Annotated in this window: 45 protein-coding genes and 1 pseudogene (2 of these 46 only partly in view); 18 read left to right on the top strand and 28 right to left on the bottom strand. The window is 71.7% G+C overall.

Translation table 11 applies throughout. The features are described 5' to 3' along the window. The 4 genes in view from O7626_RS09300 to O7626_RS09285 are tightly spaced (at most 1 nt apart) and all read right to left on the bottom strand, a layout consistent with a single transcriptional unit that may run on beyond the window. A protein-coding gene (locus tag O7626_RS09300) for a carbohydrate ABC transporter permease (RefSeq protein WP_278060750.1) crosses the window boundary here: on the bottom strand, positions 1 to 22 show its 5' portion. 884 nt of this gene lie to the left of the window's left edge; the window shows 22 of its 906 coding nt (coding positions 1-22); it begins with the start codon at positions 20 to 22; the stop codon falls past the left edge of the window. Continuing rightward, on the bottom strand, positions 19 to 996 hold the full coding sequence (locus O7626_RS09295) for a sugar ABC transporter permease (RefSeq protein ID WP_278060749.1): 978 nt from the start codon (positions 994 to 996) through the stop codon (positions 19 to 21). Before O7626_RS09295 ends, O7626_RS09300 begins: the two co-directional genes overlap by 4 nt. A gap of 1 nt (position 997) precedes the next feature. Continuing rightward, positions 998 to 2,260: a sugar ABC transporter substrate-binding protein gene (locus O7626_RS09290; RefSeq protein ID WP_278060748.1), complete on the bottom strand. Its 1,263-nt coding sequence runs from the start codon at positions 2,258 to 2,260 to the stop codon at positions 998 to 1,000. Then, positions 2,257 to 3,282, bottom strand: coding sequence for a LacI family DNA-binding transcriptional regulator (locus tag O7626_RS09285; RefSeq protein ID WP_278060747.1), 1,026 nt, complete (start codon positions 3,280 to 3,282; stop codon positions 2,257 to 2,259). Before O7626_RS09285 ends, O7626_RS09290 begins: the two co-directional genes overlap by 4 nt. Before the next feature lie 243 nt (positions 3,283 to 3,525). Between O7626_RS09285 and O7626_RS09280 the strand changes: the two genes are divergently transcribed. Next, positions 3,526 to 4,608 (top strand): NAD(+)/NADH kinase, encoded by a 1,083-nt coding sequence (locus O7626_RS09280; RefSeq protein ID WP_278060746.1) that lies wholly within the window; start codon positions 3,526 to 3,528, stop codon positions 4,606 to 4,608. 19 nt (positions 4,609 to 4,627) lie between these two features. On the opposite strand, the gene O7626_RS09275 is transcribed toward O7626_RS09280, so the two are convergent. The 4 genes from O7626_RS09275 to O7626_RS09260 are packed head-to-tail and all read right to left on the bottom strand — an operon-like array spanning position 4,628 to position 9,423. Then, complete coding sequence (locus O7626_RS09275; RefSeq protein WP_278060745.1) at positions 4,628 to 6,310, bottom strand: glycogen debranching protein; 1,683 nt, start codon at positions 6,308 to 6,310, stop codon at positions 4,628 to 4,630. Between the two features lie 36 nt (positions 6,311 to 6,346). Then, complete coding sequence (locus O7626_RS09270) at positions 6,347 to 7,156, bottom strand: carbohydrate ABC transporter permease (RefSeq protein ID WP_278060744.1); 810 nt, start codon at positions 7,154 to 7,156, stop codon at positions 6,347 to 6,349. Next, positions 7,153 to 8,166 carry a sugar ABC transporter permease gene (locus O7626_RS09265; protein WP_278060743.1) on the bottom strand — a complete coding sequence of 338 codons (1,014 nt, stop codon included), beginning with the start codon at positions 8,164 to 8,166 and terminating at the stop codon, positions 7,153 to 7,155. Before O7626_RS09265 ends, O7626_RS09270 begins: the two co-directional genes overlap by 4 nt. Positions 8,167 to 8,169: 3 nt before the next feature. Then, entirely contained in the window at positions 8,170 to 9,423 is a 1,254-nt protein-coding gene (locus O7626_RS09260; RefSeq protein WP_278060742.1) for an extracellular solute-binding protein, read from the bottom strand. A 333-nt stretch (positions 9,424 to 9,756) separates the two neighbouring features. Between O7626_RS09260 and O7626_RS09255 the strand changes: the two genes are divergently transcribed. Both O7626_RS09255 and O7626_RS09250 read left to right on the top strand, forming a co-directional pair. Further along, positions 9,757 to 10,767, top strand: a complete 1,011-nt coding sequence (locus tag O7626_RS09255) for a LacI family DNA-binding transcriptional regulator (RefSeq protein ID WP_278060741.1) — start codon at positions 9,757 to 9,759, stop codon at positions 10,765 to 10,767. A 79-nt stretch (positions 10,768 to 10,846) separates the two neighbouring features. After that, on the top strand, positions 10,847 to 12,655 hold the full coding sequence (locus tag O7626_RS09250; protein ID WP_278060740.1) for an RICIN domain-containing protein: 1,809 nt from the start codon (positions 10,847 to 10,849) through the stop codon (positions 12,653 to 12,655). A gap of 135 nt (positions 12,656 to 12,790) precedes the next feature. Here O7626_RS09250 and O7626_RS09245 read toward each other — a convergent pair whose 3' ends face one another. The 3 genes from O7626_RS09245 to O7626_RS09235 form a co-directional block, all read right to left on the bottom strand. Continuing rightward, a complete protein-coding gene (locus O7626_RS09245; RefSeq protein WP_278060739.1) occupies positions 12,791 to 14,371 on the bottom strand; it encodes a hypothetical protein in 1,581 nt (526 codons plus the stop codon). A gap of 474 nt (positions 14,372 to 14,845) precedes the next feature. Beyond that, complete coding sequence (locus O7626_RS09240) at positions 14,846 to 15,823, bottom strand: MBL fold metallo-hydrolase (RefSeq protein WP_278060738.1); 978 nt, start codon at positions 15,821 to 15,823, stop codon at positions 14,846 to 14,848. After that, a complete protein-coding gene (locus tag O7626_RS09235) occupies positions 15,823 to 18,594 on the bottom strand; it encodes an ankyrin repeat domain-containing protein (protein WP_278060737.1) in 2,772 nt (923 codons plus the stop codon). The genes O7626_RS09240 and O7626_RS09235 overlap by 1 nt, the downstream gene beginning before the upstream one ends. Before the next feature lie 227 nt (positions 18,595 to 18,821). On the opposite strand from O7626_RS09235, the gene O7626_RS09230 reads away from it, so the two are divergent. Then, positions 18,822 to 19,655, top strand: coding sequence for an N-formylglutamate amidohydrolase (locus O7626_RS09230; RefSeq protein WP_278060736.1), 834 nt, complete (start codon positions 18,822 to 18,824; stop codon positions 19,653 to 19,655). Here the strand turns inward: O7626_RS09230 and O7626_RS09225 are convergent. Together O7626_RS09225 and O7626_RS41480 are read right to left on the bottom strand one after the other, a co-directional pair. Next, positions 19,544 to 21,310 carry an MFS transporter gene (locus tag O7626_RS09225; RefSeq protein WP_278060735.1) on the bottom strand — a complete coding sequence of 589 codons (1,767 nt, stop codon included), beginning with the start codon at positions 21,308 to 21,310 and terminating at the stop codon, positions 19,544 to 19,546. The two genes, O7626_RS09230 and O7626_RS09225, sit on opposite strands and share 112 nt — an antisense overlap. Positions 21,311 to 21,431: 121 nt before the next feature. Further along, positions 21,432 to 23,246 (bottom strand): annotated as a pseudogene (locus tag O7626_RS41480) (sialidase family protein). A 494-nt stretch (positions 23,247 to 23,740) separates the two neighbouring features. On the opposite strand from O7626_RS41480, the gene O7626_RS09210 reads away from it, so the two are divergent. From O7626_RS09210 to O7626_RS09195, 4 genes are all read left to right on the top strand, one after another. Then, a complete protein-coding gene (locus O7626_RS09210) occupies positions 23,741 to 24,484 on the top strand; it encodes a TetR/AcrR family transcriptional regulator (protein ID WP_278060734.1) in 744 nt (247 codons plus the stop codon). 67 nt (positions 24,485 to 24,551) lie between these two features. Further along, entirely contained in the window at positions 24,552 to 25,595 is a 1,044-nt protein-coding gene (locus O7626_RS09205) for a cation transporter (RefSeq protein WP_278060733.1), read from the top strand. A gap of 82 nt (positions 25,596 to 25,677) precedes the next feature. After that, on the top strand, positions 25,678 to 26,994 hold the full coding sequence (locus tag O7626_RS09200) for a hemolysin family protein (protein ID WP_278060732.1): 1,317 nt from the start codon (positions 25,678 to 25,680) through the stop codon (positions 26,992 to 26,994). Between the two features lie 181 nt (positions 26,995 to 27,175). Continuing rightward, positions 27,176 to 27,985, top strand: coding sequence for an SAM-dependent methyltransferase (locus O7626_RS09195; RefSeq protein ID WP_278060731.1), 810 nt, complete (start codon positions 27,176 to 27,178; stop codon positions 27,983 to 27,985). Between the two features lie 48 nt (positions 27,986 to 28,033). On the opposite strand, the gene O7626_RS09190 is transcribed toward O7626_RS09195, so the two are convergent. Further along, a complete protein-coding gene (locus O7626_RS09190; protein ID WP_278060730.1) occupies positions 28,034 to 29,947 on the bottom strand; it encodes a sulfatase-like hydrolase/transferase in 1,914 nt (637 codons plus the stop codon). A 299-nt stretch (positions 29,948 to 30,246) separates the two neighbouring features. Between O7626_RS09190 and O7626_RS09185 the strand changes: the two genes are divergently transcribed. The 3 genes from O7626_RS09185 to O7626_RS09175 are packed head-to-tail and all read left to right on the top strand — an operon-like array spanning position 30,247 to position 32,271. After that, positions 30,247 to 30,906, top strand: a complete 660-nt coding sequence (locus O7626_RS09185) for a helix-turn-helix transcriptional regulator (protein ID WP_278060729.1) — start codon at positions 30,247 to 30,249, stop codon at positions 30,904 to 30,906. Continuing rightward, a complete protein-coding gene (locus O7626_RS09180) occupies positions 30,903 to 31,421 on the top strand; it encodes a hypothetical protein (protein ID WP_278060728.1) in 519 nt (172 codons plus the stop codon). Before O7626_RS09185 ends, O7626_RS09180 begins: the two co-directional genes overlap by 4 nt. Positions 31,422 to 31,452: 31 nt before the next feature. Continuing rightward, positions 31,453 to 32,271 (top strand): AfsR/SARP family transcriptional regulator, encoded by an 819-nt coding sequence (locus tag O7626_RS09175; RefSeq protein ID WP_278060727.1) that lies wholly within the window; start codon positions 31,453 to 31,455, stop codon positions 32,269 to 32,271. Positions 32,272 to 32,376: 105 nt separating this feature from the next. Here O7626_RS09175 and O7626_RS09170 read toward each other — a convergent pair whose 3' ends face one another. Further along, positions 32,377 to 33,231, bottom strand: a complete 855-nt coding sequence (locus O7626_RS09170; protein ID WP_278060726.1) for a helix-turn-helix transcriptional regulator — start codon at positions 33,229 to 33,231, stop codon at positions 32,377 to 32,379. A gap of 454 nt (positions 33,232 to 33,685) precedes the next feature. On the opposite strand from O7626_RS09170, the gene O7626_RS09165 reads away from it, so the two are divergent. Then, positions 33,686 to 34,042, top strand: coding sequence for an MmcQ/YjbR family DNA-binding protein (locus tag O7626_RS09165; protein ID WP_278060725.1), 357 nt, complete (start codon positions 33,686 to 33,688; stop codon positions 34,040 to 34,042). Between the two features lie 18 nt (positions 34,043 to 34,060). Here O7626_RS09165 and prfH read toward each other — a convergent pair whose 3' ends face one another. The 6 genes from prfH to O7626_RS09135 all read right to left on the bottom strand — a co-directional run bounded on the left by prfH (position 34,061) and on the right by O7626_RS09135 (position 40,734). Further along, complete coding sequence (gene prfH, locus O7626_RS09160) at positions 34,061 to 34,684, bottom strand: peptide chain release factor H (RefSeq protein ID WP_278060724.1); 624 nt, start codon at positions 34,682 to 34,684, stop codon at positions 34,061 to 34,063. Next, on the bottom strand, positions 34,681 to 35,880 hold the full coding sequence (locus O7626_RS09155) for an RNA ligase RtcB family protein (protein ID WP_278060723.1): 1,200 nt from the start codon (positions 35,878 to 35,880) through the stop codon (positions 34,681 to 34,683). The genes prfH and O7626_RS09155 overlap by 4 nt, the downstream gene beginning before the upstream one ends. A gap of 210 nt (positions 35,881 to 36,090) precedes the next feature. Continuing rightward, complete coding sequence (locus O7626_RS09150; RefSeq protein WP_278060722.1) at positions 36,091 to 37,206, bottom strand: Gfo/Idh/MocA family oxidoreductase; 1,116 nt, start codon at positions 37,204 to 37,206, stop codon at positions 36,091 to 36,093. Further along, positions 37,176 to 37,886, bottom strand: coding sequence for a ThuA domain-containing protein (locus O7626_RS09145; protein WP_278060721.1), 711 nt, complete (start codon positions 37,884 to 37,886; stop codon positions 37,176 to 37,178). Before O7626_RS09145 ends, O7626_RS09150 begins: the two co-directional genes overlap by 31 nt. Positions 37,887 to 38,143: 257 nt before the next feature. Beyond that, entirely contained in the window at positions 38,144 to 39,151 is a 1,008-nt protein-coding gene (locus tag O7626_RS09140; protein WP_278060720.1) for a cobalamin B12-binding domain-containing protein, read from the bottom strand. Beyond that, positions 39,148 to 40,734, bottom strand: coding sequence for a PP2C family protein-serine/threonine phosphatase (locus O7626_RS09135; RefSeq protein ID WP_278060719.1), 1,587 nt, complete (start codon positions 40,732 to 40,734; stop codon positions 39,148 to 39,150). The genes O7626_RS09140 and O7626_RS09135 overlap by 4 nt, the downstream gene beginning before the upstream one ends. Positions 40,735 to 41,018: 284 nt before the next feature. Here O7626_RS09135 and O7626_RS09130 point away from each other — a divergent pair, with 284 nt between their 5' ends. Continuing rightward, positions 41,019 to 41,387, top strand: coding sequence for an STAS domain-containing protein (locus O7626_RS09130; protein ID WP_278060718.1), 369 nt, complete (start codon positions 41,019 to 41,021; stop codon positions 41,385 to 41,387). Between the two features lie 333 nt (positions 41,388 to 41,720). Here the strand turns inward: O7626_RS09130 and O7626_RS09125 are convergent, their stop codons facing one another. The 3 genes from O7626_RS09125 to O7626_RS09115 all read right to left on the bottom strand — a co-directional run bounded on the left by O7626_RS09125 (position 41,721) and on the right by O7626_RS09115 (position 44,721). Continuing rightward, complete coding sequence (locus tag O7626_RS09125; RefSeq protein ID WP_278060717.1) at positions 41,721 to 42,812, bottom strand: saccharopine dehydrogenase NADP-binding domain-containing protein; 1,092 nt, start codon at positions 42,810 to 42,812, stop codon at positions 41,721 to 41,723. Continuing rightward, positions 42,809 to 43,261 (bottom strand): hypothetical protein, encoded by a 453-nt coding sequence (locus O7626_RS09120; RefSeq protein WP_278060716.1) that lies wholly within the window; start codon positions 43,259 to 43,261, stop codon positions 42,809 to 42,811. The genes O7626_RS09125 and O7626_RS09120 overlap by 4 nt, the downstream gene beginning before the upstream one ends. Before the next feature lie 221 nt (positions 43,262 to 43,482). Continuing rightward, positions 43,483 to 44,721 carry a hypothetical protein gene (locus O7626_RS09115; RefSeq protein ID WP_278060715.1) on the bottom strand — a complete coding sequence of 413 codons (1,239 nt, stop codon included), beginning with the start codon at positions 44,719 to 44,721 and terminating at the stop codon, positions 43,483 to 43,485. A gap of 295 nt (positions 44,722 to 45,016) precedes the next feature. Between O7626_RS09115 and O7626_RS09110 the strand changes: the two genes are divergently transcribed. From O7626_RS09110 to O7626_RS09095, 4 genes are all read left to right on the top strand, one after another. Beyond that, on the top strand, positions 45,017 to 46,015 hold the full coding sequence (locus tag O7626_RS09110) for a M20/M25/M40 family metallo-hydrolase (RefSeq protein WP_278060714.1): 999 nt from the start codon (positions 45,017 to 45,019) through the stop codon (positions 46,013 to 46,015). A gap of 363 nt (positions 46,016 to 46,378) precedes the next feature. Beyond that, on the top strand, positions 46,379 to 47,491 hold the full coding sequence (locus O7626_RS09105) for an ISAs1 family transposase (RefSeq protein ID WP_278060713.1): 1,113 nt from the start codon (positions 46,379 to 46,381) through the stop codon (positions 47,489 to 47,491). Between the two features lie 567 nt (positions 47,492 to 48,058). After that, positions 48,059 to 49,792, top strand: a complete 1,734-nt coding sequence (locus O7626_RS09100) for a hypothetical protein (RefSeq protein WP_278060712.1) — start codon at positions 48,059 to 48,061, stop codon at positions 49,790 to 49,792. After that, positions 49,789 to 50,625, top strand: coding sequence for a hypothetical protein (locus O7626_RS09095; protein WP_278060711.1), 837 nt, complete (start codon positions 49,789 to 49,791; stop codon positions 50,623 to 50,625). Before O7626_RS09100 ends, O7626_RS09095 begins: the two co-directional genes overlap by 4 nt. Positions 50,626 to 50,650: 25 nt before the next feature. On the opposite strand, the gene O7626_RS09090 is transcribed toward O7626_RS09095, so the two are convergent. The 4 genes from O7626_RS09090 to O7626_RS09075 are packed head-to-tail and all read right to left on the bottom strand — an operon-like array spanning position 50,651 to position 54,402. Beyond that, positions 50,651 to 51,205, bottom strand: coding sequence for an ATP/GTP-binding protein (locus tag O7626_RS09090; protein ID WP_278060710.1), 555 nt, complete (start codon positions 51,203 to 51,205; stop codon positions 50,651 to 50,653). 14 nt (positions 51,206 to 51,219) lie between these two features. Then, entirely contained in the window at positions 51,220 to 51,585 is a 366-nt protein-coding gene (locus O7626_RS09085; RefSeq protein ID WP_278060709.1) for a DUF742 domain-containing protein, read from the bottom strand. After that, positions 51,575 to 52,012, bottom strand: a complete 438-nt coding sequence (locus O7626_RS09080; protein ID WP_278060708.1) for a roadblock/LC7 domain-containing protein — start codon at positions 52,010 to 52,012, stop codon at positions 51,575 to 51,577. The genes O7626_RS09085 and O7626_RS09080 overlap by 11 nt, the downstream gene beginning before the upstream one ends. After that, positions 52,009 to 54,402 (bottom strand): nitrate- and nitrite sensing domain-containing protein, encoded by a 2,394-nt coding sequence (locus O7626_RS09075; protein WP_278066107.1) that lies wholly within the window; start codon positions 54,400 to 54,402, stop codon positions 52,009 to 52,011. The genes O7626_RS09080 and O7626_RS09075 overlap by 4 nt, the downstream gene beginning before the upstream one ends. A 1,138-nt stretch (positions 54,403 to 55,540) precedes the next feature. Here O7626_RS09075 and O7626_RS09070 point away from each other — a divergent pair. Further along, on the top strand, positions 55,541 to 57,671 hold the 5' portion of the coding sequence (locus O7626_RS09070; RefSeq protein ID WP_278060707.1) for a family 16 glycoside hydrolase. Its footprint extends 989 nt past the window's final position; the window shows 2,131 of its 3,120 coding nt (coding positions 1-2,131); its start codon is at positions 55,541 to 55,543; its stop codon lies beyond the right edge, outside the window.

The raw sequence follows: 57,671 nt of genomic DNA, 5'->3' as shown, positions 1-57,671 counted from the left end.
GACTCGTCACCGGGGCACTCACCTCGACACCTCCTCGGAGGAGCGGAGCAGCCGGAACCAGAGGATCGACAGCAGCACGATGGCTACGAAGAGCACGTAGCTCATCGCCGACGCGTAGCCGTAGTTGCCGAACCCGAACTGGTTGTAGATGTGGTACGAGACCGAGAGCGTCGAGTTGAGCGGACCGCCCCGGGTCATCACCAGCGGCTCCTCGAAGAACTGGAGATAGCCGATGGTCCCGATCACCCCGACGAAGAGCAACGTGGGGCGCAGCGACGGCAGGGTCACGTAGCGGAACTGCTGCCAGCCGGTTGCCCCGTCGATCCGGGCCGCCTCGTAGAGGTGCTGCGGGATCGCCTGCAAGCCGGCAAGGAAGATCACCATCTGGTAGCCGAGGTTGCGCCAGGCCGCCATCACGATCAGCGACGGCAGGGCCAGGTCGGTCCGGCCCAGCCAGTTCGGCCCGTCCAGCCCGACCAGCCGGAGCAGGTTGTCGACGAGCCCCGAGTCGGGTTGCAGCAGGAACCGCCAGACCACGGCCACCGCCACGATGCTGGTCACCACCGGCAGGTAGTAGCCGACCCGGAACACCGTACGCAGCCGGGTCAGCCCCGAGTTGAGCCCGAGCGCCGCCGCCAACCCGGCCACCATGGTCAGCGGTACGCCGAGCAGTACGAAGATCGCGGTGTTCACGGCGGCCCGCACGAACAGCTCGTCGTCGAGGAGCCGGGCGTAGTTGCGCAGCCCGACGACGTTCACCGCGAACGGGCTGCGCAGGTCGGCGCTGCGCAGGTCGGTGAAGCTCATCAGCAGCGAGGCGAGCACCGGACCGGCCAGGAAGACCAGGAACAGCACGGTGAACGGCAGGGCGAAGCCCCACCCGGCCACCGCCCGGCGCAGCCGTGGACCACCGCGTCCGCGCCGGGTGCCCGCCTCGGGGCGCCGGGTGCCCGGGTCGGTGGACCGGGTGCCCGCCTCGGGGGCGACGGCGGTCATCTCAGACCCCGGTGCCGATCGAGGTGGCCCGCTGCTGCATCGCCCTGGCGGCGTCCTCCGGCGTCGCACCCGCCTTGGCCATCTTCTCCACCTCGCCGTCGATCGCGGCGGCAACCTGCTCCCAGGTGGGGATCGCCGGTGGCGACTTGGCGTCCGCCAGCTGCCTGCCGAAGGTGGAGAGCAGCGGGTCGCCGCGCAGCGCCGGGTCGTCCCAGCCCTGCTGCACCGCCGGCAGGTCGCTGCTGGTCTGGTACCACTTGGTCTGCACCTCGGGCCGGCTCAGGTAGGCGACGAACTTCCACGCCCCGTCCCGGTTCTTCGCGTCCCTGAAGACCGCAAGGTCGCCGCCGCCGACGAAGGAGGTGGCCGACTGCCGGCCCGGCATCGGCCAGAGCTGGAACTTGCCCTCGCCACCCTGCTCCTTGAGCACCCCGATGTGCCAGGGGCCGGAGGGGAAGGCGCCGATCTCGCCCTTCAGGAAGGCCGGTTCGAGCGCGCCCTGGGCGAGGTCCTTCGGCGCGAGCCCCTCGGCGAAGAACGACCGGTAGTACGCGTACGCCTCGACGGCCTGCGGGCTGTCCAGGGTGAAGGTGCCGTCGGGGGCCACGTCGCCGCCGTTGGACCAGACGAACGGCATCACGGTCTGCCAGGTGCCGATCGCCGAGCCCGGCGGTTGCAGGTTGACTCCCCACCTGGCACCGCCCCGGGTCTTCAGCGCGGTGACCGCGGACTTGAACTCCTCCCACGTCTTCGGCGGCGCGGTGATCCCGGCCCGGCCGGCGACGGCGGAGTTGACGTAGAAGAGCCGGGTCTCGACGTACCACGGCACGCCGTAGGAGGTGCCGTCGACGACCGTGGTGTCCCAGGCGCCGGCGAAGAAGTCCTCCTTCTTGATCAGGTCGGTCGGGGTCGGGTCCAGGCCACCGGTCTTGGCGAACTCGCCCATCCAGGTGCTGCCGATCAGGCTGAGGTCGGGGGTCTGCCTCCCGGCGATGGCGGTGGCCAGCTTGTCGTGCGCGCCGTCCCAGGGGATCGGCGTCACTGTCACCTTGGCGTCCGGGTTCTCCCGCATGAAGTCCTGGGCGAGGACGGAGAGCTTCTCCCCCTCGGTGCCCATCGCCCAGACCGTGATGTCACCGGTCGCCTTCCCCTCGCCGACCGGTGCCGCCGCCTCCTCGGCACCGCCGCTGTCCCGGCCGCAGCCGGTCGCCACGAGCATCGCCGCGAGCGCCACGGCGGCACCCGCCCGTCTCCATGTCGTCATCTCGAACCTTTCGTCTCGGCGTCGTGTGGACCGCAGCTCGACCGCACGACGAGCCTGGTCGGGAGTACCTCTCGACGGACCGCGGCCTGGCTGCCGGCCGTCCGGTCCTGCAACCACCGGGCCGCGGTCGCGCCCAACTCGCGCATCGGCTGGTGCACGGTGGTGAGCCCGGCGTAGCGGGCCGCCATCACGTCGTCCCAGCCGGTGACCGCGACGTCGGTGGGCACGGCCAGCCCCAGCTCGGCGGCGGCGGCCAGGGCGCCGAGCGCGACCTCGTCGTTGGCGCAGACCAGCGCCTGCGGCCGGGACGGTCCGGCGAGTACCCGCCGGGCGGCCCGCTGGCCGGCGTCCACGTCGAAGGCGCACCGCACCGGCGCCCGGGGCGGGGTGTGCCCGGCGTCCGACAGTGCCGCCCGGAACGCCGTGTACCGGTCGGTCACGTCCGGCGAGGAGTCCGGGTCGCCCAGGTAGGCGAACCGCCGGTAGCCGTGCCCGAGCAGGTGCTCGACGACCCGCCGGGCGCTGTTGTCGTTGTCGGCGGTGACGGTGTCCAGGTTGCCGACCGCACCCCTGGCCAGCAGCACGGTCGGCACCCCGGTCTCGGCCACCCGCGCGACGACCTCGTCGGCGACCGTCCGGCCCATCACCACCATCCCGTCCACCCGGCGGGCCAGTTCGAGCACCTTGCGTTCCGGGTCCGGTCGGGCGTGCGTGGCCAGGATGAGCACGCTGTTGCCGAGTTCGGCGGCGACCTCCTCGTAGCCGAGCACCACCTCGGAGTAGTACGGCCCGGAAAGGTCGGGGAAGACGATGCCGTTCGCCGCGTGCCGTCCCTCGGCCAGCGACTGCCCCAGCCGGTTGGGTCGGAACTGCAACTCCTCGACCGCCGCCAGCACCCGGCGACGGGTCTCCGGTGCGACGTAGTCGGTGCCGCGCAGTGCTCGGGACACGGTGGCGATGGAGACACCGACCCGTTGGGCGACCTCGTAGATGGTCGCCTGTCGCCGGTCCTGCACCGCCATCGCCAACTCCCAGCAAGTCGGACCAAATCCTGCCGGAAGCGCTTACAGGACTCTCCCTGACGTAGCGTTTCCGGAAGCGCTTACAGAGGCTCAGCCTGGACCCGACGGCTACCGCTGTCAAGCCGAGCGGCGGCCCGATCACGGCGGGTCCGGGTGCCCGGCAGCGGCGGCGGGCACCGCCCCTTGCGAGCCGGGCGGCCAGGTTCGTGATAGGCAGTGCCGAGGACCGCACAGGCAGTGCCGATGACCGTGCCCGGATCGTTCACCGCCGGAGGGCCGGTGGCGTGGGTGCCAGGCAGGAGATACGAGAACATGACGGGTCAGCGGATCGGCCTGGTGGTGCACCAGGGCCGGGCGGCGGCGGTCGCGGCGGCCGAGACCGTCCGGCGCTGGGCCGACGACCACTCGGTCGGGGTCAGCGACATCGACGTCTGGGGGGCCGCCTCGGCAGACCGGCGGCGCAACGCCGGGGACGAGGCGGAGGCCGCCGGCCATCCGGCGCTGGTGGTGACGATCGGTGGCGACGGCACGTTCCTGCGCGGCGCCCGGATCGCCGCCAAGGACGGGGTGCCGGTGCTCGGCATCAACGTCGGCCGGGTGGGCTTCCTGACCGAGATCGAGCCCACCGAGATCGACACCGCGCTGGACGCCTTCTTCTCCGACCGGGTACAGCTCGACGAGCGGCTGATGCTGACGCTCTGCGCCTCCCGGCCGATGGAGATCCCCGGCGGGATGGAGGCGCTGCTGCGCTACGGGCGCGGGCCGCTGCTGCCGCCGCCCCCGCCGCTGCCGCTCACCGTCGAACCTGTCGACCAGCCGGGGGTGGCGCTGGACGTCACCGCGCTCAACGACATCGTCTTCGAGAAACTGGCCCGGGACCGGCAGGCCAGCCTCGGGGTCTACCTGGACCAGACCCTCTTCGCGTCCTACTCGGCCGACGCCCTGGTGGTGGCCAGTCCGACCGGCTCGACCGCCTACAACTTCGCCGCCGGTGGCCCCGTCCTCTCCCCCAGGCTCGCCGCGCTGGTCCTCACCCCGGTCGCCCCGCACATGGTCTTCAACCGCAGCCTGGTGATGGCCGCCGACGAGCCGGTCACGGTACGCGTACTCGACCGGTCCGGTCAGGTGGCGGTGAGCGTCGACGGGCAGCTCCGGGGCGTACTCGACCCCGGCGACTGGGTGACCGTGCTGCCGGCAGGCGAGCCGGCCCACCTGGTACGGCTCCGCCCGTCCCGGTTCTACTCCCGGTTGCGGGAGCGGTTCTCCCTGGCCGACGCGCCGGCCGCGGTGGCCGACAGCCGGCGTCCCGACCAGGCCGACGGCTGACCCCTGCTCCCCGGTGCCGTCAGGAGCCTCGGTGTACGAAGCCGGCGGCGAGGATGAGATAGCTGCTGGCGGTCCAGGTGTAGGCGCGGTCCCGCAGGCCGGCGCCGGTTTCGGCGTCGAAGTTCTCGGCGAAGCCGGACTTCTCGCAGAGAGCCCGGAAGCGGTGGCTGATCTCGTCGGCGAGTCCGGTGTGCCCGGCGCGGCGCAGGCCGTCCTCGACCAGGACCGTCGACGGTGCCCAGATCGGGCCGCGCCAGTAGCCGTCGGGGACGTAGTGCGGCGAGTCGACGGGTTCGGTGGCCAGGCCGTGCGCGGTCAGGTGCGTCTCGATCCGGCCGGCGAGCGCCGCGCCGACCTCGGCGGGCAGGTCGTCGCCGAGGACGATCGCCAGCAGGTCGAGCAGGCTGGTGCTGGCCCGCCGTTCGCCGGTCGCCGGGCTGCGCGCGTCGAACCGGTCACCGGCCCAGAGCTGGTCGAGCATCGCGGCGCGGATCCGGTCCGCCTGCCCGGCCCAGCGCCCGGCACCGGGCCGGCCGAGTTCGGTGGCCAGGTCGGCCAGGCAGCGCAGCTGCACGACCAGGAACGACGCCAGGTCGGCGCTCTGCACGACCCGGTCGCCGTCGAAGGTGGTGGCGTTGTCCCAGCCGCTGTCGTTGCCGTGCTGGTAGTGCGGCAGTTCGTGGCCGGGCACCCGGCGTGCCTCCAGCCAGAATTCGGTCCAGCGGGCCAGCCGCTCGTACGTCCGGGTCAGCTCGGCCCGGCCCACCGGCCGGTCGAGGCGCTGCCGCAGGTGCCGCAGGGCCCAGCCGTGGATGGGCGGCTTGACGAAGTTGTAGAGCACCTCCGAGTGGGTCACCGAGTCCGGCAGCGCCCCGCTCGGGTCCTGGTGGTCGAAGGGGAGCTGGAACTGGTGCCAGGCCAGCTCCGGCTCGCCGGTGGCCAGTGCGATGGCGTTGAAGCAGTGATCCCAGCTCCAGACCTTGTCCATCCAGTGCTTGGACATCAGCACCGCCGGACGGGTGACGAACCCGGCGGGTGCGACGGTGGCCGACCACAGCACGTAGGCGGCCAGTTCGGCCGCGGGAGTCTGCGGGGTACGCCACGGCGCGACCGCGTCGACGAACCCGGCGAAGGCCGTGGCCGCCGCCCGGTGCAGCTCGTCGAACGGGACGTCGGTGGTGTACGGGCGGCGGGCGGCCTCGTACTCCTCGATGGCGATCTCCCACGGCTGCCCGGCGGGCAGCGTCAGGTGCCGCTCGGCGGTGCCCAGCGCCGAGACGCCGCCGGACCGCTCCAGCTCGCCCGCGAGCAGGGTGAGCCGGTAGCGGCGGCCGGTCTCGTACGAGGTGAAGACGTGGGCACCGTCGACCGGGTCGCGGTACAGGTAGATGCCGCTGAACGGGGTGAGCGTGGCCGGCGCGGCGGCGATCCGCATGCCGAGCCCGTCGCCGCGCAGCCGGACGGTGTCCGGGCTCTGGTACGCCAGCTCGACGCGCCCGCTGCCGTGCCGCCAGCTGAGCAGGCTCGGCGTGGCGACGACCGTGACGTCCGGGCGCGACGGGGTGAACCGGAGTACGACGTGCATGCCGGTCTGGTGTGAGACCAGGTGCAGGTCCTCGGCATAGGTGTGCTCGGCCACCACCGGTGAGACGTTGAGCCAGGATCCGCGACAGCTGAACGGAATGTCCTGGATGGAGAACATGGGCGGCAGCTCACTTTCTCGGTTCTCGACGGCTTGTCAGTCCTTGACGGCGCCGGCCGTCACACCGGCCGCGACGTAGCGCTGGGCGAGCACCAGCAGGATGGTGGCCGGGATCGAGGCGACCACGGCGGTGGCCATGATGGCGTTCCACTGCTGGTTGTTGTTGCCGATGTACTGGTAGATGCCGAGCGTGATCGGCTGGTGCTCGCCGCCACCGGCCAGGGTGGAGGCGAAGACGAAGTCCGACCACGCCCAGAGGAACGCGAACAGCGACACGGTGACGACGGCGTTGCGGCTGACCGGGAGCACGACCGACCAGAAGGTGCGCAGCCGGCCGGCCCCGTCGACCACGGCGGCCTGGATCAGCTCCTCGGGGATGCCGGACATGAAGGCGGTGAAGACGAGCACGGCGAACGGCACCGCGATCGTCGAGTCGGCGAGGATCAGGCCGGGGAGCGAGTTGAGCACGCCGAGGTTGAGGTAGATGGCGTAGAAGCCCATCGCCATGATGATCCCGGGGATCATCTGTGCGGTCAGCAGCACGAAGCCGAGTACGCCGCCGCCGACCGGGCGCAGTTTGGCCAGCGCGTACCCGGCCGGCGCCGCCAGCAGCACGGTCAGCGCCACCGTGCCGAGCCCGACCAGCAGGCTCGTGCCGAGGTACGGCAACTGCTGGTCGAGTACCGCCCGGTAGCCCTCCAGCGTGCCGTCGGTCGGGAACAGGTGTGGTGGCGAGGCCCGCATGTCCTGGTCGCGGGTGAACGACACGTTGACCATCCAGTAGACCGGGAAGAGCATCACGGCCGTCAGGAGGAGCCCGAGGACCGTCTTCGCCGCCCGCCTCATGCCTGCTGCCTCCGCTGGCTCCGGATGTAGACGAGTCCGAAGACCAGCGCCAGCACTATCAGCAGGTTGCCGACGGCCGCACCGGGCCCGAAGGCGGGCAGCACGTTGCCGAAGCCGAGCCGGTAGGACCAGGTGGCGAAGGTGGTCGAGGAGTCGGTCGGGCCACCCCTGGTCATGATCCAGATGATGTCGAAGACCTTGAGCGTGTAGACCAGCCCGAGCAGCAGCGTGATCGCCGACACCGGCCGCAACAGCGGGAAGGTGACCCGCCAGAACCGCTGCCATCCGTTCGCCCCGTCCAGCGCCGCCGCCTCGTCGAGCCCGCCGGGGATGGCCTGGAGGCCGCTGTAGAGCACCACGAGGTTGAACGGGATGCCGATCCAGACGTTCGCGATGATCACCGAGACCAGCGACCAGTCGGGCGAGGTGAGCCAGTTGACCGGGCCGATTCCGACCGCGCCGAGGGCGGCGTTGACCAGACCGGCGTCGCTGTTGAGCATCCACGACCAGGTGGAGGCCGAGACGATCAGGGGCAGCAGCCAGGGTACGAGGAACAGCGCCCGCAGCGTCCGGGACAGCGGGAAGTGCTGGTGGAAGAAGACCGCGAGGGCCATCCCGATGGTGAACTGGAACAGCAGCGAGGCACCCGTGAACACGACCGTGTGCAGCAGCGCCGGGCCGAAGGTCTGGTCGGCCAGGATCCGCTGGTAGTTGTCCAGCCCGGCGAACGGCGCACCGCCCTGCACGAACGAACGCACCGTGTACTCGCGCAGGCTCAGCTCGACGTTGCGATAGAGCGGGTACGCGTAGAACGCCAGCAGGTAGAGGGTCACCGGGGCGAGGAACGCCCACGCCGCCCACCCGCCTCCGCCGGGCCGTCGGCGACCAGCGACCTTGCGGTGCCGGCGGCCCGGCGGGTTTCGCTCGGGTGGGGCGGCGGCCACCACCCCACCCGAGCTCGCCGGCGCCCTACCCGAGCTTGCCGGCGCCGGCACCGTGTGGCTGGTCATCGGCTACTTCGTCGCGGCGGCGGCGGTCGACTGCGCCGTGGCGAGTGCCTCCTGCGGAGTCTTCGACCCGCTGAGCGCGGCCTGGACCGCCGTCCAGAGCGGCTCGGAGATCTTCGGATACCTGGTGCCGAGGTCGTCGCCGGTCCGCCCCCTGGCAGCCTGCACCGCCTCGGCCCAGACCTTCAGCTTGGCGTCGGCGGCGACCTGCCTGTCCCGGACCGCCGCGACCGGCGCGATGTACGACAGCGTGGTGTCGGTGGTCAGCAGGTTGTCCCCGCTGGTCAGGCAGGACACCAACTTCTGCGAGGTGGCGTACCGCGCCGGGTCGCCCTGCACCGGGACGGAGACGAACTCGCCGCCGGTGGGTGCCGGTGCGGTGCCGCCGGCACTGGCCGGGATCGGGATGATGCCGTACTCGAAGTCGAGCTTCTCCGCGTTGGCCAGCTGCCAGGTGCCGTTCTCGCCGAACGCGTAGTCCCCGCTGGCGAACTCCTGCCAGCTGGTGGTCTGGGTGTTGTTGATGACCGAGTTCGGCGCGTATTCCTGCTTCAGCCAGTCGGTCCAGAGCGCCAGCGCGGAGACCGCCTGTGGCGAGTCGAGCGCGGTCAGTTGCGCTCCGGAGCCCCAGAACCAGGGCAGGAACTGGAAGCTGCCCTCCTCGGTGCCGATCGCGGAGAAGGTGATGCCCTTCTTCCCGGCCGCCTTCACCTTCGCCAGGGCCGCGGTCAGCGACGGCCAGTCCCGGACCGACGTGACGTCCACCCCGGCCTTCCCGAGCAGGTCCTTGTTGTAGTAGAGCGCGAGGGTGTTGGCGCCGATCGGGACGCCGTAGGTCTTCCCGCCGCTCTGGCCGGCGCCGAGCAGGTTGGGTTCCATCGCCGAGGTGTCGAGCTTGTTCTCCTCGGTCGTGGTGAGCGCACCCGCCTCGGCCAGCGTGGAGATCACCGGGTTGTCGATGATCAGCACGTCCGGCGAGTTGTCCTGCTGCGCGGCCAGCAGCGCCTTGTTGGTCAGGTCGGTGGTGTCGTAGCCGGTGCGCTCGACCGTGACCCCGGCCGAGCTGCCGCAGCTCTCCAGCAGCTTCACCCAGGCCGATTCGTCGTCGAACTGCGGGTACGGGTCCCAGATCGTGTAGCTGCCGCCGCCGTCGGCCGAACCGCCGTCGCCCGCGGCCGAGCAGGCGGTCGGGCCACCCGCGATCGCGAGGGCGACCAGCGCCGCGCCCAGGGTGCGGTTCCTTTTGGCTGATGTCTTCATGAGCTGCGCTCTGTCTTCATAAGCTGCGCTCCCAGATCGCTGGTCTGCGTGGCGGGGTCGACTGTGGCGGGGCCGAGCTTGGCGAACCGATTCGCCGAATCGGTTCGCCGAACATAGGCCCGATCCGAGGCTCCGGTCAAGAGTTCCACCTCATCTTCCAGCAACGGCACGTTCACGACGTTGACACACCGTTGACATGTCGACTACCCGAGTTCTACGCTGCCAGCGAACCGATTCGCTACCCGACCGTCCCGCCCCGGGCGAACACCCCCCGATAGGGTCGAGGCAGCCCGGGTGTCGACGCGACGCGGAGAACCGATTCGTGGGGGTGCGATGAACATCGGCGAGATCGCCCGCCGGGCGGGAGTGTCCCGCAGCACCGTCTCGTACGCGCTCAGCGGCAAGCGGCACGTCTCCGAGCCGACCCTGCAACGCATCCGGGCCGTCATCGACGAGCTGGACTACCGGCCGAACGCCGCCGCCCGCAGCCTGCGGGAGGGCCGCACCCGCACCATCGGACTGGTCATCCCCCCGGCCAGCCTGCGACTGACCGAGATGCAGCTCGGTTTCGTCGCCAGCGTCGTGGAGGCCGCCGCCCGGGTCGACCTCGACGTGCTGCTCTCGCCGTCCGGCGGCGACCACGACCGCTCCTTCGAGCGGATCATCAGCGGGCGCCGCGTCGACGGCGTGATCCTGATGGAGATCCGTCTCGAGGACGACCGGGTCACCCGCCTCCAGCAGACCGGCCTGCCCTTCGTCACGATCGGGCACACCGCACGCCCGGACGGCACCTGCTGGGTCGACCTCGACTACGCGACCCTGGTCGCCCGGTGCGTGCACCATCTCGCCGACCTCGGCCACCGGCACGTCGCCCTGGTCAACCGCTCCGCCGAACTGGTCGCCGCCGGCTACGGGCCGGCCCAGCGGGCGCTGGCCGGCTTCACCGAGGCGATCGGCCAGCGCGGCCTGACCGGCGTCGACCTGTGCTGTGCCGACGACGCGGCCGGCGGCGAGGCATGCCTCGAACAGCTACGCGACGGGCATCCGGACGTCACCGCCGTCGTCACCATCAACGAGGCGGCGCTGCCCGGCATCCAGCGCGCCCTCGAACGGGCCGGCGTCGTGGTCCCCCGCGACCTCTCCATCGCCGGTGTCGCCGCACCGCACTGGGCGGAAGACTTCCGTCCCCCGCTGACCGCCGCCGACGTGCCCACCGAGATGGGCACCCGCGCCGTCGACCTGCTCCTGGAACGCATCGCCACCCCCGAGGCCCCACCCCGGCACCTGTTGCTCACTCCACCGATCTCGCTGCGCGCCAGCACCGGGCCGGCACCCACCCGGTAGCCATCCGGACCGTCGCCGGGACGAGCCACGAGCTCGCCCCGCGATCTCCGCTGCCCGTCCCCCAGCCAAGGAGTCCTCCGTGAACAGAGCCACGCTGCTCGGCGCACTCACCGCCGCGCTGCTCACCGCCATCTCCCTGACCGCCGTCGCCACCCCCGCACAGGCCGGCGACGAGTCCATCACCGTCGACTTCTCCGTCGCCGGCGGTTCCCCCAGCTACCGCGCCTCGGGCTGGATCTACGGCATGACCGAGAACGCGTCCGGACCGGCCGACCACTTCTACCGCGACGTCAAGTTCCGCTACATGCGGGCCGGCGGCGCCCAACTCGGCCAGCCGGGCGGCTGGGTCGCCGGCAGCTACGACCGCAGGTGGAACTCGACCCTCGCCCAGGCCCGGCGCACCATCGCACTCGGCGGCCAGTTCGTCATCCTGCCGCACGACCTGTGGGGCGCCGACGGGTACGGCATCTCCCGCTTCCCCGGCGACAACGGCAACTGGGCCGACTACGACGCCTTCCTCACCCGGCTGATCGGTGACGTCCGGGCCGCCGGAATCAGCGTGCAGTGGGACATCTGGAACGAGCCCAACCTGAACATCTTTTGGAACCGCTCGCAGGCGCAGTACTTCGAGTTGTGGCGGCGCACCTACCAGCGGCTGCGCGCCGAACTTCCCGGCCACCTGATCGTCGGCCCGAGCTGCGCCTGCGTGCCGTCGACCGGCGGCTGGTGGGTCCAGTACCTCGACTTCGTCCGGGCCAACAACCTCGTGCCGGACATCTTCAGCTGGCACAGCCTGCCCGGCGACCCGGTCGCGAACGTCAACACCGCCAACGCGACCCTCGACGCCCGCGGCATCCCGCACCCCCGCCCGTACCAGATCAACGAGTACGGCTCGCCCAGCGAGCAGAACCCCGGCGACGGCTCCTGGTACATCGCCCGGCTGGAACGCGCGGGTGCCGACGGGTTGCGCGCCAACTGGGCCAGCACCTCGAACCTGCACAACGACCTCGGCAACCTGCTGGTGCACAACTCCGCCGGCCAGCACCAGCCGAAGGGCGAATGGTGGGTCTACCGCTTCTACGGATCGCAGACCGGCACGATCGTCTCCGTCACGCCCAGCCCGGCGTACGACGCCTTCGCCACCAAGGCGACCGGGGTCGCCAAGATTCTCGTCGGTGGCGGCGGCACCACCGGCAACATCGCCGTCAACCTGCAACGCCTCGACACCACCAGCGGCATCGTGCAGAACAACCAGGTGCGGGTCCTCGCCCAGCGCATCCCGTACAACGGCGGCGGCGCCGTCCAGGGGCCGGTCACCGTCGCCAACACCGTCGTGACGCTCTCCGGCAACGCCACCACGGTCAACCTGCCGCACACCAACGCCGACGACACGTTCACGATCACCCTGCTGCCGCCCTCGGACGGCGGCTTCCAGACGGTCGCGGTCGCCCAGCACTCCCAGCAGTGCCTCGACAACAGCAACCTGGGCACAGCGGACGGCAACCAGCAGCAGCAGTTCGCCTGTGAGGGCGGCGACCAGCAGCTCTGGAACTTCCGGCCGGTCACGGGAGTCGCCAACACGTACACCGTGCTCAACCAGCAGTCCGGCAAGTGCCTCGACGTGAACGCGGCGTCCACGGCCAACGGCGCCGCCGTCCAGCAGTGGACCTGCGACGGTGCGGCGCAGCACCAGCAGTTCACGCTCCGCAAGGTGACGTACGGCGGCAACGACGCCCACGACTACCAGCTCGTCGCCCGGCACAGCGGCAAGTGCGTCGACGTCAGCAGCATCTCCACGGCGCAGCGCGCCCTCGTCCACCAGTGGACCTGCAACCCCGCGGGCCAGGGCAGCCCGCTCAACCAGACCTGGCGGCTCTGGGGCCGCTGACACCCGCACCGCCGGCCGCCACCCCTGCCGCAGCACCGGGCCGGTGGCGGCCCGGCGGTGCCCCGACGATCCGCCTGCCACCTCGGCGGACGGCCCGCGGGACCAGCCGCGCGGGCGCCGCCGGTGGACCGCCGGCTAGTAGCGGCCCGGGTCGGCGCCGTTCGGGGTGTACACGGGCGGCGCGTTCTCGTGGTGGTGCGACTGGTGCCCGGACTGCTGGGGCTCGAACAGGTTCATCACCGGCTCCGGCTGCTCGACCCGCCGAGGCTGCTCGAACTGCTCGGCCCGCTCGAACTGCTCGGCCCGCTCGAACTGCTCGGGCCGCTGGGACTGCTCGAACCCCTCGTGCCGCTGGGGCTGCTCGAACCGCTCGGGCCCGCCGAACTGCTCGGGCTGTTCCGGGCGCTCGGGCTGCTGCTCGGAGCGCTCCCGCTGCTCGGAGCGCTCCCGCTGCTCGGAGCGCTCCTGCTGCTCGCGCCGCCCGAACTGCTCAGGCTGCCCGAACTGCTCGGGCTGGCTGGGCTGCTCCGGCTGGTCGGACTGCTCGATCGGCTCCGCCAGCACCTCGGCCGGTCCCCGGTTCGCCTCCTGGCGCACCGCCACCATCTGGTACTCGCCGGTCTCGCCGGTTATCGCGGCCGCCGCCATCACCGCCGCGGCGGCCCGGTCGGCCAGTCGCTTCGCCTCGCGCTGCGTCCGGGCCCGCACCTCGGCCGCCTGCCGCTCCGCCGTCTCCGCCGCCCGGCGGGCCTCGTCCAGCCGGTTCAGCTCGGCGGTCAGGTCCTGGCGGACCTCACCGAGCCGCTGCTGCAGCTGGGCGAACTCCTGCTCGGCGGTCACGCCCTCCTGGCGGGACTGCGCCAGCCGCTGCTGCGCGGTCTCCTGCGCGGACAGCAGCTGGCTGAGCGACTGCTGCCGGGTCTCGATCTCCTCGGCGAGCGCGGCAAGCTGCTGCTGGTGCGTGCTGGCCTGCTCGTCCGCCCGCCGCCGCAGCTCGGAGACGTACTGCTGGGCCTCGGCGCGGAGGTTCGCGTTCTCCTCCTCCACCTGCTTCTGCGACCGGGTCAGCTCCGCCTCGGTGGCGCTGCGCAGCTCGGTCAGCTCGCGCTCCACGTTGGCCTGCCACTGGCCCAGCTCCTGCTGGGTACGCGTCCGGGCCGCCTCGATCTCCTGCTGGATCTGGCTGCGCGCCGACTCCAGCATCGACTCCGCCTGCGCCTGGGCCCGCTCGACCTGCTGGGCGCTGCGCTCGCTGATCCGCTGCGCCTCCTGCTCGGCGCGTTCCCGGCTGGCCTCGCCCTCGGCGGTCAGCTTCTCGGCCTGTTCGCGGGCATCGGCGAGGACCCGTTCCGCCTCGCTCTGGTGCTCGGTCGCCCGCTGGGCGGCGGCGTCGACGATCGCCCCGGCCTGCTTCTCGGCCAGCGCGATGATCTGGTCGACCATCGGGCCGAGGTCCCGGAAGGAGGCCCGGTCCACCTGCGGCGGCCGTTCCCGCAGCTCGGTCAGCTCGGCCTGCACCTGCTGGAGATGGACGGTCAGGCCCTGGATGTGGCTGAACGCCTGCTCGCGTTCGGCGATCAATTTCGACAACTCGTTCGCCGTCTGCGCCACGTACTGCTCCACCTGCCGCTTGTCGAAGCCGCGCAGCGTGGTCTCGAAGCTGGGTCGCGAAGTCTTGTCCTCGTGCAGGTCGAACAGCTCCTGGCTCTGGGACATGCGCCATCCTCCATACGGTCGCGAGCCCGGTGCCGGCGTCCGGGGCACACGCCGCAGGGGTAGGGCTCAACCGGCGGAGCATACACCTGCCGGTGACCGGCGGGGCACCCCACCGGCCGGCTACCGGGCCGGCCGGTGGGGTGTACGGGTCAGAGACCGGCGGCGTGCGCGGCCGGGGTACCGCCGACGACGGGCAGCACGATGTGGCTGGTCTTCGACGCCACGTCGACGGTGGCCCGGTTCGGGTCGGCCTGTGCGTCCAGAATGCCCTTGGTGACCAGTTCCAGGTCGGCGGTGGCGACCCGCTTCTAGGTCTGCTTGTAGCAACATCCGCCGAGCGCTGACGGCCGCATGACAGTAGGCTGGATCTTGGCGGGCGGATAACGCGTTCGAAACGGTACGTGGGACTCGTTGGTGGCCATGAGACTGTGGCTGGTCGTCGTCAACGGACGCGTCCAGCTCCAGCCGAGAACATCAGCGGGACTGGTGTTGCTCGGGCAGGTGGCTCGCCGGGTGGACCCACAGCAGGACGTTGGTCGGCCGTACGGTACCCGCTTGTTCCCACTCCCGGCGGAAGAATGTGAGGATTTCCGGGTCGGAGTGGCGCAGGCTGAAGTGGGTTAGGACGAACAGCGTCTGCGGGTGTGCCTGGACGATGGGTCGTAGTTGGCTCCAGACGGTGTGCCCGACGCGGTCGGCGCGCCCGCGTTGGGTGTCGTCGAGGTATGTGCATTCGGTGATGATGACCGGGTAGTCGAACAGCCATGGGTTGCGCCGGAACACGTTCACGTGGGTGTCGCCGAGGAACGCGAACATCGGCCGCAGGACCTGTTCGTCGACGGTGACGCCCTCGTCGCGTTTGTGTGCCATGAGGCGACCGAAGTCTTCGGCCCGGCCTTCGCCGATCAGCCGGCGTCTCAGCTGGTCGAACTCCGGTAAAAGTGCCTTGGCCCGCTGGGCGAAGGCGTATCCCACGCAGGGCACCTTGTGCTCGCACTCGACCACTCGCACCTGGTCTGCTGAGCGGCCGAAGGTGAACCGGTCGTCGTGCCGCACCCCGTGCAGCCGGTAGCCCTTCGCCAGGGCGGGATCGAACGCCGCGCCGTGGTTCAGTTCGGCGCTCGCGCGGAGGTAGGACTCCACGTACGGTACTGCTGCCGCTGGCAGGTAGATGTCCACGCCGGCGGGGTTCGTGGCCAGGTAGTCGAGGTCCTTGACGTGATCGTGATGGGTGTGGGTCAGGAAGACCGTGTCCACCTGCCGTCCCTCGCACAGCCCCGCGTCGAGGCTGCACCGCAGCTCGGGGACGTGGAAGAACGTCTTGTCGTTGGCCCGGGAGTAACCTGTGAGGGTTAGCCTGGTGCCAGGTATGCGCCAGGTCTTCCATTGCCGGAACGGGTGACCCCGCTCCAACAGCGCGGGATGGTCGGCCGGTGTCTGGTCGGGTTGCATCATTGGTTGGTCGGCCTCGGGTAGTCGCCCAGGCGGCGTTGCAGCGCCTCGATATTCGCCACGATCTGGCGCGAGCCCTCAACCTCGTCCTCGGTGACGCTCTTCGGTCGCCGGCTCTCCGCTTCGTCCAGGCTCAGACACTCGGTGGCGTACTCGTGCAAGACCGTGAGCAGGGACTGGCCGGACGCCTCGACGGACAGTTCGCCGTCGTCGTCGAACCGGTCCCATGGAACCCCGAACACGGTGCTACGGCCGGCGGCAAGCTCGCTGCGGCGGTAACAGTGGATCAGTTCGCCGTGGCGGACCGCGTAGTGGCCGTGGTGGGCCAGCCCGACGAGCGGGACGAGATCCGGATTCCAGGCGAGGATCCGCTGCTCGACCGGCCACACCAGCCCCGACGGGCGCAGCGCCGGCCCGCCCCGCTCGGGCGGTACGCTCAACGCCCAGGTCAGGCTTGCCGCGAAGCCAGGGACCACGTCGTCCGGTTCCGCATCGGCGATCACGAAGAACTCGTCGGGGAACGCCACCCCGTAACACTCGGCCAGCACCTCACGTGGGCTCGAACCAGCTGCGTACAGGGCCCACGCCAGTCGAGTCAGCGACCGGAAGTCGCCGGCGGAAGCCTGGTCCCGCAGTCGGGCCAGCATGTGCTCGGACACCGCTGTGGTGAACGGGGCGGTCAGCTCGGAGCGCACCACACCCGCCGCTCCGGCCGGCCGCAGGGTTTCGACCAGCTGCAGGGCGGCGCGGTGTGCAGGCAGGGCGTCGATGTCACGGTGCCGCGGTACGAGCCGTTGCAGCGCCTCTAGCCGGTCGACGGCAGTGACGTGGTAGTCGCGCAGTACGGCCAGCAGCGACGGGCCGAGCTGTTCGATCCGCCCTTGGTCGTCGAGCGGGTCGGTGCCGTAGATCGTCGGTTCGCCATCGGCGAGGTCGGTGAGCCGGTAGCAAAGTACCAGGCCGCCGTATTCCGTGCGGTGGTCACGCAACGGCAGCAGCGGGACCAGCCGCCGGTCGCGTTCAAGGATGACCCGCTCGGTGAAGGCGTCGCTGCTGTCGGGTGGCGGCACCGGGCCGCCCCGGTCGGCCGGCAGCGCGAGCCGCCACACGTGGCACCGCAGATCGTTGGGTCGGTGTCCAGGCAGCGGCATGTGATCGGCGAGCGCGAAGAACTCGTCCGGGAACGGGACGCCGTAGCACTCGGCGAGCACCTCTGGTCGGTCCTTCCCGATCGAATACAGGGCCCATGCCAGATCGGTCATCGTCCGGTACTCATCCCGGGAAGCAGCCGCACGTAACCGGACGAGATCCTCGTCGGTGGGTCGGGCACGACGCTCAGCGGGCGCACCGGCCGGGCACGGGGCGCCCTGCTCGGCGCACACATCGACTCCGCCCGCATTGAGCAGCCTGCCGATCAGATCCTCCACCCGTGCCCGGGCGATCGATCCGGCGAACCGTAGGTTCTTCCTGCGGACGGCGGCCGCGTGCAGCGCGGTGTGCCCCTGCACGTCGATGAGGTTGACATCCACACCGGCGGCGAGCAACCGGGGTAGGAGCAGCTCATGGTCGAGGTCGGCCAGCAGGTGCAGCAGCGTCTGGCCGGAGTGGTTCCGTACCTGCGGGTCGGCGCCAGCGTCCAGGAGCGCGAGCACGCCCGACGTGTCGCGACAGACTGCCCGCATCACCAGCTCGAACCCGCTGTCCCGCGCCGCTGTCCCGGCCCGGGAAGGTGCCGGCGGGCCGTCAGCACTGATCGACCGCGCCGGGAACAGCGCCTGCGTGACCGCTGGGTGCAGGTCGTCCGGATTGGCCAGGTCGAACCGCAGCAGGTCAAGATCGATCGGATGGCGGTACTCCTGGGCGGTGAGCAGCCGGGACTCCCCACTCCCAGCGTTACGCCGCCGCGCCGTGACCTGCTCGCCTGGGCCGAAGGTCAGCTCGATGTCGGTGCCGTCCTGGCCCTCGTCGCGGCCCTGGACCCAGATCGTCCGGGTCGGGCGCGGTGGCCGCCGCGATGGGTCGAACACATCCTCGTCGAGCTTTCGTCGCGCATCGGCGACCAGCCGCTCGACCGCGACCCACGGCCGCTGGGGCCACCTGTCGCCGTGCCGTCCGGCGAGCGTGATCCCACACGCGGCGAGGGCTTCGCCAGTGCGGCCCTCGTCCCACAGCAGCGTCAGCCATTCGGTCATCGCGACGGGGTCGTCCGGACGCGGTCCGGCCGGGACGGCATCCAGCCGGCGGCCGTCAACGTCGTGGAACGGGATCCGATCGCGGCTGGCGCCGCACAGGTCGCGCAGCTCGCCGGGGTACCGGGCGTCCCAGTACGCCCGCGGCAGCCGGTACACCACCGAGGCGAAAACTGGATCCAACGGCCGGATTCCGACGTGCAGCCGCAGCCGATCCCCGACCCTGCGGCCCGTGTCGACCATGAGGTTCGCGCTGCCGTCGGCGGCCGGGTACCTGCGAAGCAGCCCCCACCCGTCCGGCTCGCCGGACTCCGGATCCCGCGGTACGTTCCAGCGCAGCAGATCCGGGGCGATATGGCGTAGGTCGTCGATCAGCCGATCGGCCATGTCACGGCCGTGCACCCGCGTGATCTCGTCGACGTCGATGTCCAAGTCCACGCGCGCGGCCGCGAAGGCCCCCGCAACGTCACCGGCGAGCCGTCGCGCCGCGACGGCCTCGACCATTTCCGCCGGTACGTCGCGTGGACGCGCGCGCCGGTACATCTCCAGCACATCCCGCCGCCTACCACGAACCGCCGCCACGGCTGAGACGGTAAATGGTCCCGGTTGCGTCCAGCAAGGTCATTTCCTGCCGCTAACCAAATCCGCGTACGGAGTGATCGATCGTTCCTGGAAACGGACCTGCCACGATCCCGCTGTCTGCCCGAAGCCTGACGCACCTGGCCGAGCTGCTGCGGCCTGACCGGATGCGTCGACGGGCGGCGGTGCGGTGTGCGGTGGCGGCGGGCGGGCCGGGCAGAATGGCGGCCGTGGGACGGCACGGCGGTTCGGGGCCGGCGGCGGGCTTCCGGGTGGTGCCGGGCGCCGCCGACAGCGACGTGATCCTGCACGTCCCGCACGCCGCCCGGCTGGTCCCGCCGGAGGTACGCACGAAGCTGCTCCTCGACGACGCCGCACTCGCCGCCGAACTGGCCCGGATGACCGACGCGCACACCGACCTGCTCGCCGAGCGGGCCGCCCGCACCGCCCGGCGTGCGCCGTGGACGTTCGTGAACCTGCTCTCCCGGCTGGTGGTCGACCCGGAGCGCTTTCCGGACGGGCGGGAGTCGATGCGGGCGGTCGGGATGGCCGCCGTGTACACCAGGACCAGCGCCGGTGCCGTGCTGCGCCCCGACGACCCGGTCGAGGAGGCGGAACTGCTCGACCGCTGGTACCACCCGTACGCGCGGGCGGTCACCGACCTCGTCGACGCCCGGCTGGCCGCACGCGGCCGGGTCACCGTGCTGGACGTGCACTCCTATCCGAGCCGGCGGCTGCCGTACGAGATCGGCCGCACCGGACGCCCGGCGGTCTGCCTCGGCACCGATCCGGTGCACACCCCGGACTGGCTGCGGGAGGCGGGCCGGGCGGCCTTCGCCGGCTGTGGCGGGACCGGTCTCGACACGCCCTTCGCCGGCTGTTACGTACCCCTGCGGCACTACGGCCGGGACCGCCGGGTGACCGCCCTGATGGTGGAGATCCGCCGGGACGGCTACCTGGTCGAACCCGACGGCCCGCCGACCGACGGGCTGGCGGCGCTGGCCGGTGCACTGGCCACTTTGGTCGACGCGGTGGACGCGGTGGCGGACGACCGCACCGGCTGACCGGACTCGGCCGGGCGAACGGAATCCGCCGGGCGACCGGGGACGACGCCCTGGCCCGGCTGACCGGTGTCGTCCGGCCCCTCGGGCTCCGCCGGTAGGGCGACGCCGTCTCCGGCCGGTGCGAACGGCACGGCGGCCGGCGCGGCGGCCGGGGTCGGCCTGGCCCGGATCAGCAGCGCGGCGACCACGGCGGCGGCGACCCCACCGGCCACCCCGACCAGGGCGGTGCCGGACATCGCCTCGATGAACGCCTCCCTGGCCAGCCGGGCCAGCGTGCCATCCCCGGTCGCGGCGGCGATCCGCAGGGCGTCCCCGATGGACTCCCGGGCCGGCCCGGTGACCTCGGCCGGCATCGCCGACCGGTACGCGGCGGCCAGTACGCTGCCCAGCACCGCGACGGAGAGCGCCGCGCCGAGCTGCTGCACGGTGTCGTTGACCGCCGAGCCGACGCCGGCCCGTTCCGGCGGCAGCGCGGCGAGCAGGGTGCCGACCGCGGCCGGCCCGCTGATCCCGCTGCCCGCCCCGATCAGCACCAGCGCGGCGGCCAGCGTCGGATAGCCGTCGGCCGGCCCGATCGAGGCGAGCGTCCCGAAGCCGGCGGCCATCAGCGACAGTCCGGTGGCGATGGTGACCCGGGCGCCGAACCGCCTGTCGACGAGTACCCCGAGGCCGTTGCAGACCAGCACGGTGACAAGCATCGGCACGAAGGCCAGGCCGGCGCGCATCGGCCCGTACCCGAGGACGAACTGGAGGTACTGGGTCAGCGCCAGCAGTACGCCGCCGGCCGAGAGCGAGAGCAGCACGATGGAGAGGCTGGCCCCGCCGAGGTTGCGGTCCCGGAACAGCGACATCGGCAGCATCGGCTCGGCGACCCGGCGTTCCCAGAGCACGAAGGCGGTGAGCAGCACGACCGCGCCGACCAGCCCGGCGACGGTCGACGCAGACGACCAGCCGTCCTTGGCCGACGAGATGACCGACCAGACCAGCGCGGTCATCCCGGCCGTGCAGAGCAGCGCGCCGAGCACGTCGGGGCGGCTGGCCGGACCGCGCGACTCGGGGATGATCGCCAGCGCGGCGACGACGCCGAGTACGGCGATCGGGATGTTGAGCAGGAAGACCGACCCCCACCAGAAGTGCTGCAACAGCAGGCCGCCCAGGGTCGGGCCGCCCAGCGCGCCGAGCACCAGCACGGAACTCCAGATCGCGATCGCCTTCTTCCGCTCGCTCTCGTCGAAGACCGTGGTGAGGATCGAGAGGGTGCCGGGCATCAGGAAGGCGGCGCCGACGCCCATCAGGGCGCGGGCCGCGACGAGTTGGCCGGGCGTCTGGCAGAACGTGGCCAGAACGGAGGCGCCGCCGAAGACGACCAGGCCGATCACCAGGCCGCGTCGCCGGCCGTGCCGGTCGGCGAGGCTGCCGGCGGTGAGCAGCAGGCCGGCGAAGACCAGGATGTACGAGTCGATGATCCACTGGATCTCCGCGGCGCTCGCCCCGAGGTCGCGGATCAGCGCCGGGATCGCGATGTTCAGCACCATGTTGTCGATCACGACCACCAGCAGGCTCAGGCAGAGCACGCCGAGGATCCACCACCGGCGCGGGTGTGGGCTCGCGCCGGTGGTGCCGGTGGGCGTGGGTGTGGGTGTGGGTGTGGACATCGAAGCCTCCGCTCGTACAGTGTTCGAGAACGCTAGTACACCGTACCAAAATCCTCGAACACTGTGCGAGCCCGTCCACTATTGCCGAACTGGCCGAACAACTGCTGCCACAGTTGCCCGATCAGCCGTGCCGGTACGTCTGGTCGAGCGGCAGGTGCAGTTGCGCGCCGGCTGGCGCGACATTCCCTGCGGCCAGTGCGCGGACCTCGTCGGCGGTCAACGCGCGATCGAAGAGCCACACCTCGTCCAGCCTTCCGCGGAACGGGTTGTTGACACCGTCGACTCGTGCCCCCACCCGGATTCCCGTCCGGGCATCGTCCGACACCGACCCGGCGACCGGGCCGGCGCTGCCGCCACGGACGCCGTCGACGTACATGACCAGCTCCTCCTCGTTCCGGGTCAGCGCGACGTGATGCCATTCGCCGTCGTTGAAGGTTCCGGGCACGGGGACGGTCCGGCTGGCCGCGCCGGTGTCGATCACGGCGTGTACCCGCCCCTGGCCCGGCTCCAGTCTGATCCACCACTTCGGTTCCCCGTCGGCGGTGGCGTGGGCCCAGAAGATGGCCTGGTCCTCCGAGGCGGTGGTGCGGAACCACACGGCCGCGGTGAACGCGCCCTCGTCGAAGGAGAGGGACCCGGTCAGCGGGACCTCCACATGGTCGCCGGCGAAGTCGAGAGCGTGCCCGAAGACACCCCCCGCCCGGGTCGGCCTGCCACTGACCACGCCGCCCAGGTCATGACCGGACGTGTCGGGTGTCCGCATGGTTGGCCCGGTGGGCTTGCCGAGCAGAGGAACGGGTATCCGAGCGAAGCTGATCCGCTGGTGGTAGGTCTGGGTCGCACCCTCGTCCAGGCGGTCACCGTTCTCGAACAGCACGCCGACGGTCCGCGGGTCGATCTCGACCAGATCCGAGTAGCCAGACGGGCCCCGGTAGACCACCAGACCGGACCGCCACGTCGCGGCCTGGTCGAAGCTCGACCAGAGCGTCAGGTTCTCCCGTGCCGTGGGGTGGCCCGGCGCGGAGAAGACGAGCCGACTGTTCACCTCGTGCGGGGACAGCGCCAGCACGGAGCCCTGTACCTGGGAGGTGACGATGCCGTTGGCCGCCTGGTACGGACGGTCGAAGGACTGGCCACCGTCGCCGCTCGTGGTGTCGACCCGCCGGCCGGGGGTGCTGCCCTGGTCGCGTGCGCTGAAGTAGACGGTGCCGTCGGCGAGCTCGGTAGCGCTGGACTCGTTCGGGGCGACATCGCCCCGCATCGGGTCGTCGACGCCGCCGAGATGTTAGGTCACGCCCCCGTCGTCGCTGTAGAGGTTGTGTGCGCCGAACAGTGAGGCACGCAGGCAGTCCTCTCCGGGAGGCGCCGCCACCGAGTGGTTGCCGGGGATGACCAGGCGGCCGGCGTGCTCGCCCTTGCGGAGCTGGAGCCCCTGTCCGGGCCCGCCGACGAAGTGCCGCCAGTTGTCCGGCCGTACCTGCGCGGTGATCTCCACCGGTGCGGACCAGGTCACGCCGTTGTCGTCGCTGTACTGGATGAACGAGCGGCGGGTCTGCTCCGCGTCGGCCACGCCGCAGCGCACGTCGTTGGAGCTGACGTCGCCGCCCGTGCGGGTGGTGTTCAGGATGATCCGGCCGGTGCGCTGGTCGACGATGGGGACCGGATTGCCCCACTTGTTGGGGCCGTCGTCGGCGATCACCCGCAGCGGTCCCCAGGTGCGGCCGCGATCCGTGGACCGCTTGACCACCATGTCGATGTCGCCGTCGTCGCCGGGGCTGTTGACCCGAGCCTCGGCGAAGGCCAGCAGTGTGCCGTCGGGGGCTTCGACGATGGCCGGGATCCGGAAGGTGTGGTATCCGTCCTGGCCGCGGGCGAAGACCGTGCTGGTGTGGAGGGCCCCGGCGGGGACGGCGTGGGCGCTCGTTGACCCGATCATCGCGGCGGAGCCGAGCACGCTGGCTGCGGCCAGGCTGCCCGCGATCCTCGCCGCGCCTCGGTGCCGGGAGCTTAGGAAGCTCATACCGATCTCCAATCTCGTGAGATGTCCTCGGGATCCGAGCTGTGCTTGGCGATCGCAGTCGTGAACAGTTCGCGCTGGGCGGCACGCTCGAGCTCGCTAACCGTGCTGCGGCGCGGCGCCACCCGGATCGAGATATGTCGGTGGAGTCGATGTCTGCAAGATGTCCTACAGATTTTGCTACCGTAGGTCCGTCGCCTCGGAAGCGTCAACGCCAGGGAGATATCCTACAAGTTAGCGGTGAAGGTGGACGAAGTGGCGACACGGGGGGGGTCCTGAGTTCCGGCGGTTGGGCGAGGCGCCGGACACGAGCGCGGGACACACCGGCTTCCGCTGCGCGTCGATGCCCACTGACCTCCGCGGAGACCCTTGGCTACCAGGCTCATAGACTGACCGGGTCGAGAGGACCCTGGATGCCGCCGAAGTCGGACCCGTTCACCAGCTCGGTGTGGCTGCGCCCGCCCCGGGCCAGCCGGGGCGGGGCGCCGACGCTGAGCCGCGAGCAGATCGTCCGGGCCGCGATCGAGCTGCTCGACACCGAGGGACCGACCGGGCTGAGCATGCGCCGGCTCGGCACCCGACTGGGCTCCGGCGCCACCTCGGTCTACTGGTACGTGACGAACAAGGACGAACTGCTCGAACTCGCGGTCGACGAGGTGATGGGCGAGGTCTACGTACCAGAGGTCGGCGACACCAACTGGCGGATCGGGGCGTCGGTGCTGACCACCACCACCCGGGAGATGCTGCTCCGCCACCCGTGGGTGATCGGCCTGCTCGGCGTACGCCCGAACCTCGGCCCGAACGCGATGCGGATCGGCGAACGCACGGTGGCCCTGCTCGGCGGAGCCGGCTTCACCGGACTGGAACTGTCACACGCGAGCGCGCTGCTGACCTCGTACGCGATCGGCTCGGCCACCACCATCGCGGCGATGGTCACCACCGTCCGCAGGTCCGGCCGGTCGCTAGAGGAGATCGTGCGGAACCTGGAGCCCCAGGTGGAGCGGATCGCCCGCGACCATCCGCACTACGACAGGTGGCGGCAGGAGGTCGGGTCGGCCGCGTACGAACCGGAACGGGTCTGGGACGAGAGCTTCACCTTCGGGTTGGAACGGCTCCTAGACGGCCTGGAGACCTGGCTGGACCGGCCGGACGGCTGACCGGGCCGGCGGGCGACGATGCGCCGCGCGGACGCTTCGAAGCCGGCAACCCGGGAATAACCGCCCGATGCTGGGCTTCCTACCCGCTACGCCCTGGCCGCTCGGCCTGAGCATCGGGGTCTTCGCCGTCGCCGGCCTGGTCACGATCCTCGGCAGCATCCGGCTGGTGGCCCTCGGCGACGCCCTGGCGGACCGGACCGGCTGGGGCGAGGCGGTCTTCGGGGTGGTCTTCTTCGGCGTCGCGACCGGGCTCTCCGGAATCGTGATGACGGCGGTCACCGCCGCCGGCGACCATCCACAGCTCGGCTACAGCAACGCCGTCGGCGGGATCGCCGCCCAGACCACCGCCGTCGCGGTCGCCGACGCCTTCCACCGCCGGGTCAACCTCGAACACGCCGCCGCCTCCTCCTCGAACCTGCTCTTCGGCTGCCTGTTGATCACCCTGCTCACCCTCGCACTGCTCGGCAGCTACACCCCGGACGTCACGGTGCTCGGCATCCACCCGATCTCGGTGGTGATCGTCGCCTGCTACCTCGGCGGGCTCCGGCTGATCCGGACCGCCGGCACCACACCGATGTGGCAGGCGGTCGGCACCACCGAGACCGAACCCGACGTACCGCAGGAGCACGGCGCCCTGGACGAGCGGGGCATGGCCGCGCTGTGGGTGCGGTTCGTCCTGGTCGGCGCCGTCGTCGCGGCCAGCGGCTGGGCGGTCTCGCTGGCCGCGGAGAGCGTCGTCGAGACCACCGGCCTCACCGCCGGGTTCACCGGCGGGGTACTGCTCGGCGTCGTGAACGGCCTGCCGGAGACCGTCACCGCGATCGCCGCCGTCCGCCGGGGGGCGGTCACCCTGGCCGTCGCCGCCGTGCTGGGCGGGAACATCCTCGACGTGATCACCCTGGTGGTCGGCGACGTCGCGTACCGGCAGGGCTCGATCTACCACGCCGCCGGCAACGACGACCTCTTCATCACCACCACCGGGCTGTTCATGACCGCGATCCTGCTCGCCGGGCTGCTCGTCCGGCAGACCTGCGGCTGGGGGCGGCTCGGTTTCGAGGGCGTACTGCTGCTGGCCACCTACCTCGGGATGACCATCCTGCTGGCCACCTGAGCCGTACCCGGCCGGTGCCGACCGGCTAGGTTTGGGACCCCACGACAGGCCAGAGACGACGACGAGGAGGCCGGGAGTTTCGGTGGACGGCTACGGGTTACAGGTGGCACTGGTTCTCTTCCTGGTCCTGGTCAACGCGGCGTTCTCGGGCAGCGAGATGGCGCTGGTGTCGCTGCGGGAGAGCCAGGTGCAGCGGCTGGAGCGGCAGTCGCGCGGCGGGCAGGTGCTGGCGAAGCTGGCCCGCGACCCGAACCGTTTCCTGGCCACCATCCAGATCTTCATCACCCTGGCCAACTTCCTCGCCTCCGCCGCCGCCGCGGTCTCGCTGGCCGCACCCCTGGTGCCGCTGCTCGACTTCCTCGGCTCGGCCGCCCAACCCGCCTCGGTGGTGCTGGTGACGATCCTGCTGACCTTCGTCAGCCTGGTCCTCGGCGAGCTGGCGCCGAAGCGGATCGCGATGCAGCGGGCCGAGGGCTGGGCGCTGGTGGTGGCCCGGCCGCTCGACGTACTCGCCGCACTCTCCCGCCCGGCGGTCTGGCTGCTCAGCAAATCCACCAACGTCGTGGTCCGGCTCACCGGTGCCGACCCGGAGGGCGGCCCGGAGGAGGTCAGCGCCGAGGAGTTGCGGGAGATGGTGACGGCCCAGCGCGGGCTCACCGCCGAACACCGCACCATCATCAGCGGGGCGTTCGAGATCGCCGACCGGATCCTGCGGGAGATCCTGGTCCCGCGCGGGCAGGTGGTCACCCTGCACGCCGAACTGCCCACCGGAACGGCCCGGCGACAGCTCGCCGAGTCCGGCCACAGCCGCGCCCCGGTGGTCACCCGGGGCGGCCTCGACGACGTGGTCGGCGTCGTACACCTGCGGGACCTGCTCGACGACGGCGCCCAGGTGCGCGACCGGATGGCTCCGGCGCTGTTCCTGCCGGAGACGCTCGGGGTCACCGACGCGCTGCGCCAGATGCGCCAGCAGCGCCAGCAGTTCGCGGTGGTGGTGGACGAGCGGGGCGCCAACGACGGCATCGTGACGATGGAGGACCTGATCGAGGAGATCGTCGGGGAGATCTACGACGAGACGGACCGCGACGTTCAGGCCGTGGTCCGGCAACCCGACGGGACACTCCTGGTCGCCGGCACCTTTCCGATCCACGACCTGCCCGACATCGGGCTCGAACTCGACGAGCCCGACGACGGCGACTACACCACCGTCGCCGGGCTGGTCCTGGCCCGGCTCGGGCACATCCCGACCGCGGCCGGCGAGACCGTCGACCTGCCCGCCTTCACCGCGCAGGTCGCCGAGATCGACCGGCACGCCATCACCAAGGTCCGGCTCCGCCCCCGGTCGGAGCGGTCCTCCGGCGACGAGGCGGTGGCGGACCCGGCCGGCGCTGCCGGCTGAGCGCAGAACCGCCGGCGTCGGCCTCCGGGTCGAGAGCGGTTCCGCCGATCCGGGTACGGGCACCACTGGCCGCCCCGGCCACACCACTGGCCGCACGGGACGTACCGGCGGGGGCGGGGGCCGCCGGCGACGCTCTACCGTGGAGCGACGCGTCCGCTACGGGAACTTCGAGGTAGGCCACGTGACGAAGGAAGCGCTGCCCGCGCACCGCGGACGGTCGGGCGGGCTCGACACCGGAGTCCCGCACTCCGCACGGATCTGGAACTACTGGATGGGCGGCAAGGACAACTTCGCCGCCGACCGGGAGGCCGGAGACGCGTACCGGAAACAGTTCCCCGGCATCGTCCCACTGGCCAGGCAGTCCCGGCGTTTCCTGATCCGGGCGGTGCACCACCTGGCGACCGAGGCAGGGGTCCGCAACTTCCTCGACATCGGCACCGGCCTGCCGACCCTGGAGAACACCCACCAGGTGGCCCAGCGGGCCGCGCCGGAGTCCCGGATCGTCTACGTCGACAACGACCCGCTGGTGCTGACGCACGCCCGTGCCCTGCTCAGCAACACCACCCCGGAAGGGGTCACCGACTACGTCAACGCGGACTTCCACGATCCCGAGCAGATCATCGCCGACGCCCGCAACATCCTGAACTTCAACCAGCCGATCGCGGTCATGTTCATGGGGGTGCTCGGGCACGTCGCCGAGCACGCCGAGGCGGAGTCCATCGTGGCCAGGGTGATGGCCGCCGTGCCCAGCGGCAGCTACCTGGTGCTCTGGGACAGCACCAACACCACCGAGGGGTTCGACGAGGCCCAGCAGGGCTACGACGACACCGGCGCCGTCCCGTACGTGCTGCGGAGTCCGGCCCAGATCGAACGCTGCTTCGACGGCCTCACCCTGCTGGAGCCGGGGATCGTCTCCATCTCCCGCTGGCGCCCGGAGGACCCCGACGCGGAACCGGTCGACGGCTACGGCGGCGTCGGGCACAAGCCCTGACGCGCCGGGGCGTTCCCACCGAGGAAAAGGCCGCCGGTCGGAAGGACGTCAGGCGGCGCCCCGCGGTCCGAAGGTGGTCAGGAAGCGGTCCCGGAAGGTGTCCATCCGCCAGACCGGCGCCCGCCGGCCCGGCCGGAGGCCGTCCTGCCAGCCCCACCCGGAAATCCTCTCCAGCACCGCCGGGTCGTGCGCGACGATGGTGATCGGGACGTCCCGGCCGGCGCCCGCACCGGTGATCATCGGCGAGGGCTGGTGGTCACCGAGGAAGACCACCACCGTGTCCTCGTCGCCGTACTCCTCCACATAGGAGATGACGCTGGTCAGCGAGTACTCGATCGACCGGCGGTACTCGGCCCGCATCCTGGTCTGGTCGCTCCAGAGCGCGCCCTTCGACTGGCCCTGTCTCGCCATCGGCTCGAAGACCGTCCCGTCGCCGAGCTCGTCCCAGTCGACGAACCGGGGAATCGGCGTCCACGGCGCGTGGCTCGACACGAGGGTGATCCCGGCCATCAACGGGGGTCCGTCCGGCGTCCCGTGTTCGTACCGCTCGAACGCCGCCAGGACGTACTGATCCGGCATCGTGGCCCAGCTGAACCTCGGGCCCTGGTAGCCGAGCTGCCGCGAGTCGTAGACCTTCTCGTAGTCGTACAGCTCCCCCTCCGGCCAGGCCCGGGTCACCCCCGGCATGATGCCGACGGTCCGCCAGCTCGCCCGGCTGAAGGCACCGGTGAGGGTCAGCCGGTCGGAGGTGACGATGTTGCGGTAGCGCTGGTTGCTGTCGATCCAGAGCCCGGACAGCAGCGTGGAGTGGGCCAGCCAACTGCCGCTGCCCACCGTCGGCGAGGTGAGGAAGGCGCTGCGCGAGGCGAAGCCGGCGGCGGCCAGCCGCTGCGTACCGGCGTCGAGGACCGCGTTGACCTGTGGGGCGAACCGTGGGTCCTCGATCGCGTCCCGCCCGTAGCTCTCCACGAAGACCAGCAGCACGTCCTTGCCGCGCAGGCCGGTCAGCAACCGGTCGCCGGGGACGTCGCGGAAGGCGTCCACGCCGGCCTGCCGGGTGAACTCCTGCTGGCTCCGCAGGCCGTCGCGGATCTGGTGCGCGCGTCCGTGCGCCAGGCCGACCGTGTTGCGGGCCGCCACCGGTACGCCGGGCACGATCTGCACGCCGAGCACGGCACAGGCCAGCCAGGCCGCACCGACCGCCAGCACGGTACGCGTCGCGGCGACGTCGTGCCGGGCCACCAGCCGGGTCAGCCGGAGCACCGCCAGCGTCATCAGCACGAGTACCGCGACGACGAGCAGCGCGGCCAGCACCGCCGCGCCGATCGCCCCGATCCGGCCGACCGAGTCGGTGAGGAACGAGATCGCGTCGTCCAGCAGGATCCAGTCGAGGACCGGGTCGAACTGCCGGGCGAGTACGGCGTAGAAGCCGATGTCCACGACCTTGAGCAGCACCAGCAGGCCGATACCGACACCACCGAGTACGGCGGCCACCCGTCGCGCCCCCGGCCGCAGCGCCAACAGGAGCACGATGCCGAGGAGTGCCTCCATCGGGATGCGCGCGAGCGTGCCGAGGGTGAACTGGTCCGGCCGGTTCGGCGCGGTCAGGGCGAGCAGCACCAGCAGGGCCGCCGCTACCGTCGTCGTCTGCCTGCGGAGCCGCCGGAGGGTCGCACGCCGCACCCGCGCGGCCGGGACATCCGTCGCGCCACCACCGGCCGGGACATCCGTCGCCTCACCACCGGCCGGGGCATCCGTCGCGCCACCACCGGCCGGGGTGTCACCACCGTCTTCGCCGGCCGGACCGTCGTCGCCGCCCGCGGTGGTGGTGGTGGTGGTGTCGGCGGAGGCGGGCCGCGCGTCGGTCGGGTGCTCCTCGGAGTGCCCGTCCGGTGGCGGATCGTGCTTCGTGGTCGTCCGTTCCTGATCCGGGCCCAGTGGCGAGCGCGTGAAGAGTGACAACCCGAAGATCCTCTCCTGGAGGCCGTACCGGCACGGCGGAGCACGCCCACGACAGCGCGACCACTCGTGAGCTAGAACGGGTTTTCCGCGCCGACGGTTCAAATCCGGGCCCGGCCCGCGGACGCCGGGCGGGTGGACCATCCCGGTGAAGCGTGCCGGAGCAGCCTGGCCGGCAGCCCGGGCGGGCCGGTTGCGCGATCTCGCAAGAAATCACCATGATGATCTTGCTGGCTCGAGACATCGGTGCCGTCCTGTGTTTACATCGCGACGTACCGATTCCCAGGGGGAGGGAGTTGTTCATGACGGGCAGGGGGACGGGGGCGCTGGCCGGCGGGCGGGCGGTGGAGCGGGCCGAGCACCTGGCGATGAACCCGGAAGAGGTCTTCAGCACCGACGTCCTGGCGATCGCCGGCCCGATCGACATCGCGCTGCCGCGGCGCCGGATCCGGCTACGTTCGCTGGGGCGGGCACCCGCCGACGGCGACCGGTCGTCCCGGCACGCGACCGAGTTCGCCCGGCTCGGCGGGGAGTACCGCGAGGCGCCCCGGCTGCCGCACAAGCTGATGGTCTTCGACCGTCGGGGCGCGCTGGTCGCCGTCGACCCGAACAACCTGCACCGAGACACCTGGGAGATCGTCGAACCCGCGGCGGTCGAGTCGTTCGTCTCGCTGTTCGTCCGCCGCTGGACGGACGCGACGGATCCGCGCCGGAACGGAGTACCCGAGGTCGTGCTCACACCACGAGAGAAGACACTCGTCACGCTGCTGGCCGAGGGGCACACCGACACCAGCGCCGCCAGGGAACTCGGCATGTCCGCCCGCTCGGTCACCTACGCGCTGCGGGCCCTGATGGACCGGCTCGGCGTGGAGAACCGCTTCCAGCTCGGCCTCGCCCTCGGCGCGATGCAGGCGGCGAGCCCACCCAGGAACACCCCGCCCGTCGAGAGAGAAGACCGATGAGACGCCTGATCGCGGTGCTGGCCGCCGCTGTTGCCAGCTCGCTCGCCGCCAGCCCGGCGACGGCGGCCGACCCGCTGGTCTGGGAACGGATCGCCTGCACCTCCGGCAGCATCGAGACCGCGACCCTGGACGAGACCAACGACGGCGACTTCCTCGCCCTCGCCGGCCAACTCGACTGCACCCAGGAGAAGACCGGAGCCACCTTCGGGTACGCCATCTACGAGCCGGGCTTCGCGCACGGCCTCGTCTACATGTCGCACCTGCGGCCGTACGCGAACGTCGGGGTCAGCCCGTTCTCGGAACGGAAGCGGCTGCCGTTCGGTACGGTGGACTTCGCCATCTGCGTGGTCACCGACTACCTGGTCCGGATCGAGTGCGTCCGGGTGGTGTGGGACCAGCTGGACCACCGGCTCGAGGCGCGCCCGCTGGACACCGAGGACCCGCTGGTCGCCCGGATGATCCGGCTCGTCCCGCCGGACTGGGCGCCCCGACCGGTCTGCGGACACTGCTGGTAGCTGACAACGGTTTCCATCGATCGGGGGGTGGATGGTGAACGGAGTACTGGAGATCGGTCTGCTCGGGCCGGTCCGGGTGCTCGTGGACGGCCGGCCGGTGAGCGTTGCCGCGCCTCGCCGGCAGGTGACGCTCGGCGCGCTCGCGCTCACTCCGGGGCGGAGTGTCAGCATCAGCGTGCTGGCCCGGTACCTGTGGGGCGAGGACGTTCCGGAACTGGCCCGGCGGGCACTCTCGACGATCGTCACCCGGCTCCGGCACGACCTCGGCACGGACGTGATCGCGAGCGGCACCGGCGGCTACACCCTGGACCTGCCCCGGGACACCGTCGACGTGTACCGCTTCCGCGCTCTCGCCGGTGCGGCGCGGTCGGCCCGGCCGGCGGACGAGTTGCGGCTGCTCGACGCGGCACTCGCCTGCTGGCGGGGCATGCCGTTGCAGGACGTGGCCTCGGAATGGCTGGTCGCGGAGCACGCACCCGGCCTGACCGAGGAGTGGTACGGGGTGACCGAGCGCCGGATCGACCTGCTGCTCGCCGCCGGAGGGCACGGTGACCTGCTGCCCCAACTGCGTGACCTGACCGCCCGGGAACCGTTGCGGGAGTCGATGTGGGGACGGCTGATGGTGGCGCTCTACCGGGCCGGCCGGCAGGCAGAGGCGCTGGAGACCTACCAGTCGGTGCGGGAGGTGCTGGTGGACCAGCTCGGCGTCGGGCCCAGCGAGGAGCTGCGCAGCCTGCACCGGGCGGTGCTCACCAACGATCCGGCGATCGCCGCCCCGGTGACGGTCACCCGCCCGCTACGACCGATCCGCCGGGTACGCGACCGGGCACGGCTGCGCCCCCGGCGGTGACTCGGGCCGCCCCCCGGGCACCGAGGTCATTTCTGGTAGACCCCGCCCCGGTTGCCCGGGCTGCCGAGCGACCCTGCCGCCGCGGCGGCGGCCGCCGCCCTCCGGTCAGCGGGGCGTCTCGCCGAGGTCGCGGATGATCCGGTCCAGGATCTGGAAGGTCTCCTTGATCGGTGCGGCCTCGACGAAGAGCCGGTTCACCGCCTCGAAGTAGCGGTCGACGTCCTCCCGCTTGTCCAGATAGAGCGCGCTGGTCAACTGTTCGATGTAGACGAGGTCGGCCAGGTCCTGCTGCGGGAAACGCAGGATGGTGAAGGCTCCGCCGGCCGCGGCGTGCCCACCGGCGGCGAGCGGGATCACCTGGAGCTTGACGTTCGGCATCTTGGTGACGATGGTGATCAACGCTTCGAGCTGGTCGCGCATCACCTGTACCCCGCCGACCGGGCGACGCAGCGCGGCCTCGTCCACCACCGCCCAGAGCAGCGGCGGATCCGGGCGGCTGAGCACCTGCTGCCGCTGGATGCGCAGGCTCACCCGGCGGGCGACCTCGTCCTCCCGCGCCGACCCGTGGCCGAGGCGCACCACCGCCCGGGCGTAGTCCTCGGTCTGGAGCAGACCAGGAACGAACTGGACCTCGTAGGTCCGGATCAGCATCGCGGTCGCCTCCAGCCCCAGATACCGCTGGAACCAGTTCGGCGTGACGTCGCTGTACGGGTGCCACCAGCTCGACGTGTTGGCCTCGCGTACCCGCTCCAGCAGCGTCGCCCGCTCCCGCTCGTCGTGTACGCCGTAGAGGGACAGCAGGTCGAGTACGTCGCGCTCCTTGAAGCCGACCCTGCCCAGCTCCATCCGGCTGATCTTCGACTCGGACGCGCGGATAGGCTCGGCAGCTTCCGCCCTGGTCAGTCCCCGTTCTTCGCGCAGTCGTCGTAGTTGGGCCCCCACCAGGATCCGTACGGCCATCGGACCGTCACCGGCTCCGTCCTGCTGTCCTGATCCGCTCACCCCACACCTCCGGGTTGCTTCCCGACCAAGCATGCCATTCGCTCTTGATCGGAGCTACCGTCCGAACACCCTCGGCGATGGCCGAACGGACGCCCCCGGTCCCGGGTCGCGGGCGCGTTCGAGCGATCTTCCGCAGGCCACAGCCGGTGCGTGCCTGGCAGTCGTCGGCAATTGCGGTCGGACGACACGATCAAAATTTTTCGGAGCGCGTGCAGGGCACAGGCGAGCCGGTCACGCACGGTTACACCGTCAGCACGATCTTGCCACGGCGTGCGCGGTCTCGACGAGTGCGCTCGCCCGGCCGTCCGACGCAGCGGGTACGTCCGCCCGACCACCGGCATGATCTCCCCGACCGCGACGGGGGGTCACGGCCGTGTCCCGAGGCTCCGGCGGGTAGGCCAGAATGTCCGGCGTGGGAGTACCGAGCGCGCAGTTCCTGCGGATGGTGGCGAGGCTGGCCGAGGTCGAGCACGCCCAGGCGCGGGACTACACCTCGTTCAGCGTCCGGGGCATCCGCTTCGGCTACCACTGGCCGCGTACCAGCACTGTCGGGCTGAAACAGTCGCTGTCGGAACAGGCGGCGCTGGTCGCCGAGCGGCCGGACGTCTTCGAGGTGCAGTTCACCGCCGGCGGCTTCGGCTGGGTCGTCGTGCACCTGCCCCGGATCGACGTCGACGAACTCGCCGAACTGGTCTACGAGGCGTGGTCCCTCTCCGCGCCGGAGGAACTCGTCGGCGCACACCCGCACGTCCCGACCCCGAGGCCCTGACCAGCGTCCGGGCGTGGGTCAGGGCCGTTCGACCCGTACCGGGTCGCCGCGGACGAGATCGTCATGGATCCGCCAGCGGGCGGTGCCGAGCGCCTGACCCGCCGCCCGGTCGCCGGCCGCGATGCGCTGCCGGATCAGCTCCAGGGCGATCCGGCGGTTCTGGCTGAACTGCCGCTCGGTGTCGACCACCACCACGATCCCGGACGGGCGGTGGGTAGCCCGCACGGCGGTACTCGCCTTGTTCCGGTGCTGCCCGCCCGGCCCGCCGGTGCGGCAGCCGACGACCTCGACGTCCACCTCCGCGAACGGCGTGCGCGGGGCGTCGAGCCGGCAGGGGCGGGCGACGACGTACCAGTTCTTCCGGCCCGCGCCCGCCCGGTAGGGGCTCGGCGCCTGCCAGCAGAGGGTGCCCGTCCACGAGTCGGCGAACTCCTCGGCACCGTCGCCGGCGATCCCGACCAGCACCGACCGGTAGGTGCCGGGCCGGTCCCCGGGCACCGACTCGACCCGGGACGTCACCAGCCCCCGCCGGGCGGCCTCCGCCGACAGTCTGCGCAGCAACTGGGCGACCGCCCAGGCGCACTCCTGCGGGCCCCGCCCGGCCGAGATCAGCAACTGGCTGGCCGGTGCCGTCGCGCTCACCGCCGCCCCCGACCCCGGCGGTGCTCCGGGCGCTCTCGCCGCCCGGCGGGACGGGCCGGGCCGCCGCGGTCGATGGTCTTGTAGGTCACCACCGGCACCGTCGTGGCGGCCGGGGTGGCCAGTCCGTGCGCGACCAGGTCCGCGATCACCTGTTCGATCCGCTTGTACGCCGTCGGCGCCTCCTCGAAGAGCAGTTGGCGGTCCCCGCAGACCACAAGCGACCCCACCGGGGTACGCCGCAGCTCCTCGACGGTGTGCTTGACCCGCCCCCGGCGCAGCGCGTCGGCCCGGGACATCTTGCGGCCGGCGCCGTGCGCCACCGAGAAGTTGGCCTGCGGGCCGGCGTGCGCGGCCACCAGATAGGAGCAGGTGCCCCGGGTGCCGGCGACCAGCACGTCCCGGCCGTCGCCCGGGGCGGCACCCTTGCGGTGCAGGTACGCCCCGTCGCGGCACTCGACGAGGTTGTGGCACTCGTCGACGATCGGCTCGGTCGGGCTGGCGCCCAGCGCGTGCAGGACCCGGGCGGCCAGCAGCCGGCGGTTGAGCGACCCCCAGCGGACGGCTTCGTCGTGCCGCCGTAGGTAGTCCGCCGGATCGGCGGCCGGTCCGGCGCCGTACCGCTCGGTGTGCGCCCGCAGGATCCGCTCGCCCAGCCCCCGGGAGCCGCTGTGCACGATCAGCACCAGGTCGTCGGCGGCGAGCCCGAGCCGGGCGGTGTGGCCCGGGTCGAGGACGGTCCGGATCCGGGCCAGCTCGACGAAGTGGTTGCCCCGGCCCACCGTCCCGAGTCCGTCGAGGTGGCCGGCCGGGATCTCGCCGTCCAGCACGGCCCAGGCCGGGTGGTCGACGTCCCGCTCCGGGTTCAGGGCGACGTCGAGGTCCGGGAAACGGCGGGCGACCTGCTCGGGTACGACCCGTTTCAGGTCGACCGGGAAGACCGCGATGCCGCAGCCGATGTCGGAGCCGACCAGGAACGGGTACAGCACGGTCGAGACCATGGCGGCGCCGATCGGGGCACCCTTGCCGGGGTGCAGGTCCGGCATGCCGGCGACCGAGACCATGCCGTCCAGGGCGGCCACCTGGTGGCACTGGTCGACGGCGTCGGACTCGATCCAACTGCGGGCGGAGGCGAAGACGGTGACGGCGGCGGGCCCGGTGTCCGGAGCGGACTCCGGCCGGGACGTCTGCTGCGACAAGGAGACTCACTCCTGGAGAGGGGTACGGACTTCACGGCGTTACGGCCCTCCCACCGGTGCGCGACAGCGCGCTGCTGCGGTGTGGGCTCGACTGGGGCGGTGCCGGTCAGTACGTCATGTCCGCAACCCTGCGGCAACCCGGCGCGCACGGCAACCGAATTTCACCCCGGCGCACCGGGTGCGCCCCCGTGATGCCGCCGTCGCGCCGGCTCAGCCCGCCGCCGCCCGCGCCTCCTTCCAGTCCTCGACCCCGGTGTACGGGACCGGCGTGGGCCGCCGCACCGTGCTGGTCAGCTCGATCCGCCGTCCCTCGTCGGCCGAGCGGAGCAGCGCGGTCATCACCTCGAGCACGTGCAGCGCGAACTCGCCACCGGCCCGAGGCGGACGCTGCGGATCGGCCCTGACCTGGTCGACCAGGCCCACCCCCCGGGATGCCTCGGCGTAGCCCGCCCGTGCCTGGACCGGGTCCCAGCGCCCGTCGAGCGGCAGGATCCGCACCTGGCCGTCGAACCGGTTCGGGTCGGGTACGGCGAGGCTGGCGTCCTCGCCGTGCACCTCGATCGGCGCCGCCGTCGTCGCGACGCCGTCGAAACTCGTCGTGATGGTGGAGAGGGCACCGCCGGTGTGTTCGAGTACCCCGGAGACGTGGCTGTCCACCCGCACCGGGATCGTCTGGCCGCCGCGCGGACCGGTCCGGATGACCCGCTCGGTACGCAGCCGGGCGGCGGCGCCGATCACCGCGCGTACCGGCCCGAGCAGGTGGACGAGGGCGGAGATGTAGTACGGCCCCATGTCCAGCAGTGGACCGCCGCCGGGGGCGTAGTAGAAGTCGGGGTCCGGATGCCAGCGCTCGTGTCCCGGGGTGACCATCACGGCCAGGGCGGAGAGCGGGCGCCCGATGAGCCCCTCGTCGATCACCGCGCGGGCGGTCTGGGTGCCGGTGCCCAGCACGGTGTCCGGTGCGCAGCCGAGGCGGACGCCGGCCGAGGTGGCCCGGTCGACGATCGAGCGGCCCTCCGGGAACGTGACGCCGAGCGGCTTCTCGACGTACACGTTCCGGCCGGCGTCGATTGCGGCGAGCGAGATCTCGGCGTGCGCCGCCGGGATCGTCAGGTTCAGCACCGTCCGCACGTCGGGATGGTCGAGCAGCCGCTCGACGCTCACCGCCTCGGTGCCGGGCAGTTCGGCGGCGACCGCCGCCGAGCGGGTCGGGTCGAGGTCGGCGACCGCGGCGATCCGCAGCTCGGGATGGTCGGCGAGCGTCTCCAGGTACGCCCGGGAGATGACCCCGAGACCTACGATGCCGACGCCGTGCGGGTCGCCCACAGCATTCCCCTCTCGATGACGGTACGCACGTTCGGGTGCTCCAGCACGTCGAGGCTGTGTCCCGGGGTCGTCACGACGATCCGTCCGGCGCCCCAGAGCCGGGTCCAGATCGCCGGGCAGGTGATCGGCCGGTGCCACGGGTGCCACGGGCGGGTCGGGTGCGTGGTGGTGGCCAGCACGTCGTTCAGGTCGTCGTGCAACACCCAGTACTGCTCGGTGACCAGCTCGAAGTCCTCGATCCCGGCGGTGATCGGATGTTCCCGGCCCTGCTGGGTGATGTTCACCGTGTGCGGCAGGAAGTTGTCCTCCTCGCCACCGTGCCGCTCGCACGGCTCCTTGCCCGGGTGGGTCGCGAACTGGCCGCCCACCAGGTGCAGATAGTCGGAGGAGGCCCGGAACGAGTCCGCGATGCCGCCGTGCCAACCGGTGAGGCCGGTGCCGGCGACGACGGCGGCGGTGAGCCCCGCCAGCTGCTCGCGGGTGATCTCCGACATCGTCACGCACTGCACGACGAGGTCGGTCGCGGCCAGTTCGGCGGCGTCGGCGTAGACCTCCGTCGACTCCTCGACCCGTACCGCGTAGCCGTTGCGTTCGAGGAACGGGATGAACAAGTCCGTCGCCCGGACCGGCTGGTGTCCCTCCCAGCCGCCGCGAACCACAAGTGCCCTGCGCTGCGCCACGCTCACTCCCTCTTCCGTTGCCCGACCCGTCGCTCCGGGGCGGGCCCGTACCGCCTCCGCGGCGGCGTGCCGCCGACGCCCGACCTGTCGATCATTGAAACCGTAACCCGCCCGACTGCCGGAGGTCACGGTGATCTAGGCCCTTTGTCGCGCTTCGGCGGCCGCGCTTGACAGCCGCGCTTCGGCGGCCGCGCTTCGACAAGCCGGCCGACGGGTTCCGGGACCGGCGGCCGGTGTCCCGGTCACCGGTGTCCCGGTCAGGAGTCGTCCGTGCTCAGACGGGTGGAGCGCAGGATACGCAGGGCGCGCGGGAAGTCGCGCAGCCGCCCGGCCATCAGGTCGAAGGCGGTGTCGACGGTACGCAGCGGCACCTTCCGGCTGGCCAGCACCTCACCGAGCCAGACGGCGAACTCGGCGAAGAGCGTGGCGTCGTCGACGTAGACGGCGGCGGCGAGGGTGTCCACGATGTAGCCGAGGTCGGCGACGGTCGCGTCGAGCTGAGCCGGGGTGTACCGGGCGGCGTCCGGGATGCGGGCGACGCAGAGGTCGATCAGCTCGACCCGGGCGGCGACCAGTCCGGCGTACTCGGTGTCGTCGACGGTCGGGGCCGTGCCCCAGGCCGGCAGGGTGACCTCGGCGAGGGCGGTGGACGCGGCCCGGGCGTCGCGGACCCAGGGCACGCCGAGTCGGGCCGCCCACCGGCCGTCCGAGCCGAACCCCCGGCCGCCGACCAGCACCGGTACGTCCGCGCGTCGGCACGCCTGGACGAACCGGGAGGCGTGCGGCAGCCGCATCGGCAGCGAGCAGCCGATCGCCACCGCCCGGGGGTCGTGCCGGTGCAGGTAGGAGACGAGGTGCACGGCCGGCACGCTGGCGCCGAGGAAGGTCACGTCCCAGCCGTCGAGGCGGAGCACCTCGGCGACCAGCCGGGCCGGAAGTGCGTGCCATTCGCCGTCCATGCAGGCGACCACCACCCGGTCCCGGTGCGGCTGCCGGCGTACCGTCGCGGAGACCGCCGCGATCACCCGTTCGCTGACGTGGGTCGCGGCGTGTTCCTGGGCCACGCTCCACTCGTTGCGCTGCCACCACTCGCCGACCTGCGCCTGTGCCGGTGCGACAAGCGAGAGCAGCACGTCCTGCGGGTCGACGCCGTCGGTCAGCAACTCCAGCGCCAGGTCGATCGCACCGTGCTCGTCGGCCTCGTCCAGGCAGCGCAGGTACGCCGGGTAGGCGTCCTCCAGCGACCGACCGAGTACGGCGGTCACGGGACCACCCGCAGGTGCCGGGACACCGCGCCCGGCGGCACCGCCCGGATGGCGAAGGCCGCGATGTCGTCGTGGTTGCGGCCGCCGAGCCAGTCGCTGACCACCTGCTCGACCCGCTCCGCCAGGGCGGGTGCCGGCATCCGGTGGCAGCCGCGCAGCGCCTCGACCAGCCGGGTCATGCCGAACTGCTCGCCCCGGATCCCGCCACGCGCTTCGGTCACGCCGTCGCTGAACAGCAGGCAGGTCTCGCCCTGGCCGAGCTGCACCGGGAGCGAGGCGATCCGCGGGTCGGGGACCACGCCGACGAGCATGCCGCGCAGTTCCACGGTTTCGACCCTGCCGTCGGCGCGCAACACCAGCGGTGGCAGGTGGCCGCCGCTGGCCAGGGTCAGCGACAGCCCGCCGGAGGGGGCGGGGTGGGCGCGGCCGAGCACCATGGTGGCGAACCGGCCGTTGCCGTGCGCCCGGCTGGTCTCCAGCACCGAGCCGTTGAGCAGCGACATCAGCCGCGCGGGGTCGGACTCGATCCGACGCAGCGCCTGGATGCCCTGGCGGATCTGCCCGGTGAAGACGGCCGCGTCGACGCCCTTGCCGGAGACGTCGCCGAGGAAGAAGAGGGCGCCACCGTCGGGCTGGGCATGCGCGCCGTAGAAGTCGCCGCCGATCCGCAGCGAACTCTGCGCGGGCCGGTAGGCCGCACCCCACTGCACGCCGGGCACGGGTGGTGGGTCCGCCGGGGCGAGACTCGCCTGGAGCGTGTCGGCGACCTCGGCCTGGTCGTGGTAGAGCACCGCCGCGTCGAGTGCCGCGCCGGCCCGGCCCGCGAAGCCGCGCAGCAGTTCGAGATCGTGACCGTCGGGCTCGGCACGGTCGCGTACCACAAGCAGCGCTCCGGTCGGCGCGACCCGGCCCGGTAACGGCAGCACCCGGACCGACACCGCCGCCGGGTCGCGGTCGCCGAGCCAGCCCACCTCGGCGAGCTGGTCGGCCAGCCAGTCGGCCTCGGACGGCTCGCCGCCCTGCCACGCCTCCTCGACGGCGGGCGGCAGTTGACCGGCGGTCAGCAGGCCGCCGTCGACCGTGTGCCGCTCGCCGTCGTCGGCCAGCACCGCCCGCCACCACCGGGCCCGGCCGCGGCGCGGCGTCAGCACCACGACGGCGACGTCACCGAGCCGGGGTACGGCCAGCCGGGCGGCGGCCCGAGCCGCCCGGTCCTCGTGCAGCGGGTTGCCCAGCAGTTGACTGGCGGTCTCCAGGAACCTGGCCCGCCCCCGCTCGGCCAGCAGCGCGTCGGAGCGGGCGACGGCGTCGGTCACGTCCTCGACGTAGAAGACGGTGCTCGCCATCCCGCCGATGCTGACGCTCACCTGTCGGCACCGCACCCGCCGGTCGGTGAGGGTCTGCTCGCCGACGAGCAGCGGCGGTACGCCACAGCCGGCGAAGGTGCGGCCCACCACGAGTCCGGGCAGCAGCGCGGCGGCGGGCTCGCTTATCCCGAGGACGACTCCGGAGGCGTCGCACACCACCACGCCCTCGCGGAAGTTGTCGACGACTTCGTCACCGAAGGTCGATGGAGGCGACACGGAGGGTAGGGGCACTGGTTTCGTGCTCAACCCGTCCGACGTCGCCCGGGAAACCCGGCGACCGCCCGACTCCCAACCGGCGAGATTGGCGGTGTTCACGTGGGTGGAGTGCTCCTGACCGTCTGCCCTGCGTACCCCCACCCTACGCGGTTAGTTGTCACCCGGCATTTATCGGCCGACGCGGCCCGGACCTGGGCGGCGAGCCGGCGTCGTCCCGCCGGGCGACGCGGCGGCCGGTGCCCTACAGTTGAAGCCCGGGGTTTGACGACGTGGGAGGTGACGAGTTGGATCAGGCGAGACCCGCGCCGTTTCCGCTGATGATCGACCTCCACCAGGGTGAACACGCCGTCGTGGAGGTCGGTGGCGACCTCGACTTTCCCTGCGCCGAACTGCTGCGCGGCACGCTGGCCTCGGCGCTGGACGCCGGACCGGCGACCCTGACGATCGACGTCGAACGGCTGACCTTCATCGACAGCACCGGCCTGGCCGTGCTGGTGTACGCCTGGAGCCGTGGCCGCGAGTCGGGCATACCGGTCGCGGTACGCGCGATCCCGCCGTTCCTGTCGTCGACCCTGGACATCACCGGCCTCACCGAACTGATGGACCGCGCCGCCGAGCGCCCCGAGGCCACGGACGCGGCCGCGACTGCCTGACAGTCCGGTCACCTGGTCGGAGGCCAACCGAGCAACGCAGGCCAGCTGAGCGACGCAGGCCAACCGAGCGACGCAGGCCAACCGAGCGACGCAGACTGTAGAGCTGGGCGCACAGGCGGGGCGCGACAATTCCGACAACTGGCCGGTCCCTCGTTGTGGGAGCACCAGCGGGGCAGCTCGACAGTCTCGCGATCGAGTACCGCCGCTCGCCACCGGTCGCGTCCTGGCCCCCGCCCGCCCGGCGGCGCAGGGTCGGCGATGTGCAGCAGGGTCGGTCAGTGCCACGGGCGCCGCAGGGTGAGGTCAGACCGGTGGCACGGCCCGACCTGACACCTACCGGCCGCCCCTCGGCCGCGCGGTCGGCGACTCGCCGTCCAGGTGCAGGGTGAGCTGTCGTGTCGGCAGCTCGGCGAGGAACGCCGAGGGATCGACGAGCTGGTTCAGGTGGCGTACGCCCGGTGTGGTCTGCCCGAGGAAGATCCGGCGGGCGACGTGCGCCGCGACGATTCCGGTGGCCCGGCACTCCTGGCGTCCGGTCGCGGCGCAGCACACCCGCCGGCCGTCGGCGTCGGCGGCCGTGACGTGCAGCGCGAACCGGTCGGTTCCGGTGTGCAGGCGGGACAGGGCGGCGTTGAGGATGGGCTCCGCTCCGAGCCGCCCCAGCAGGGCGAACAGGCCCGCTGACCGGAGCGCGAAGACCAGGCCGGTCAGCGCGGGCGAGTCGAAGCAGATCCTGGTGGCGACGGGCACACCCAGCGTTCCGGCCAGGGTGTACTGGTCGGAGAAGGGGAACCAGTAGGTGCTCCGGTCACCGAACCCGGGCAGCGGAGTCCGGGTACGCACCGGAAAGCCGTACGGCGGCCGGACCGGCTGGCCGAGCTGGGCGACGGTCCACCTGACCGAGTCGGGACCATGGTCCCCGGCCGCGCCCAGCAGGATGGCGATCTCCACCCGCCGTGCGTCCGGCAGCCGGTCGACGCAGAGCCGGGCCAGCACGTTCGTCAACCCCGGAGCGAGTCCGACACTCAACGCGGCGGTCGCGCCGCTGGCCGTCGCGAGCGGATCGAGCCGGCCGATTCCCTCCAGTAACGCCCGGGAGGCGCTGACGTCGAGGTAGTGGATCCCGCGCCGCAGGCACTCCCGGGCCAGGGTCTCGTTGCCGCGCTCGACGCACATCACCACCAGGCCGGTCCCCCGCAGCATCCGGTGCACCTGGTCCGGCACGCCGACGTCGACGGCCTCGGCGCGCAGGGCGGTCGGGGCCCGCGCGGTGAGTTCCCGCGCCCGCCGGAGGTCCCGGCCCGCCACCACCACCCGGTCCGGGAACCACTGCCCGAGCGTCTCCGCCGTGACCCGCCCGACGGCGCCGTACCCGCCGACCACCACGATCCGCCCGGCGGTGTCGCGGCCGTGCCGCCGGTTCACGCCGTCCGCCGGGGGCGGCGGAGCAGGGCCAGTCCCAGGGCGATCGCGACCAGCAGGGTCAGGATCCCGGTGCCCTGGAAGAAGATGTCGTCGGAGATCACCGCGTCGCTGCCGGCCGGGTAGAGCCGCTGCAGCAGGTCGGCGCTGCCGGTCTGGCGCAGCAGCACGTAGAGCGTGTGGTTGTAGCCGCCCTCGTAGCAGCCGAGCCACAGCACCCAGAAGCCGACCAGCAGGACGGTGTACGTCCGGGCCGCCCACCGGCGTCGCGCGTCCAGTCGACCGAGCCAGACGGTGCCGGCGAAGACCGCGGTGAAGACGATCGCCAGGACCGTGCGCTCCGGCGTGCCGAAGGCGACGCCGCCGTAGACGTGGTGCGCGACGGTGACCGCCCACAGCACGGTGAGCAGCGTCGTGGTCGGTTCGGGACGCCGTACCGGTTGATTCGTCATGGATCCGCTCTCCTTCGTCCGTCCCCAGTCTGAGCACGGATCGAGGGCGCCACCAATGCATATCTGGGACAGCAGCCATGTTCGTCAAACATATCTGTGTACCTGGATCGACGAAGTGCGGTCTCGAACAACGTCACCGGCCGGTACGACCTCGTGAACCGCGCCGGGGTGTCGGGCCCCCTCACCCGACACCCCGGTTGCACCGCCCCCCGGACCGGCTCCTAGCGCATGACCCGCACGCCGAGAGCCTCGTCGAACAGGTCGGCGACGCTGAACGCGGAGACCGTCGCCCCGTTCACCTGGGCGTTGCCCACGTGCGTGCCGTACGCCACCGTGCCAACGAACCAGGGACCACCGCTGTCGCCGACCTGTGTGATGTTGTCCCGCACCGCCACCTGCCGGTGCGAGGTGCCCCGCCGGTCGGTGATCGACACGTCCAGGTCTGCGATGAACGAGCAGCGCCGCAGTCCCGTGCTCTGGCCGAACACGCACGCCTGGTCACCGATCAACATGTCGGCAAGCCGCCGTACCCCGGTGACGTCCCGGGTCTCCGTCGACCCGGCGACGAAGTCGTCCGTCACCGGCACGTCGGAGGTCGACCACTCCACGTCGCCGAAGTCGCCGAGATGCTCGTCGAAGAGGTTCAGCGGATGACGGGCGCCGTTGTGCACGGCCTGGCTGTTGTTGCAGTGCGCGGCGGTGGTGACCCCGACGAACCCGCCCGGGCTCACCGAGAAGCCGGTGGTGCAGATCAGTCCGGCGCCGGGACGGGTGGTGGGCATCCCGCCGAACAGGCTGGTGTGCCGCTGGTTGGCCGGTCCTTCGACCACGTCGAGATCGAGCCCGGCCCGCAACGACGCGGGCAGCGCCGCGCTGATCGACGCGGACGTGCTCGGCACGCCCCGGAGCGCGGTGCCGGGTTTCGCCGTGACGGTCGCCCGCACCTGCCCGGAGGTGATGTCGGCGGCGGTGGTGACCGACGTGTAGCCCAACGCCTTCAGCTGCCCGTGCACCGCCCTGGACCGGTCGGCCAGCTCCCCGGCCGAGTAGGGCTGGCGGTCGACGATCCGGATCGGCAGCCCGGAGGCGGCCACCATGGTACGGACGAACTCCGGCGCCACTCCCTTGACGAGGAACGTCGGCGCCTCGCCCGGCCGCTCGGGCAGCACCCCGCCGACGTACGTGTCCGGCAGCCGTTCCGCGAGCGTACGGTGCAGTGGGCGTATCTTCTCGGCGAGTTCGTGCCGGGCGCGCGCCTGGGCCGACGTCCATCCGCGCTCCTCCGCCAGCGTCGCGAGGTCCGCCGCCAGCGCCTGCGCCTCGTCCTGCCTGGTCACCCCGACCGGATCCGGCTGCGGCGGCGCGGCGGGCCCGGCGAAGGCCGGCACCGGTTGCCCGGACGCCGAGACCAACCCCAGCACCACCGCGACGGCCACTGCCATGCCGGCTCTCGATCTCATCGTCGGATCCTCCCTGGCTCGGGTACACACACGACATTCCCGTTGCCTGTGAAGGTAGGGCGGGCGGCATCCGCCGAGCGGGCCGGCTGGACGCCGTTGGACACCGTTGGACACGGCCGGCACCGACCGGGTCGGTAGGGACAACCCCGCCTTCCAGAGGCGGGCCAGCCGCAGTGCTTTCCGACGGTCGCGGAACACACACTTACCCCGGGTTTCCCGACACCTCTTTCTCGACGCCCCGACCGACGGTGTCGGAACGGTCGTACCGAAGGAGTCCTACAGCACCGGAGGAACGATGTCGCACTCGGAGAACGGCCGCGTCAGCCGACGGGCACTGCTCGGTGGCGCCGCGGTCGCCGCACTCGGAGCCGGGCTGGCGCCACCGGCGGCCGCCCGCGCCGGCGGTCCTGGCCGGCCGCCGCACCCTCGTTCGGTCCACGCCGTGGCGTCCCGGCTGGACCGCACCCTGGTCGAGCTGCGCCGGGACATCCACCGGCACCCGGAGACGGCGGGTGCGGAGCGGCGGACCGCCGCGCTGGTGGCGGGGCGGCTCCGCGCAGCCGGCCTGGACGTGCGGACCGGTGTCGGCGGGCACGGCGTCGTGGGCGCGCTCACCGGCGCGTACCCGGGCCGGACGGTCGCCTACCGGGCGGACATGGACGCGGTGGCGCCGGCCGACCAGTTCGGCGATGGCACCGCCCCCGCGCACCTCTGTGGGCACGACGTGCACACCACCGTCGGGGTGGGTGTCGCGGAGGTCCTGGCGTTGCTGCGCGGCCGGCTCGGCGGCTCGGCGGTGTTCGTCTTCCAGCCGGCCGAGGAGACGCTGAGCGGCGCCGCCGCGATGCTCGACGCCGACCTCTTCGGCCGGACCCGCCCGGCCGAGATCCCGCTGGCCTACCGCTGCTGGCCGGAGCAGCGCTACACCGAGATCCGCGACGACGTCCGCCGGCTGGCGGCGGCGTACGGCGGATGGGTGGACTTCCCCGCCGACCCGTTCCCGGCGATGATCTGCCCACGGCGGGAGGCGCAGGCACTGCGCGGTTACCTGCACCGGACCATCGGCCGGGCCCGGGTGGGGACGCTGCACGCCCCGGTGCCGTTCAACGGCGAGGACTTCGCGCTCTTCCTCGACCGGCTCCCCGGCACCTACACCTTCCTCGGCGTCCGGGCTCCCGGTGCCGGCGTCGAAACCGCGGCTCCGCACTTCGGCGCCTTCGACCCGGACGAGCGGGCCATCGGGTACGGGGTACGCGCGATGGCCGGCTGGTTGGCCTCGCGCACCTGCGGTTGACGCCCCGGCCGTGGCCGAGCTGCTGCTCCAGGCGGACCCCGGCGACCTGCCACCGGTCGGCCACGCGGTCGTCGGTAGCACGCTGTGAGCAAATCCCGGCCGACCGCCGTCACCAGGGCTATTGCGTGTTTGGTCGAGTGGCCGTTGAACTGGGGATTCCCGGGGTGGGCGGACCCTTGCGGGGTTGAGGAAGGCGGGTGAGGCCTGTAGGTGATCATGGAGTTCTCGACGCTCCCGGACACCTTGAGGACCTCACCCGCGATGTCAGCATGCCCGATTCAGGTACTGTCCGCAGTTCGCACCCCCACCGACTCGCCACCGCGCCTTGTCACCGAGGGTGAAGAAGCTGGGCTCCAGCACTCGTTGGCCACCATCGCGGACCCCCGGTCCCCGCGTGGGGCGCGTTACCCGCTCGTCGGGCTACTGACCGTCGCGGTGTGCGCCGTGACCGCCGGCGCATCATCGTTCGCGGCCATCGCGGACTGGCTGCACGACCTCGATGACCTCGCCAGGGCCCGGCTCGGGTTCATCCGCGCCGTCCCGGCCGCGACCACGATCTGGCGGCTGCTGACCAGGTTGGACGCTGACCTGCTGGCCACCGTGCTCGCCGACTGGCTGCGTACCCGCGTCCCGCCTCCGGTCACGCCCCGACCTCGGCGGTACCGGATCGTCATCGCCATCGACGGCAAGACCATGCGCGGCGCCCGCCGCGCCGATGGCAGCCGGGTCCACCTGCTGTCCGCGCTGGACACCAGCACCGGCATCGTGCTCGCTCAGGTCACCGTGGCCGCGAAAAGCAACGAAATCCCCGCGTTCACCCCACTGCTGGACGCGGTCGAACAGGTTCTGGGTAGCCTGGACGGCCTCATCTTCGTGGCCGACGCCCTCCATACACAGACCAGCCACGCGACCGAGGTCGCCGCTCGCGGCGCCGACCTGCTCATCCCGGTCAAAGGTAACCAGCCGACCGTGTTTGCCCAGCTCAAGGCCTTGCCCTGGGCCCAGGTCCCGGTGGGTGACCGACGCCGCGAAACCGGTCACGGCCGGCGGGAGACCCGCACGGTCAAGGCGCTCACCGTAGCCACCCCCGGCGGTCTGCTGTTCCCTCACGCCGAGCAGGCCGTCCGGATCACCCGCACCCGCACCCTCAAGGGCAAGACCACCAGGGAAACCGCCTACTACACCATCTCCCTCCCCGCCGAGCACGCCCAACCCGCGGACCTGCAGTCCTGGGCCCGAAACGAGTGGCTGATCGAGAATCAGGTCCATCATGTCCGCGACGTCACGTTCCGTGAAGACCTCCACCAAGCCAGAACCGGCACCGGCCCCGCAATCATGGCGACGCTACGTAACACCGCGGCCAGTTACCACCGCACCAACGGCGATACCAACATCGCCCGCGCCACCAGACGCGCCGACCGTCGCCCGCACGACCTCATCACTGCAATGACCAGCAGCTACCCCAGAACGCAATGACCCTGCCGCCGTCACCGATCCGAGAAGGAAACGCGCGTTCACACGCTTCAATGGAAGCGACGGGGCCGATAGGGGCGCCGGAATGATTCCGTCGAACACGACGTACGGTCATCGCGATGACCCTTGTGACAATTGTCTCACTCGACACGACGACGCCGAAGCCTCATCATGTCGCAATCTGGCGACCCTCGTGCCACAGCCTTCCGCGCGGGCCCGAGAACTGTCGGCCACAGACCCGCTCCACAGTGTCCGTCGCCGGGCATCCCGACCCGGATCCCAGTCGGGCGGCGACGGCGGCGAGGCGCGGCTCCGCTGGCACCTGTTCGCTCTGGGTGATCGACTCACCCACCCGGAATCATTACGATCGGCGACCGGATACGCATGTCCGCACTTGGCGGAAACGACTCTCGACTACGGAGAGAACATTCCGGATTTGCGATTGTCACGCTGTGCTGAAGTGGTCGGTCTTCGACTGCCACCGCGCTCCCGGATGGCGTTAGCTCATTCGTTCGAAAGCGCCTTCGGTCGCATTGACACTTAGGGGTTTATTAGGTAACTCTATCCCGCATGAATCCGGACCATCGGCCGGACCGGACGGTGAGCGTGCCGTGGTCCGCGGACACCCCCGTGCGGGATCGACGGTTTGGCGAGTTCCTCTGCGGACTGTGGACCAGCGCGTGTGACGCCCTCGCGGTGCCCGCCGACGAGGCCGAGCGCACCACCGCGGAGTTGCGCGACACGCTTCCGGCCTGGGCCGGCGAACGGATCGGAGACCGACCACGGCAGCCGTCGTTCGTCGCCGCCGACGGCTTCCCGGCCGAGATGTCGCTCAACTGGTCTGGTGGAGAGCCCGAGCTGCGGATGCTGCTCGACTGCCTGTCCGACGTGGACGGCGCCGGATCCGCCGTGACCGCGCCCTCACAGCGCTTCCACCAGCTGACCGAGATCTTCGCGACGGCACCCCTGTGGTATTCGCTGGCCTGGCGCCCGCCCGCCCCGATGGCCTACAAGGCCTACTTCGGGTTGTACGCCTGGCCGGCGGAGCGGCGCTTCGCCGCGCTGGACCGGGCGATGGAACGGCTGGGCATGGCACGGGCCTGGGACGACGCCCGGCGACGGGTGGACCGGGACGGCCGGGGCGACCGTCGGGAGGTCGAGTTCCTCGGGCTCGACCTGACCGGCACGGCGCAGGCCAGGGCCAAGATCTACTACCGGAACCACGGTGCCGACGTCCACGAGCTGAACCGGATGGCGTCGGTGGCCGCCGACCACGATCCCGATAGGGCGCTGACCGCCTACCGGACGCTCGTGGGGGAACGCGCCGACGCCGGCACGGAGGCGCTGACCTGCCTCGCCTTCCGGTCCGGGCTGGACAGGGCGGCGGAGTCCACGACGTACCTGCGGATGCCGAGCCTGGTCTCCGGCGACCTGGCGGCGGTGGAGCGCGCCGCGGACGTGCTGGTCCGGCAGGGCGTGGACCCCCGGCCGCTGCGCGCCGTCGCCGCCGCGCTGGCCCCGACGGCCCTGGCGGAGAGCCGAGGGCTCCTGGAGCTGGTCAGCTACCGCGCCGCGGGTCGGCCGGGCGACCTCACCACCTACTTCCGCTTCCCCGTCTACGCCCAGCCCGCACCCCTGCCGGGCGCACCCGTCGACCTCGTGGATAGGAGCCCCATCGTGAGCCAGTCAGACGTGCAGCGCGTCGCCGACCACAACGCCACGCGGCAGGAGGAGTACGAAGCCTCGCGGCTGATCCGGCTGTTGGCCGACGAGGCGACGCCGGACACCACCAAGAAGGCCGTGCTGACCTACCTGCAACCGTGGTCGAACGCGTTCCAGCGCATGATCAGCGCCCGGGTCACCTACGAGTCGGACCTCGCCCTCCGGACGATCGCCCTCGAACACCAGAAGGAGGAGATCGGCCACGACGAGATCCTGGCCCGCACCCGGGCGGAGGACCAGCGGGTGGTCTGGGACCCGGTCATCGAGGCCGGTGCCTCCTGGTTCGTCGACCAGTTCGCCACCCTGCCCGGGGTGCAGCGGGCGATCCTCGCACACCTGGCCCTGGAGGCCGGCAGCCTCGCCCTCAGCAAGGCCGGGGTGGTCGCCTTCCCCAACGACCCCTACTTCTCGTTGCACGACGAGGCCGACGTCGAGCACCTCGAGATGGGCTACCAGATCCTCCGGGAACGCACCGACTGGACCGTGGACGAGATCGTGACCGTGCTCGACCGCGCCTGGCAGGTCATCACCGTGGTCTCCGACCGGATCGCCGAGTGCGCCATCCGGGACACCGCCACGTGAAGACCCCGACCGGTCCCGACCCGGCGGCTCCGGCCCGCGAGGTGGCCCGGGACGCCGCCCGTACCTACCAGGCCGCCTTCGCCGACCGTTTCGTCGCCGGGTACGCGCTGGGCAGCCTCGCGCACGGCGGCTACGCCCCGGCGGTCAGCGACATCGACCTCGCCGTCGTCCTCGCCGAGACCCGCGACGGGGACGACGGCACCGTCGCCGGGATCTTGCGGACCCTGCACGAGCGTGCCGAGCTGTACCGCAGGCTCTCGGTGTTCTGGGGCTCGCTGCCGGCGCTGCGCCAGGGTCGCGACGACGGGCGGTTCCCGGCCGTCGACCGGCTCGACCTCGCCGAGCACGGCGTACTCCTACTCGGCGCCGACGTGGCCCGGCAGGTCGCCGTCCCCGGCGCCGGCGAACTGCTCGTCGACAGCGCCCGGTTCGCCGTCAAGGTCCTGGCCACCGACGAGGTGGTCGCCGAGATCCACCGGCCCGCCCGGCTGTTGCGCGACCCGGTCTGGTTCACCAAGGCCGTACTCTTCCCGATCCGCTTCTTCTACAGCAGTGCCGTGGCGACGGGCCGGGGCGCCACCAACGACGAGGCGATCGCGTGGTATCTGGCCCGGCCGGAGGCCGTCGCGGCTCCCCTGGTCCGGCTGGCGGCCAGGGTCAGGGCCGGCGAGCCGCTGGACCCGGCCGAGGCCGGGCCGCTGCTGGCGACGGAGCTGGCCGAGCTGTACCGGCAGTACGCCGAGGACCAGGCGCGGCGGCTGGGCCAGACCGGCGGCGCCGACGACCTGGTAACCGCCTTCACCCGCTGGCGCGACCGACTCGACCCGTCGTAGCGGCGTCCCGGGTCGACCGGCCCAATCAGTTGGTCACCGGCATCCGGGCCAGCGCGTGCCGGACCAGCCCGATCAGCGCCCGCTTGCTGGATTCCCGGTCCCGGGCGTCGCACCACAGCAGCGGGACCGCGTCGTCGAGTTTCAGCGCGGCGCGGATCTCCGCCTCGGTGTAGAGGCATTCGCCGAAGAACCGGTTCACCGCCGCGACGAACGGGATTCCCCGCCGTTCGAAATAGTCGACGGCGGGGAAACTCGTGTCCAGTCGCCGGGTGTCGATAAGTACGACCGCGCCGACCGCGCCCTGCGCGAGCTCGTCCCAGATGAACCAGAACCGGTCCTGCCCTGGTGTGCCGAACAGATAGAGCACCACGTCGGAGGTGATGGTGATGCGTCCGAAGTCGAGGGCCACGGTAGTCCGCGTCTTGCCCTCCACCCCCGTCACGTCGTCCACGCCGACGCTGGCCTGGGTCAGCACCTCCTCGGTGGTCAGCGGCGGAATCTCGCTGACGGCACCGACCAGGGTGGTCTTGCCCGTACCGAAGCCGCCCGCCACGACGACCTTGACCGACTTGCGATCCACGTTCGAGTCCCTGCCTATAGTCTCTCGAGGCCAGCGAGAACCGTTTCCAGAAGCCGCCGATCGGCGATCTTCTGCTGTGCCGGAGCGCCGACGCGTAGGTATCCCTGCTCCAGCAGCACGTCCACCATCACCTTGGTGATGGTGAGCGGCCGGTGCAGATAGGCACCGATCTCGGCGATCGATATCCAGCGACCGCAGCGGTCGATGATCTCCCGGTACTCCAGCTCCAGTCGACTCGAATCGACCGGCAGGGCGACGACCTGGGTGGCCAGGTCGAGATTGGTGTTGCGCGGACTCGTCCGCCCGTTGACGAGAATGTACAGCGGAACTAGCCGCCCGGCCTGCGTCTCGTCGTCGCCGTCCCACACGTCATACGCCATAACCCCTGCCCTGTTGGCCGTTGGCTGCCGACGCGGTCCGACGTACCTCGGCGCCGAGGTGTTCGCCGATCCGGGTCACCAGCCGGCTCATCTCGTACGCGACCGTGCCCATGTCGACGGTCTGCTCACAGAGTACGGCCAGCCGGGCGTTCTGGCCGGCGGCCGCGACGAAGAGGGTCCGGCCGTCGTACTCGATGATGACCTGCTGCACCTGCCCGCTCTCGAACCGCCGCCCCATCCCGGCGGCGACGCTGTGCAGCGACGAGGCGCCGGCCGCCAGGAGTTCCGCCGCGTCCTGGGTGAGCGAGGTGGACTTCTGCACGATGAGCCCGTCGGTCGACAGGACGACGGCGTAGACAACGTCGGGAACTTCTACTAGTTCGTCCAGCATCCAGGTGAGGTCGTTCCCGGAGGTCGAGTTGGTCACGCTTTGCCGCCTTGGTTGTCGTCGCTGGTTGACGCTTCGTCGGTGCCGTCCGCCTTTCCGGCGGCCCACGCCCGCTGGTACCGCGTGAACCGGTCCCGGGCGTCCTCCGGCGACCTCGCCGTCCCGGCACCCGGTGCGGCGGCGTCCGCTGCCTTGGGATCGTCCCGCAGTTCGGGTGCGATGTGCTGTTGCGGCTGGCGGCTCGGCAGGGGCGGTCGGGCGACGCTGCGCGGTGCCGTGCCGGCGTCGGCCGGCCGGGGCGGGGTTGTCTTCGCTGTGCCGGTGCCGCCGTTGGCCTGACGCTCGCTCATCATGTCGCCCGCCCGGTCGCTCCGTCGGTTCTCGGCCGTTCGAGGGTCGCGGCGCTGGGTCGACCCGTTCGTGACCGTGCCGAACCCGCCGCCGGCCGCCGGCCGTGGAGCACGCTGGCCGGCTCCGGCGCGGGCGGGAGCGGCCCCGGCCATCGCCGGCACCTGGAGGTCGGAGTCGGTCCGGTCCCCGCCCGCACCGGCCGGGTCGGGGGTGATCAGCCGCTCGGGCAGCAGCACGATGGCGAGCAGCCCGCCGTAGGCGGAGGTTCGCAGGCTCACCTGGATGCCGTCCCGCTTGGCGAGCTCGGCGACGACGTGCAGACCCACCTGGGCGCCGTCCTTCAGGGCGGCCACGTCCGGGGTCGGCGCCTTCGCCAGCAGCTCGTTGGCGGTCTCCAGCGCTTCGGCGTTCATCCCGACGCCGCCGTCCTCGATCTCCACCGCGACGCCGTGCTTGACCTCGTTGCAGGTCACCCAGACCGTCGTCTTGGGCGGGGAGAAGGCGAGCGCGTTGTCCAGCAGCTCGGCCAGTAGGTGGATGGTACCGGCGACGGCGCGACCGGTCAGGGCCACGTCGGGCGCACCCCGCAGGGTGATCCGCTGGTACTGCTGCGCCTCGGCGAACGCGGCCAGCAGCACCCGGCGGACCGGGACGGGGTTCTGGAAGCGGCGGCCGATCTGGCCACCGGCGAGGATGACCAGGTTCTCCAGGAACCGCCGGGTCTGGGTGAGCTGGTGGTTGATGTCGAAGAGCTCGGTCAGCAGTTTCTCGTCGCCGACCCGGTCCTGCAACTCCTCGATCACCTTCAGGCCGCGCTGCAACGGGCGCTGCGGACGGCGGGCCACGCCCATCAGCATCGCGATACCGGCGGCCCGGGTCTTCGCCTCGTTGATCGCGGCGGCCGCGGCCGCCTTGAGGGACCGGTTGATGACCGCCGCGACCTGGCCGATCTCGTCACTGCCGTAGTCGTGGCCGGGCAGCTCGACGGCGAGGTCCACCTTCTCCCTGCGTCGCAGCCGCGCCATCATCGCCGGGAGGCGCTCGTCGACGATCGCGGCGGCGTCCTGGCCCAGCTTGGCGAGCCGGACGGAGAGGGCCTGGTCCACCAGGATGTGCGACTGGCGGATCGCCCACAGGATCGCGGCCACCGCGATGGACAGCGCGAGAAGGCTGCCGAGCGACGCGGTCAGCAACTGGTTGTTACCGGTATGCAGTGCCTCGGCCGAGACCCCGTCTGCCTGGAGCACCGCGATGCTGATCAGTTCGTCGGAGACCTGCCTGGTAAGCGACTCCCAGCGGGTCCGGTTGACCGGCAGTCCCCGGGGGATGCCGTCGTCCCACGCCCCGGCCGCGATCAGCGCGTTCTCGGCGGCGACGAGTTCCTTCCACGGCGCACTGGCCGTGATCGCCTCGTAGCGGGCCCGTGCGGCCGGCTCCAGGTGCGGTGCGATGTTCGTCAGCGTGGATCGGTACGCACCGACCAGGGCGACGAACTCCAGGTGCCCCTGCTGGTTGAGCGAGCGCGAGCTGAACGCGCCGTCGATCGTGGAGCCGGCTCGGGACATCTGGTCGCTGACCCGGAACGACTCGGTCGCCGTGACACCGCCCAGGCTCGCCGCGACGTCGGGGACCACCCGGGCCTGGGTGTCGAAGAGTGTGGTCGCGGCAGCGAGCAGTCCGTTGTAGAAATCGTAGACCCGGGAACCGCTGGCTGCCCGGGTGTCGATGGTGGCGCGCAGGTTGGGCAGCTCGTCGAGCTGGTCCGACAGCGCCTGCCAACGGGTGGTGATGGACTGCGGCGCGCTGGCCAGCGCCTCCTTCGCGGCGCCGCGCAGCTCGGTCAGCCGCTGGTCGGTCTGCACCCGCTGTTCGGTGAGCGGCTGGAGGTCCCTCGACGGCTGGGCCAGATAGGCCACGCTCAGTCGGCGCTCCTGTTGCAGCGAAGCCAGCGCCGGAACTGCTGGGATCGATACGTTTCGTACGCTGTTGGCGACCTCGCGATTGTAAAATCCTTGAAAAACAAGGTATCCGGAGGCTACGAGCCAGAGCAGGACAGCGACGACACTGGGGATGAGCACCAGCCGGATGACGCGTCGCCGGATCGACTGCTGCCGACCGCGCCGATTGGACGTCGACTGGGGCTGCGTTTCCAGATCAGGTTGCCTGCTCGCGCTATCGGCTTGCTTCTCCGCCAACTTCGATCCAATCGTGGGCAACCCGGGGAAACAGGGCTGGAGTACGACCGGCCGGTGCCGATGTGTGCGCAACCCTACCAATCTGTCCGGTCTCGCACTAGCCCGTCCGCACCAGATACTTAAAGAGCCGATCGTCCCGCTCGTCGGGCCGGACATCGACCCGTCGTGTCGGGCGAATCCACACCGGACGGACGGTCGGTGGGCCGTTCGCCCGGTGCACGCGGGCGGCGTCGCCCACTGGGGAGTGACGCCGCGGCACCTTCGGCCGTCGGGTGCTCGGTCGAGCCACCTGGCCGGCGACGGTTCCCGAGGACCGGGCCGTCCGGCGTCGCGGAGAAGCGACGCCGGATAGGCAGGTTACACCTCGCCGTCCGGCGGACCGAGCGCGAGTCCCGGCAGCCGCGAACCGTCGTCGTCGGACCAGATAGCGGCACTTTGGCGGGTGCGTCCACAACGGACGCCTCGACGTCGCGCGTCGCGTCCACGCCGGGCCACGTCCACGCCGCCCACCCGGTGGGCGTCGGCGTCGGTTGTCGCTTTCCGTCCATCCCTTTTGTCGCCGCAAACAAAAGTCCGCTTGATTCTGCCGAAAGATCTAGACATCGCGACGTCAAGCCCGTTAATGTCCAACAACATCAACATGTTTCATCGAGGTAACCGGCGACGCGGTTGGCTCGACGTCTGAGAGTCACGGCCCGGCCGAGGGAGCCACGCTCTCCGGGTCGGCGTGCCCCGCAGACCGTGGCGGCGTCGTCCACGCCACCCCCGCATGACGTCGGTGCTCGCCGACTCGGCCGGCGTCACACGTCATGGTCCGACCCACCCCCGACGTCCACCAGCGCATCCCGTCTCAGACACGTCTGTCCACACGCCAGCTCCCGGCCAGGTCGGCAACCGCAGCACCGGGCCCGCCCGCGCGGGACCAGGCAGGTGTGCGGTCCGCCGTCATGCCCTCCGTCGATCCACGCGCGGTCCCGACGGGTCGTCGGCGTCCACAAGACTCGCGAAAGGTGTGTTCGACATGCCAGCTCTACCTGTGCGGTGCGGCCCGCCGCGACGCGCGCGGCTGCTCTCCGGACTCGGACCGGGCCGCCCCGGCCGACCGGTCCGGATGCTCGCGGCGGTGGCCGTGCTGCTTGCCGGCTCCGGGCTCCTCACCGCCCCGGCCGTGGCCCGCCCGGCGGGTGACGGGCCGACCACGGGCAGCCGCCAGGCGCAGGCCCAGGTACTCACCTGGACGGCCGGCGACAGCACCCAGGCGTACGTCTCCGCACCCACCACCGCCGTCGCCGGGCCGGCGACCCTGGTCTTCGAGAACAGTGTGGCGACCGGCAACACCACCGGCATGCAGCACACCCTCACCTTCGACACCGGCAACCCGGAGTACAACCAGGACGTCGACGTCAACATCCTGGCCGACCCGTTCGACAGCAACCAGGGCCGCTGGACCGTCGACGTCGTCCTCAGCCCCGGCACCTACCGCTACTTCTGCGCGATCCCCGGGCACGGCACGATGAACGGGCTGCTCGTGGTCAGCGGCGGCGGCGAGGACACCACCCCGCCCACGGTGACCGCCGAGGTCAGCGGTGCACAGGACGAGGACGGGGCGTACGTCGGTGCCGCCACGGTCACCCTCGCCGCCGCCGACACCGGCTCGGGGGTCGGCCGGGTCGAGTACTCGCTGGACGGCGGCCCGTACGGCACCTACTCGGCCCCGGTCACGGTCAGCGCCGCCGGAGAGCACACGGTCACCTACCGGGCCACCGACGTCGCCGGCAACACCTCCACGCCCGGCTCGGTCACGTTCACCGTCGCCGCCCCCAACGACCCGGACACCACCGCGCCGACCGTCACCGCCGCCGTCACCGGCGAGCAGGACGAGGACGGCGGCTACGTCGGCACGGCCACCGTCACCCTCACCGCCACCGACACCGAGTCCGGCGTCGAACGCGTCGAGTACTCGCTGGACGGCGCCGAATACGCCACCTACACCGCCCCGGTCACGGTGAGCACCGCCGGGCAGCACACGATCACCTACCGGGCCACCGACCAGGCCGGGAACACCTCGCCGGTGCAGTCCAGCACCTTCCAGGTCGTCGCACCGTCCGACCCGGACACCACCGCGCCGACCGTCACCGCCGCCGTCACCGGCGAACAGGACGACGACGGCGCCTACGTCGGGATGGCCACCGTCACCCTGACCGCCACCGACACCGGATCCGGCGTGGACCGGACCGAGTACTCGCTCGACGGCGGCTCGTACGCCGCCTACGGCGCGCCGGTGATGGTGCACCAGCCGGGCCGGCACACGCTCAGCTACCGGGCCACCGACAAGGCCGGCAACACCTCCACACCGCAGTCCGTGACGTTCGAGGTGGCCGACACCTCCAGCCCGGACACCACGGCACCGACCGTGACCGGCGCCGTCACCGGTGACCGCGACGAGGACGGCGGCTACCTGGGTGCCGCCACGGTCACCGTCGACGCCACCGACACCGAGTCCGGTGTCGACCGGATCGAGTACTCGCTCGACGGGCAGGCGTACGCGGCGTACACGGCGCCGGTGACCGTGAACACGGTCGGCGAGCACACCGTCGCATACCGGGCGACCGACAAGGCCGGCAACACCTCCGCGCCCCAGTCGGTCACCTTCCGGGTGGTCGAGCGGCCGGGTGACACCACCGCGCCGACCGCGGCCGCCACGGTGGCCGGCAACCGGGACGGCGACGGTGCCTACGTCGGCGCGGCGACGGTGACGGTGACCGCCACCGACGCCGGGTCGGGGGTCGAACTCGTCGAGTTCTCCCTGGACGGGCAGCCGTACGCCGAGTACACCGCCCCGGTGACGGTCAACCAGCCGGGCGCGCACACCGTCACGTACCGGGCCACCGACGCCGCCGGCAACACCTCCACCCCCGGGTCGGTCTCGTTCACCGTTACCGCCACCGGCAACCCGGACACCACCGCACCCACGGTGGCCGCCGCGCTCACCGGGCAGCAGGACGCGAGCTGGGCGTACGTCGGCAGCGCCACCCTGATGCTGACCGCCAGCGACACCGGCTCCGGGGTCCTCCGCGTCGAGTACGCCCTCGACGGCCGGGGCTACGTCGTCTACTCCGGCCCGCTGACGGTGAACACCCCCGGTGCGCACA

The sequence above is a fragment of the Micromonospora sp. WMMD1102 genome, assembly GCF_029626265.1.
Lineage (GTDB): Bacteria > Actinomycetota > Actinomycetes > Mycobacteriales > Micromonosporaceae > Plantactinospora.
The sequence above is the reverse complement of the archived record's forward strand: the minus strand, read 5'-3'. Positions and strand labels throughout refer to the sequence as shown.

Bases quoted from the DNA above. Each gene is read 5' to 3' on its own strand.
- O7626_RS09115 (WP_278060715.1), bottom strand. From the start codon at position 44,721: ATGAGATCGAGAGCCGGCATGGCAGTGGCCGTCGCGGTGGTGCTGGGG.
- O7626_RS09280 (WP_278060746.1), top strand. From the start codon at position 3,526: ATGACCGTGCCCGGATCGTTCACCGCCGGAGGGCCGGTGGCGTGGGTG.
- O7626_RS09180 (WP_278060728.1), top strand. From the start codon at position 30,903: ATGAGACGCCTGATCGCGGTGCTGGCCGCCGCTGTTGCCAGCTCGCTC.
- O7626_RS09085 (WP_278060709.1), bottom strand. From the start codon at position 51,585: ATGGCGTATGACGTGTGGGACGGCGACGACGAGACGCAGGCCGGGCGG.
- O7626_RS09265 (WP_278060743.1), bottom strand. From the start codon at position 8,166: ATGACCAGCCACACGGTGCCGGCGCCGGCAAGCTCGGGTAGGGCGCCG.
- O7626_RS09245 (WP_278060739.1), bottom strand. From the start codon at position 14,371: ATGTCCCAGAGCCAGGAGCTGTTCGACCTGCACGAGGACAAGACTTCG.
- O7626_RS09270 (WP_278060744.1), bottom strand. From the start codon at position 7,156: ATGAGGCGGGCGGCGAAGACGGTCCTCGGGCTCCTCCTGACGGCCGTG.
- O7626_RS09185 (WP_278060729.1), top strand. From the start codon at position 30,247: ATGACGGGCAGGGGGACGGGGGCGCTGGCCGGCGGGCGGGCGGTGGAG.
- O7626_RS09225 (WP_278060735.1), bottom strand. From the start codon at position 21,310: ATGTCCACACCCACACCCACACCCACGCCCACCGGCACCACCGGCGCG.
- O7626_RS09285 (WP_278060747.1), bottom strand. From the start codon at position 3,282: ATGGCGGTGCAGGACCGGCGACAGGCGACCATCTACGAGGTCGCCCAA.
- O7626_RS09120 (WP_278060716.1), bottom strand. From the start codon at position 43,261: ATGACGAATCAACCGGTACGGCGTCCCGAACCGACCACGACGCTGCTC.
- O7626_RS09295 (WP_278060749.1), bottom strand. From the start codon at position 996: ATGACCGCCGTCGCCCCCGAGGCGGGCACCCGGTCCACCGACCCGGGC.
- O7626_RS09170 (WP_278060726.1), bottom strand. From the start codon at position 33,231: ATGGCCGTACGGATCCTGGTGGGGGCCCAACTACGACGACTGCGCGAA.
- O7626_RS09100 (WP_278060712.1), top strand. From the start codon at position 48,059: ATGAATCCGGACCATCGGCCGGACCGGACGGTGAGCGTGCCGTGGTCC.
- O7626_RS09255 (WP_278060741.1), top strand. From the start codon at position 9,757: ATGAACATCGGCGAGATCGCCCGCCGGGCGGGAGTGTCCCGCAGCACC.
- O7626_RS09210 (WP_278060734.1), top strand. From the start codon at position 23,741: ATGCCGCCGAAGTCGGACCCGTTCACCAGCTCGGTGTGGCTGCGCCCG.
- O7626_RS09290 (WP_278060748.1), bottom strand. From the start codon at position 2,260: ATGACGACATGGAGACGGGCGGGTGCCGCCGTGGCGCTCGCGGCGATG.
- O7626_RS09110 (WP_278060714.1), top strand. From the start codon at position 45,017: ATGTCGCACTCGGAGAACGGCCGCGTCAGCCGACGGGCACTGCTCGGT.
- O7626_RS09240 (WP_278060738.1), bottom strand. From the start codon at position 15,823: ATGCAACCCGACCAGACACCGGCCGACCATCCCGCGCTGTTGGAGCGG.
- O7626_RS09205 (WP_278060733.1), top strand. From the start codon at position 24,552: ATGCTGGGCTTCCTACCCGCTACGCCCTGGCCGCTCGGCCTGAGCATC.
- O7626_RS09175 (WP_278060727.1), top strand. From the start codon at position 31,453: ATGGTGAACGGAGTACTGGAGATCGGTCTGCTCGGGCCGGTCCGGGTG.
- O7626_RS09275 (WP_278060745.1), bottom strand. From the start codon at position 6,310: ATGTTCTCCATCCAGGACATTCCGTTCAGCTGTCGCGGATCCTGGCTC.
- O7626_RS09260 (WP_278060742.1), bottom strand. From the start codon at position 9,423: ATGAAGACATCAGCCAAAAGGAACCGCACCCTGGGCGCGGCGCTGGTC.